This window comes from Flavobacterium sp. H4147 (genome assembly GCF_029360735.1).
In the GTDB taxonomy this organism is placed as follows: domain Bacteria; phylum Bacteroidota; class Bacteroidia; order Flavobacteriales; family Flavobacteriaceae; genus Flavobacterium; species Flavobacterium endoglycinae.
In genome coordinates this window covers 807,398-865,068 of record NZ_JARKNB010000002.1, presented here as the reverse complement: position 1 = coordinate 865,068, position 57,671 = coordinate 807,398, and the positions used below count along the sequence as shown (strand labels likewise).

The window sequence follows — 57,671 nt, the reverse complement described above, 5'->3', positions numbered from 1 at the left end:
CATTTTTATTACAATTGGTTCTGCTTTGGCAAAAAGAAAACTTTCTGACGGCCAGAAATTCAAAACCATGCTTATTTGGTTTACCGTTGCTTTAATTATCATTTTTATTGCCATTCCGTGGCCATTTTCACCTCTTGCAAACCGACCTTATATTAGATAAATCATGAAAAATTTACTGCATACTACTACTGGACGTTTACGAATTATTGGGTTTCTGGAAGGAACTTCACTCTTGATATTGCTTTTTGTTGCAATACCTATGAAATATATTTTTGAAATGCCATTTTTAACCAGAACCATTGGCACTATACATGGCGCTTTATTTTTGCTTTTTATTTTTAATACCTTAAGTGTAGGTGTTGAACAAAATTGGAAGTTTAAAGATACAACTTGGAAAGTGCTCGTGGCTTGTATGATTCCTTTTGGTACTTTTTATATTGATTCTAAAATTTTAAGTAAAATCAACTCATAATCCTTTAAATTATGGTTTTGGTATTTAAAACAAATGTTGACAGTATTGCGAAAGTAAAGAAAGCAACTCCAAAACTCAATAAGATATTTCCAGATTCAAAGTGGAATTTTGATCTTGAAGACTGTGACAATATTTTACGATTTGAATGTAAAGATGATATTCTCGAAAAAGTAATTTTTTTAATGAAAGTAATTGGTTTTGAGTGCGAAGCTTTATAAGCAAAAAGCCAGAAGATTATCTTCTGGCTTTTTTTATGATGACTATTTTACTTTAGAAAGTGAAACCGCATTAATACAATAACGTAAACCGCTAGGAGGCGGCCCGTCAGGGAAAACATGCCCTAAGTGTGCATCGCAGACATTACATACAACCTCAACACGAATCATTCCGTATGATTTATCAGCGTGATACCCAATAGCGTTTTCTTTGATAGGCTGCGTAAATGATGGCCATCCTGTACCGGATTCAAACTTTTCACTTGCATCAAAAAGTACTGTTCCGCAGCATTTACATTCGTAAATACCAGGATCAAACAAGCTGCACATTTCTGAGCTGAATGATCTTTCGGTTCCTTTTAAACGTGTTACCTGATATTCTTCTGGAGTCAAGATTTGTTTCCATTCTTCCTCCGTTTTTTCCACTCTTTTATCTGGAGTTGGATTTCCTTTGTTTGTAAAATGAATTACATCTGCCCATTTGATCATAACTTTTTCTTTTTAGTTGAATGTTTCAAGTTTCAGGTTTCAAGTTACTGCGACTGCAAACTGCACTGAACACTGATTATTATTCTTCCTCTTTTTGTCCCATCATCATTAAATAGGCTTTAAGGAATGGGTCAATATTTCCGTTCATTACACCATCAACGTCGCTGGTTTCGTAACCTGTACGAACGTCTTTTACTAATTTATAAGGCTGCATTACATAATTACGAATCTGCGAACCCCATTCAATTTTCATTTTTCCAGCTTCAATATCGGCACGTTGTGCTTGTTGTTTCTTCAGTTCGATTTCATACAACTGCGAACGAAGCATCTGCATAGCTCGCTGTCTGTTATCTTGCTGAGAACGTGTTTCCGAACACTGAATCTGGATTCCTGTTGGTTTGTGAACTAACTGAACTTTTGTTTCAACTTTATTTACGTTTTGTCCACCAGCACCGCTCGAACGAGAAGTTGTAATTTCGATATCGGCAGGATTAATGTCGATTTCGATACTATCATCTACAAGCGGATATACATAAACTGATACGAATGAAGTATGACGTTTGGCATTACTATCAAAAGGCGAAATTCGAACCAAACGGTGAACTCCATTTTCTCCTTTTAAATAACCAAAAGAATAATCTCCTTCGAATTCTAAAGTTACGGTTTTTATTCCAGCAACATCACCTTCTTGAAAGTTAAGTTCTTTGATTTTATAACCATAACTTTCTCCCCACATCATATACATACGCATCAGCATTCCAGCCCAGTCACAGCTTTCAGTTCCTCCAGCTCCAGCTGTAATTTGTACAACCGCACTTAAACTATCGGCTTCATCAGAAAGCATATTTTTGAATTCGATGTTTTCTATATGAGTCTGTGTTGTGTCATATTGTTCATCTAGCTCGTCAACAGAAAGTTCCCCTTCTTTATAAAAATCATAAGCCAGCTGTAATTCTTCTGTAAGAGTAGCAGCTTTGTCATAATCTTCAATCCATTTTTTCTTATTTCGAAGATTTTTTACAATGTTTTCGGCTTCTTTAGGATTATTCCAAAAATCAGGAGCAAAAGTTTTTTCTTCTTCGTTTGCAATTTCGATTAGCTTGGCATCAACGTCAAAGATACCTCCTCAACGCACCAAGGCGCTCCACAATACCTTTTACTTGTTCGGCTGTTGTCATAAATTAATAACTTGTTTTTTAGATGTTTTTTGTTGGTATTATATATTAGTCTGTGTTAAAAGTCTAATAAGTAATTTCGTGCTACAAAAATAAGATTTAGTTTTTAGAATTCAGCAATAAATTACTGAGCAAAAAAGGATAGATCTCGTAGTATTGATTCTAGAGTATCTGCAATTGATTTGAAAAATAAGAAATCAATTTTTGAATTATTAATGATAGTTTTATATGTTTTTTACAAATATTACGTTAATTTGGTTGTGTAGTAATCTTAAGTTAAAATTTATTAAAACTTACGATTAATAACTAACAGTAATACGTAATTTTGCTGTCGAAAAATATATAGTTATATATGGAAATAAATTTAATTAGCGATACCATTACAAAGCCTACATATGAGATGCTTCAGTATATGTTCAACGCTCAGGTTGGCGACGATGTATACAAACAGGATCCTACGGTTATTGAACTAGAAACAAGAGTAGCCGAATTTTTTGGTATGGAAGCTGGACTTTTTTTTCCGTCTGGAACTATGGCAAATCAAACTGCCATTAAATTGCATACGCAGCCAGGAGAGCAATTAATTGCCGATAAATATGCACATGTTTTTCATTACGAAGGTGGAGGCGTTTCCTTTAACAGTGGTGTTTCCTGTTGTCTTCTGGATGGAGACCGGGGAATGATTAATGCAGCTCAAGTCGCAGCAGCAATCAATGATCCTGAATTTTATCACAGTCCGTTAACCAGTTTAGTTTGTGTTGAAAATACAACAAACAAAGGTGGAGGAGCTTGCTACGAATTAGAAGATTTACGAGATATAAAAAGGGTTTGTGACGCTAATAATTTGAAATTTCATTTAGACGGCGCAAGAATCTGGAATGCTTTAGTGGCTAAAAGACAAAATCCGAAAGAATTCGGAGCTATTTTTGACACTATTTCAGTTTGTTTGTCTAAAGGATTAGGTGCTCCAATTGGTTCTGTTTTACTTGGAAGTAAAGCTGATATTCATAGGGCGTTGAGAATCAGAAAGATATTGGGCGGTGGAATGCGTCAGGTAGGTTATTTGGCTGCAGCGGGTTTGTATGCTTTGGCAAACAATATAGAAAGATTAGCCGAAGATCACCGCAGAGCTAAAGAAATCGGAGCGATTTTAAGTACGAAATCATGGGTGGCAAGTGTAGAACCTGTAGAAACCAATATTTTGATTTTTTCTTTGGCAGAAGGTTACAGCGATACGCTTTTAATCGAAAAATTAAAACAAAAAAATATTTTAATCAGCTCTTTAGGACGTAATAAACTTCGAATTGTAACGCATTTGGATTATAAAGAAGTCATGCATACATATGTGATGGAGACTTTTTCGAAAATTTGATTTTTACTAGATGAAAAGGTTCTGAGGTTCTGAGTTGCAAAGGTTTAATATAAGCGTACAATAGTGCGCTTTTTTTATATAAAAAAGGTTCAAAGTTTTCATGTGTATAATAAACTTTGAACCTTTGCATCTTTGTTCTTTTGAGTCTTATTTAAAAAGATTATCCATTCCTGGGATAGTAGGCATGTCCATTCTTGCTACAGCATCAATTTCTCTTTCGTTTACACGAGTTGCTTTTTCGATAGCTTTATTTAGAGTTACGATCAAATAATCTTCTAATTGCTCTTTATCCTCAAATAAAGAATCATCGATTGAGATTGTTTTTATGTTTCTGTTTGCTGTAATTGTAATTTTCAATAATCCGTCAGCGCTTTCTTCATCGATTAAAACGGTATCTAAGCGTTTTTTTGTGTCTTCAATTTTTTGCTGGGTTTCTTTAAGTTTACCCATCATTCCCATTAAGTCCATTTTTATTGATTTTTTAAATTATTTCAGACAAAATTAGTATATTGCTGTGTTAATTCAATAGAATATTTTATGAAAAAAATAATTTTGTTCTATTGTGTTTGTACTATTTTTGCCTCTCCATGTTTAAAAATTAATGCTCAATCAATGCAAAAAAATATAACGGCTCCAAAGGCCCAAATCATACCTAAAACTTTAAAAAAACATAAGCAAACCCGTATAGATAACTACTTCTGGCTAAATGATAGAGAGAACTCAGAAGTAATTGATTATCTAAATAAAGAAAACGAATATTATCAGCAAATGACAGCTCATACAAAAGACCTGCAAGAGATTTTGTATGAAGAAATGAAAGGGAGAATTAAAGAAGATGATTCATCTGTTCCGTATTTTTACAACGGATATTATTATATCACACGTTTCGAAACCGGGCAGGATTATCCTATTTTTTCAAGAAAAAAAGGAAGCCTTTCGGCAGATGAAGAAATTTTATTTAACTGCAACGAACTGGCAAAAGGACATGCTTATTTTAAATTAGGCGGATTGAGTATTAGTCCTGATAATAAATTTGCAAGTTTTGGAGTCGATATCGTGGGAAGAAGAATTTATACCATTCAAGTGAAAAATCTTCAGACGGGTGAAATTCTAGCAGACAAAATCGAAAATGCAACTGGAGGATCTGTCTGGGCAAACGATAACAACACTTTGTTTTACACCAGACAAGATGAGGTTACTTTAAGAGCCGATAAAATTTTTAGACATAAATTAAATACAGATTCCAAAAACGATGTATTGGTTTATCATGAAACCGATGATACATTTAATGTTTCTGTAAACAAAGAAAAATCAAAAAAATATATTGTAATCAGTTCAGGAAGCACATTGACGACTGAATACAGAATTTTAAATTCGGATAATCCAGATGGAGAATTTGAAGTTTTTCAACCTCGCGTGCGCGGATTAGAATACAGTATTTCGCATTATGAAGATTCGTTTTACATCTTAACCAATAAAGATAAAGCGACGAACTTTAAGCTGATGAAAACGCCGGAAAACAAAACAGGAAAGAAAAACTGGGTAGATGTTATTCCGCATAGAGAAGATGTTTTGCTGGAAGATATTGAAATATTCAAAAACTTTTTAGTGGTTGAAGAGCGCTCAAACGGTTTAAATCATATCCGGATAATGCCTTGGAATGACGAACCAGATTATTACCTGCCATTTGGAAGCGAAACCTACAATGCTTATACAACTACTAATATCGATTTTGATACTGATATTCTACGTTACAGCTACCAATCGCTTGCAACGCCGTCATCTGTAATTGATTTCAATATGAAAACTAAAACCAAAGAAATTCTAAAAGAACAACAGGTATTAGGAGGAAAATTTGATAAAGAAAATTATGTTGAAGAACGTGTTTGGGCAACAGCCAGAGATGGTGTAAAAGTGCCCATTTCGATGATTTACAGAAAAGGTCTTCAGAAAAACGGAAAAAATCCTTTGTTACTGTATGCTTACGGCTCTTACGGTATTACGATGGATACTTATTTTTCTTCAACAAGACTTTCTTTGTTAGACCGCGGATTTGTTTACGCAATCGCGCATATTAGAGGAGGAGAGGATTTAGGAAGACAATGGTATGAAGATGGGAAACTGTTAAAAAAGAAAAATACCTTTACAGATTTCATCGATTGCTCTAAATTTGTAATAGACGAGAAATATACTTCTGCTGAACATCTTTATGCCGAGGGTGGATCTGCAGGAGGATTACTGATGGGAGTTATTATAAATGAAGCTCCAGAATTGTACAATGGTGTTATTGCTCAAGTACCTTTTGTAGACGTTATTACCACAATGCTGGATGACAGTATTCCGCTTACAACTGGAGAATATGATGAATGGGGAAACCCAAATAATAAAAAATATTACGATTACATGTTGTCGTATTCGCCTTACGATAATATAAAAGCACAAAAATATCCTAATATGTATGTATCTACCGGATTACACGATTCTCAGGTACAATATTGGGAACCAGCTAAATGGGTGGCGAAATTGAGAGAATTAAAAACAGATACCAATCTTCTGTTTTTAGATACTAATATGGATGCCGGACATGGCGGGGCTTCAGGGCGATTTGAAGCTTTAAAAGACTTAGCAAAAGAATTTAGTTTTTTATTAGATTTAGAAAAAATTAAAAGCTAATTAGATTTTTTTTGTTAAATTTGCAACCTATCAAGGTTAATTTAAAAATGCCTTTGATTAACTATTTTTTTATGAAAGAAGAAATAAACGCTTATAACAATGTTTTAGAGTTAATAGGTAATACCCCACTTATTAAACTAAATAAAATCACCGAAGAGTTAGAAGGAAATTTCTACGCAAAGGTAGAAGCTTTTAACCCAGGTCATTCTTCAAAAGATAGAATAGCGTTATATATAATTGAAGAAGCCGAAAGAAAAGGAATACTTTCTCCAGGCGATACTATTATTGAGACTACATCAGGAAATACAGGTTTTAGTCTTGCAATGGTAAGCATAATAAAAGGATATAACTGTATTTTAGCAGTAAGTTCAAAATCATCCAAAGATAAAATTGACATGTTGAGAAGTTTAGGCGCTAAAGTATATGTCTGTCCGGCTCACGTTTCTGCAGATGATGAAAGATCATACTATAATGTAGCCAAACGCCTTCACGAAGAAACAAAAGGTTCAGTTTACATTAATCAATATTTCAACCAATTAAATATTGATGCTCACTACAACACTACAGGTCCTGAAATCTGGGAGCAGACAAAAGGAAAAATCACACACTTAATTGCCTGCAGCGGAACAGGAGGAACTATCTCTGGAACCGCAAAATTCTTAAAAGAACAAAATCCAAATATTAGAATCTTAGGAGTTGATGCTTTTGGATCAGTATTGAAAAAATACCACGAAACAAAAGAATTCGATAGCAAAGAAATTTACCCATACCGTATTGAAGGTTTAGGGAAAAACTTAATTCCTTCAGCAACAGATTTTGATATCATTGATAAATTCATGAAAGTAACCGATGAGGAAAGTGCTCATTCGGCAAGAGAAATCACTAGAAAAGAAGGACTTTTTGTTGGATACACGTCAGGAGCAGTAATGCAGGCGATTAAACAATATGCGGAGGAAGGTGAGTTTACAAAAGACAGTAATATTATAGCTATTTTCCCAGATCATGGATCACGTTACATGAGTAAAGTATTTAGTGATGACTGGATGAATGAACAAGGTTTCTTTGATAGTGTTAATGAAGAAGAAACTCAAAAAATTGAATTTGTAAAGTAATATAAATTACTTCCTAAATATTTGAAACTCCATTCCATTTGCGAATGGAGTTTTTTTATGATTTTATAATTCAATTAGAAGCAAAAATGACGATCAAGTGATTTTAACGAGTTTTTGAGCTAATTGTCGGTTATACTTTTCAGAAACGATATAATATAATAGATTAGTGGGAGTAAATTGATACACTGCTTCTAGAATAAGCTAAAAATGTAAGCTTGTAAAGAACGAAAGTTATAAAAAACAATTCTATGATTATAAATGATCTTCCAAAAACTTATTTACTGAAAATAACAAAACGCCATCTTAAAAATCACTTCCAAATACGGTTCTGATATGTTATTTAATGTTAGCTTTTATATGCCATTACAGTAATTAAATATTTTTGGAATAGTTGAAAAGCCTTCTGAATTTTTAGAAGGCTTTTTTTCGAATTCAATTTTTTGTTTCCATCTAAATAATTTAAAAAGTATTTATAAAGAATCTTAAAAGACTACTAAATTTTTTTTGTGAGAATTATTTATTTACGTGTAGGAATTGTTTGGTAATGGTAGATAAAAATTATAGTTTTAACAAAATTTATAAAAATAATAAACAAAATATTGAAATTTGATTTTTCAGATTTGCAATAAAATATTTGCCTAAGCCCCCAAACTATTCAAATGAAATCTATAAAAAAGAAAAAAGTATTATTCGTTTTAGTGTTATTTATTTTTTTTAAAGCAAATGCTCAAAATCCGGTACAGGAATTTAATTTCAACGGGACTCTAAACAGTGCTGATAATACAGTTTCATTTCTTGGCACACCTGTTTTTGTAAATGATAGAATGGGAACTCCTAAAGGTGCTTTACGATTAACCAATAAAGCATATCAGGGTGTTGTGGGCGATCTTCCTCAAGGCAATAAACCAAAAACAATTTCGATCTGGGTAAAATTCAATGCTGTAAATACTGCTAATTACATTTTTAATTATGGTACACCAGTAAACGGACAATATTTTGCATTATTACAACAGCCGGCTTCTGGAGGTAATTCAGATTTAAGTTTGATTGGCTGGGGAGATACAAACAATATTACAATTTCCGTTCCTCTTGTAAAAGATACGTGGTATCTGTACAGTGTTACATACGATGGAAATGTAACTAAAATTTACCGTAATGGTCAATTACTGAAATCCGTCTCAGACATTCAGCGTTCAGCTAAAGGTTATATCTTAAGTATAGGAAAATTAAATACTTCTACTGCTATAAATGCAGATATTGATGATCTTAAATTATATGTAGTAGCTATGACAGATGAACAAGTTTTAGAAGCTTATGAAAGCTCAAAACCTACTGGGAAGGTAATTGAAACATCAGCGGTTAATAACTCTAAAAAAGTAAGTAATCCGACTGTAAAAACATCATCTGCTGAAACAAGTAAAAATATTGAAGTCTATTCTGATGGGAAAAAGATAATGGAAACTAATGGTTCTAATATTAGTGATTTGCCCGAAGGAACTTATTTAATTAAAGTCATAAATAGCGCTGGGAAAAAATAAATCAGCAATTTTTACAAAAAAGAAGCCTTCTGAAATTCAGAAGGCTTTTTTTATCTCTTTTTCTGCTGACCTGGAGCATACGCTTTTGCGCTTTTATCTCCTGATATTTTTTTAGCTTGCCCTGGAGGTATTCTTTTACCGCTTGCTGGTCTAGGATGGCTAGAATGAACATGTGTGCTGCAGCTTATTACGCTTAATACTAAAAATAGAAGTACCAATACTATTACTGCAATTCTTGTAATTTTTGATGTTTGCATTTTGTTGTTATTTGAGGTAGGGCAAATATAACTGTAAATATTAATTTTTTAAATGGGTAACCCTAGTTTAAAATGATTTCAAACAAAAAAAGCTCCGAATCCGGAGCTTTTAAATGTATTATTAAAGGAAAAAATTATTCTTCTTTCATTGTGTGATAAACGTTCATTACGTCATCATCTTCTTCGATTTTTTCAATTAATTTTTCAACGTCAGCGATTTGAGCTTCTGTTAACTCTTTAGTGATTTGCGGAATACGCTCAAAACCAGAAGATAAAATTTCAAGCCCTCTGTTTTCTAACTCTTTCTGTAACGCACCAAAACTTCCAAAAGGAGCATAGATTAGAATTCCATCTTCATCTTCGAAAACCTCTTCAGCACCAAAATCAATAAGCTCTAATTCTAGTTCTTCTGCATCAATCCCGTCTTTAGCAATTCTGAAATTACAAGTATGATCAAACATAAACTCAACAGATCCCTGAGTTCCCATTGTTCCATTGCATTTATTAAAATAACTACGGATGTTGGCTACAGTTCTGTTATTGTTGTCAGATGCAGTTTCAATTAAAATTGCAATTCCGTGAGGAGCATATCCTTCAAACAAAATTTCTTTATAGTTGGCAGTATCTTTATTGCTGGCATTTTTAATCGCACGCTCCACATTGTCTTTAGGCATGTTGGCAGCTTTCGCGTTTTGTATAACCGCTCTTAATCTAGAATTGGCATCAGGATTAGGACCGCCTTCTTTAACGGCCATAACGATATCTTTACCAATTCGGGTAAATGTTTTGGCCATTGCAGACCAACGTTTCATTTTTCTTCCTTTTCTAAATTCGAACGCTCTTCCCATTTCTAATTTTTTATTTTGTGATGCAAAAATAAAAGTAATTCCTTATTTATCCAAAATCAAAATTTAACTTTTTAAAGGTTTTCAAAAGTTTTTTGATCGTTTTAAGTTTTATAAAGAAGACTGTTTCAATTAAAAGATAATCCGAAACTTAAAACTTGGAAATCAATAATTATTTCGATGAATTAAAATCGACAATTATATTTACAGCTTCGTTTAAATAAGGATTAATTTTTAGCTGATCCATTTGATATTGATTGATAGTTTTCTCATTAGGATAGGCGCCTAATAAAAATTGATTTACTGTAGAATTATAAACATCCAGTGGATTATTTTCATCATTAAAAGTATTGATTTCTTTCCAAAGAGAATCTACCATTTTCTTTTGCTGGAAAACAGCATCGAGATTCATAGGTAATTCTGCCTTTGGAGTATTTATCAATTGATCGATTTTCTGGTTGATCCTTTTAATGTCATTAAAGTAATAATTGCCAGCAAGTCTTGCGCTGCTTTTCTGCGCTATTTTATCGATTAAACTTCTTTTTACATAAGGTTTGTATTTCAAAAATGGTGCTATGCTGTCATTTTTTATTGCAGTAGGAAAGTCACTTTCTTTTTGGTAAACATCTTCGTAAAATTCAGGAAGAACTACGTCTGGAGTTACACCAATATATTGATGACTTTTTCCAGTAACACGATAAAACTTATTAATTGTAATTTTAAGAAAATCAGTGTTTTTAGTTTCGTCAAGCGAAAGAATGGTCTGCATGGTTGCTTTTCCAAGTGTATTGCTTCCTAATAAAAGTGCGCGGTTATAATCCTGCATAATAGAAGAGAAAAATTCACTGGCAGAAGCCGTATTGCTATTTACCAGAATAACAATTGGACCTCTATAAATAACACCTTTAAAAGGATCGTTTATTACCGTTTTCTCCTGTGTATGATCTATTACAATCGAAATTGGACCATAATCAACAAACATTCCTGCTAGTTTAATCGCTTCTTCCATCGAACCGCCACCGTTGTCAATTAAATCAATTACAAGACCTTTAATGTTATCGCGTTCTAATTTAATGACTTCACGAGCTACATCATCGGCGCAGCCTTTACGGCTGTTTCCGTCTAAATCGGCATAAAAACTTGGTATTTTGATGTATCCAATTTTACTTTCTTTACCAATTATAAAGCTGAAAACCGAATTTTCTTCATCCTTCATAACCTGCTTTTCAATGTAAACATCAAAGTTTTTTCCAGAGTTTCTTTTCAGCGTAAGCGTAAGACTTTTATTGGCTTCTGATAAAATCATCGTCGAAATAGATTCCAAAGAAGAACAAGAAACCTGAAGTGTTTCCTTATTATTGGAAACCGAAATAATCTGATCGCCTTTTTTTATCTGCCCCGTTTGGTATGCTGGGCCATTTGGATCAATTTCATGAACAATAATTTCATTTTTCTCATTTAAATTAACCGTCATACCCAAAGACAAATGCTCTTTAGATAATGAAGCTACAAAACTTGATTTAGAATCGTCGCTGAAATAGGCTGTATGCGGATCAAAATACGTACAGAAAAAATTATACAGATTTTCGTCCTGTTTGGTTTTTGTTTCTAAAAGCGTACTGATTCGGCAGATTTCATTTGATAAAATTAATTTTCGGGATTTCTCTTCAATCGTTTTAAAATTAGCTTTGATAGAATCCAGATTATCACTGCTTTCAGCTATATCGTCCAAGATTTGGTAGCGTATTTTTTTCTGCCAAACTTTCTCTACATCTTCTTTTTTTAAGTAAAAAGGAAATGTTTTTTTGTAAAAGCGTATGGTATCTTTTTTAGAATAATCAAAGGGAACATTTTGCATTTTTTCCAAAACCTCTTTTGTTCTTTTTAAACCGGCAATATATTTAGAAGTTATATCGTTTAAAAAACTGCAATCATTTTCGAGAATAAGATCATCTAAATTCAAGCGGTATTTAGCTGCCATTTCATCATATTCAGTTTTATAAAAGATATTCCTAGAAGGATCTAACTCATTGATCAAATTATCAAAAACATAAACAGATAAGCTGTCATCGACAGGTTTAGGACGTAGATGTTCCGTTTGTATAACAGCATTTATTTTGTTGAGAATATCGCATGTCTGGGCGCTATTTTGGCTAAATAGAAAAGTGGTAGTCAATAAAAAAAGCAACCCAATTTTTTTCATAAATCGCAGAATCAAGATTTATATTAAAATTACGGTATTTTTTTTATTTCGGTTTATATTATTCGTAAAAAATCTTACATCCTCAAAACTAGATTCATACGGTCTTTCATCGGTAAAATACATATATAATCGGAAATTTTATGAATTTTATAAATAAAAAAGCCTTACAAAATTCTCTGTAAGGCTGTTATGTTTTATATCAGTAAAATTTATTTCTTATAAAAAGGCAATTTAACCACTTTGGCAGGAACGTCATTTTTTCTAATTCTAATAAAAATATCGCTGTCTACGGCGCTGTTTGCTGTTGTAACATATCCTAAACCAATTCCTTTATTCATAGAAGGTGACATTGTTCCCGAAGTTACAATTCCAATCACGTTTCCTTCACCATCCACAATTTCATAATCATGTCTTGGCACAGCACGTTCCTGCATTTCAAAAGCAACTAATTTTCTAGTAACACCAGCTTCTTTTTGTTTTTTAAGCGCTTCAGAATTAGTGAAATCTTTTGTGAATTTCGTAATCCATCCTAAACCAGCTTCAAGTGGAGAAGTAGTATCGTTAATGTCATTGCCGTAAAGACAGAATCCCATTTCAAGACGTAAAGTATCACGAGCAGCAAGACCAATTGGTTTGATTCCGAAAGAAGCTCCAGCTTCAAAAACCTTATTCCAAATTTGTTCTACCTCATTATTTTTACAGTAAATTTCAAAACCGCCAGAACCTGTATAGCCTGTAGCAGAAATAATTACATGTTCGATTCCTGCAAAATCACCCACTTCAAAATGGTAATATGTAATGGCAGACAAATCAACCGAAGTTAAAGACTGCATTGCTTCAACTGCTTTTGGGCCTTGAATGGCTAAAAGAGAATAATCATCAGACAGATTTCGCATTTCAACGCCCAAATCATTGTGCGAAGAAATCCAGTTCCAGTCTTTTTCAATATTAGAAGCATTTACAACCAGTAAATACTGCTCTTCTTTCATTTTATAAATAATCAAATCGTCAACAATTCCGCCTTCATTATTCGGAAGACAAGAATATTGCGCTCTTCCAATTGTCAAAGTCGAAGCATCATTTGAAGTCACTTTCTGAATCAAAGCCAAAGCATTTGGACCTGTTAACAAAAATTCACCCATATGCGAAACGTCAAAAACGCCCACACCATTACGAACAGTTTCGTGTTCAGCATTAACTCCTTCGTATGTAATAGGCATGTTGTAACCTGCAAAAGGCAGCATTTTCGCTCCCAAACCCTCATGTATGTGCGTAAGCGCAGTATTTTTCATTGTGTTGTTTTATAAAATTGTTCTGCAAATCTATTCAAAAAATATCGAATTTAAACAGCCTAAATTATAAATTTCGCAATAATTAGGAGCTATTTCCTGCTATCCGCTATATCTTTTACTTTTTAAAGAAAAAAGTAAAAGGATGCCGCTTCTATCAGGGCTAGGAGCGACGTTTTCAAAAGAAGATTAAGGATTTCAATTTTTTATGTAATTTTAATATAAAATCTAGTCCTTTTTTAAATTCAGCTAATTTGCATTTAAACAAGTGAAATGCCTTTAAGCGCAAAGAAAAGCTATGATTCTATGTGTTTAAAATTAAAACGCCAGCAAAAATGAAATCACCGTATCTAATAAATAAAGAAGAAATTCTAAAGCTATACAAACCAATAGATTCCAAAGCACATAAAGGAACACAAGGTCACGCGGTGATTATTGCCGGAAGTTATGGCAAAATAGGAGCAGGCGTTTTAGCTTCAAAATCCTGCTTAAAATCAGGATGCGGACTCGTAACGACTTTGATACCTAAATGCGGTTATCAAATCCTTCAAACTTCCATTCCAGAAGTAATGACCGTAACCGACGAAAATACCAATTTCATTACTAATATTCATCTGCCGCTAATTCCGCAAGCCATCGGAATCGGACCAGGAATAGGAAAGGAGTTAGGCACACAAAAAGCCTTATTTGAATTTTTAAGAATAAATAAAGTACCTCTAGTTTTAGATGCCGATGCCTTAAATATCATTTCAGAAAATATATCTTGGCTGGAATTAGTTCCCGAAGACACGATTCTAACACCTCATCCAAAAGAATTAGAACGCTTGATTGGAAAGTGGAATTCAGAATCAGAGAAATTCCAAAAAACAATCGCTTTTTCAGAAAAGTACAAAGTCATAGTAGTAATGAAAGGCGCTCCAACATTCATTATAAACAAAACTTCAGTTTACGAAAACACAAGCGGAAACGCTGCACTCGCAACCGCAGGAAGCGGCGATGTTTTAACCGGAATCCTCACTAGTCTTTTAGCACAAGGTTACGAACCCAAATACGCTTCAAAATTAGGCGTCTACCTCCACGGATTAACCGCAGATTTAGCTTTACCCAAAACTGGTTACGAATCTTTTACCGCTTCAACTATTATTAAATATCTTGGAAAAGCTTTTTTGAGTTTACAGGTTTAACCGCAAAGGACGCAAGGAATTACGCAAAGCACGCAATTTTTAACCATATAAGTTATATAAGAAAGTTTAAGTCTAAACTAATAAATCTCGCAAAGTCGCAGAGTCGCAAAGTCTTTTGTTTTTTTGCGCCTTCGCGCCTTTGCGAGATTAAAAAAACTTTGCGAACCTTGCGTAAACCTTAGCGTTCTTTGCGGTTTAGAAAAATTCGTAAGTTTGTACTATGAAAAACTTCGATCTCAGAACGGTAAACGTTACCCGTTATATAACTCCATTACGCGAAGGCGGTTCGTTGCCAGCCTTAGCAGAAGCCGACGACGATTTTAAATACGTTTTAAAATTTAGAGGTGCCGGACATGGTGTAAAAGCCTTAATAGCCGAATTAGTTGGCGGACAAATCGCAAAAGCCTTAAAACTACAACTACCAGAATTAGTATTTGCCAATCTCGACGAAGCTTTCGGAAGAACTGAAGCCGATGAAGAAATCCAAGATTTATTGCAAGGAAGTCAGGGATTAAACTTGGCGCTTCACTTCTTATCTGGTGCCATAACTTTTGATCCTGCGGTTACAACTGTCGATGCAAAATTAGCTTCACAGATTGTTTGGCTGGATGCTTATATCACCAATGTTGACCGAACTTTCAGAAACACCAATATGTTGATTTGGCACAAAGAATTATGGTTGATCGATCATGGTGCGTGCTTGTATTTCCATCATTCTTGGAGCAACTGGGAACAACATGCTAAAAGTCCGTTTGCGTTGATAAAAGATCACGTTTTATTACCTCAAGCTTCACTTTTAAAAGAAGTCGATGCTGAGTTTAAAGCGATTTTAACGCCAGAAATTTTAGAAGAAATTGTAAATACCATTCCGCTGGACTGGCTGCAGTGGGAAGATGCAGACGAAACTCCAGAAGGATTGCGAAACGTGTATCTGCAGTTTTTAAAGACAAGATTAGCCAATTCAGAAATATTTGTAAATCAGGCGCAAAATGCAAGATAATCACTTATACGAGTATGCTGTGATTCGTGTTGTACCAAGGGTAGAGCGCGAAGAATTCCTGAATATTGGAATCATTTTGTTTTGTAAAAAAGCCAAATTTATAAAGGTTCTTTTTCACGTAAATAAAGAAAAAATACAAGCGCTTTCTGCCGATTTCGACATTGAACAGCTAGAATGTAATTTGACTTCTTTAGAAAAAATAGCAAAAGGAGCCAGAGACGGCGGTCCAATTGCTGAATTTGAAATCCCGGAACGTTTTCGCTGGTTAACAGCTATTAGAAGTTCAGCAATTCAAACGTCAAGACCTCATCCGGGATTGTGTGAGGATTTAGAGAAAACAATTCAGAGATTATTTGAAGAATTGGTTCTTTAAAAAGGTACAAAGGTACAGAGTTACAAAGCGACAAAGGCTTTCTGTAGAGACGCACAGCAGTGCGTCTTTTTCTTTTTTAATAATATTTTCATTCCTCCTTCGTAGGAATGACAAACTAGGCGATTAAACCTGAAACCTGAAACCTGAAACTTGAAACCTGAAACAAACTAAACAAACAAAAACTAAAAAACCACGAATTACAAAACTGCAATCCGTGGTTCTAACTAAAAACTAACTTACTTTTTTATTGTAATTCTATTAAAAAGAACCACAGATATTACCGCCTAAAGTAGCTCCTGCATTGGCAGAAATATCAGCTTTAACAGCCGTTTTATTTAATTTTACGATAGAATAGGGCGGCGTAAAAGCTGTACCGCTTCCAGCCTGAGTTCCTGTCACACTTGTAAATACATTATCAGTAACGGTAACGGCAGTATAACCACTCATTAAATCGATTGGGTTTTTCACACCTTCAAAAACGTTGCTTTCTACACGAATATTCGCTTCAAAACCTGCGGCAACACATTTGTTGCTTACAGTACTATTGAAAAAGCTATTTACAATATGAACTTGTCCAAAACGAACTCTAGGCATTCTTTCTTTACAGCCTGGAGCCCACCAGCATCTTGCAAAAGTGATTCTTAATTTACCACGGTCACCAGTAGCGCCGTCGCTTGAGCCTATTAAGTTAGAATATCTGTGATCGTCTGATCCTCCAGAACCTCCAGCTTTTGGTGGTTTTAAATAGTGGAATTTAGAATACGTAACCGAAATATAATCTGATTTATTCTTGATGTCGAAATTTCCGTCAACACCATCTCTAAATTCGCAGTGATCAACCCAAACGTTTGTACATTCATCCAGAATGGCATTGTCCCATCCGTCAGTGTCATAAGCGCCTGGGCCTTCAAAAATTAAATTTCGAATAATGATGTTTTTACATCTTTTGATGTTAATGATTCCAGAACCGTCTTTAGTCTGGTTAGTGGAAACCAATTTTGCACCATTAGCGCCATAAATTGTTTTTCCAGTTTGATCTTGGAAAGACAATCTTGTGGTAATGGTAATTGTTCCCGAAACCTTAATCACTTTTACAGTTGTGTTTTCGATCGCTGATTTCAGCTGTGCATAAGTAGTGACTGTTGTTTCAGCCGAAGAACCTCCTCCGGTCGTACCTCCGTTTTGTGAAGCCCAGCCCGGAACTTCAGCGCAGTTTCCAATTTTAGCCGTCAGATTGCTGTTTGTTGGAGTTGTTGTTTCAATTGCTGCGCTTTGTGAATCTTGCGCTGATCCGATTTCCTCAGTATTACATGCCGTAAAACCAAGTGCCAATGTTAAGGCAAACATTGAGATTGTTACATTTAATTTCATAGTTTAAGTTTGGTGGTTTATAAAAATTTAACGTTACAAATCTGATTATAATTTGCACGAAAAAAATTGAACAAGTTCAAACTTTTGCAAAAAAATCTACGAAATGTGTTTTTTTAACAGTTGTAAATTTACAAAAATGCATTTTATGTTTACTTTTACGTAATCGATTACATTATTTAAGCCCCTAATTAATAATGAGTTGAAAAACAAATTTATTCCTCACAAAAACCACAACATGTACAACCTACTTAGACAAAACATTGAGCGAAAAATTCCGCTCACGGATGAAGAATGGGACATTATTGTTTCAAAGGCAGAACTCATTAAACTCAAAAAGAATCAGTTTCTTCAGATTCAAGATTCTAATAATAGTTATGAGGGATTTATTTTGAAGGGCTCTTTTAAAACTTACATTTTAAATGAAAACGGAACCGAAACCGTTATTTTCTTTTCATTCGAAAACGAATGGATGTGTGATCTGGAAAGTTTTTATCACCAAAAACCAACCACATACAACATTAAAGCCATTGAAGACAGTGAAATAGTCGTGATCAATAAAAAGCAAAAAACGTATTTGTTTGCCATGATTCCAAAACTGATTAAGTTTCATGTTCTCATGATTGAGCGCGCGAATGTTGCGATTCAACAGCGGCTTTTGGATGTTCTCAATAAAACCTCAAAACAACGTTATTTGGATTTTAAAGAGCGTTATCCGCAAAAGATAAGTTCGATAAACAACAAGAATCTCTCATCGTATTTGGGCGTTTCGCACGAGTTTCTTTCTAAGATTAAGAGAACGGTTTCTTGATTAGGTTAAAATAAAATCTCGCAAAGTCGCAGAGTCGCAAAGTTTTTTGAACCATATAAGTAATATAAGTTCAAGTAAGCAGAAAACTTAAAATTCTTATAGTACTTATATGGCAGTTTTTCAGTTAAACTTTGCGTCTTCGCGACTTTGCGAGATTAAAAAAATCTTAGCGAACCTGGCGTAAACCATTGCGTTCTTTGCGGTTAAACTTTACGCAATGCTTTTCTCCAAATAAACAAACTCCAAAGGAACTTCAGAAACCGTAGTATGAATTTCACTTTCAGGAAAAGCTTCGCGTTTGCCTGTATCAACATAACCGTGACGTTTGTACCAAGCCACCAATTCTTCGCGAACCGAAATAACCGTCATAATAATACTCGATAAACCAAGAGACTTAGCATGATCTTCGGCTGCTGCCAAAAGCTTTTTCCCGATGCCGCTGTTTTGAAGTTCTGGCGAAACCGTAAGCATTCCCAAATACAATTGATGTCCTTTTTCTACCAATAAAACCGAACCGATAATGGTATCATTTTCTGTAAACTTCAGGATTGTATTTTTTGAATCTAGAAAGATTTCGGTCATTTCCTGTTCGTCGGTTCTTTTTCCTTCTAGTAAATGCGCTTCGGTTGTCCAGCCTTTTTTAGACGATTCGCCTCTGTATGCTGAATTTATTAAGGTTGTTAATGCGGGAATATCTTCTAGTAATGCTTTTGTAATCATGTTATTTATAAAATATTTTGAATTGTTTCTTGCTTTAGCCAAGAACATTTGAATTGCCCACAGCTTTAGCTGTGGGAGACAAAGTTATAGTAGAAAATGGCTTTAGCCTAATCTTTTAAGTTTTTTGGCTAAAGCCGACTTTATACTGCAAAATAAAAACCTCCAGCTAAAACTGGAGGCAATTGAATTTAATATTGTGCGTATTTGCTAGCTAGAGAATTAATTGTTTTTCTGGGATTCTATCAAATGTAAACGATTTTGGATTCGTTCAATAATATCTAAATCATTGTCACCATGAATATCTCTTATGTTATAATTCGGATTTCTAGGGTCAGTAGTTTTCTGAAATTCATTAATATTGAGATTGAACAATGCCTGTCCAAATCTCTGACTTGGATTCTTTTCTAAATAAGATTCTAGCAATTCAAGGATAATTTTATGTTCTTGTTTCATTTGAATTATTTTTATTTAAATCTTCGAAAAACTGTATTGGGTCATTAAGAAATCGTGCAGCATTTGAAGTTTTAATACTTTCTAAAATATCTTCTAAATTTGGTTCGAAAATTTTTCCTTTTAAGTCAATTAAAACAAAATTATGTTTTTTGCAAAGGTCTAATATTGAGTGAAGAGTATTTGTAATATTTGATTCTTTTCTCAAATCAATTCTGAAAGTCAATTCTTCTATCTGACTTTTATCATCTGTTAAGCTAATATGGCCATCATTATCTTCATTGTTTTTATCATCGCCTTTCCAGCTTACAAAAGTATCGGTGCTCCAATGTGCTCTTGGAAGAATTTGATCAAGTTCTGAAATAATATCGCTAGTACTGCCAACAAGATTTTCCCAATAAGAATTAGTGTCTGGTAAAAATTCAGTTTTGTTATTTTCAAAAATATTATAATTCTGATCAATTGAATTTTTAGGAACTACAATTAAAAGATATTGCCAGATTGCCATTTTTGCAATATTATTAAAATTAATTATTACTCAAATATTCCCCAAATATACCTATCGTCTACAATTGCATTTGGGTTTTCACTTACTTTCTCTAAGAAAAGACTAAAATTGCTATAAGTCCTTAACTTATAAATTATTTGCTGACCAGAATTATTAATAATTATTTTCCAAACTCTTCTTTTGTTAATCGTAACCATTGTTCTTCTGGCTTCTATAATTGATGAAAGAGGATATTTAATTACAGGTTCATCTGATTGTATTAGGTATAAATTATTTTCATCGAAGTAAAAAATAGTTGTGTTAAAGATGAATTTTTCTAAACCCCAGAAAAATGGTGTAGGTGCTGATAATCTATAAAGAGACCACAAATCAAGACCTGTTCTTTTTTTAAACTCTATTGCTCTTTGTTCTTTATAATAATCAACCCAGGATTGAATTTTCGGGTAACAAAGAAGAGAAATAATAAGTAATACTAAAAAGATCAGAACAATGTTTGTGCCCATATTGAATTTAGTTGTTTTTTAATCAAACATAGTAAACTTATTCAAAACTGAAAAAGAAAACTACAAACGAAACAATTTTTAAATGTATTTAAATTGTAAGTTTGATAAACAATTGTTTATACAGGAAATGAAAAGCGTATCTTACAAAAATAGCTTTGTTTTTTACCGAAATTGAGTTTCGTTTAAGAATTTTAAATATCTTTGAATTATGAGTACAGCAATAAAACCAAGACATATCGGCAGAAATATAAGCCGTATTAGAGAGCTTAAAGATATGAAGCAGGAAGCTCTTGCTTATGCTTTAGGAATAAGTCAGCAGTCAATTTCAATATTGAAAACAGCGAAACGGTAGACGAGCAAAGACTAATTGAAATAGCAAAAGCTCTCGGAGTTTCTGTTGAAGCCATTAAAAACTTTTCGGAAGAAGCGGTTTTTAATATTATTGGAAATACTTTTCAAGATCACGGTACTATTCCTATTATTACAACAGGTGATTACAACTGCACTTTTAATCCTTTAGATAAAGTAGTTGAACTTTACGAACGTTTGGTGCAAGCTGAAAAAGATAAAGTGGAGTATTTGGAGAAGTTATTGAATGGGAAATAATTGTTTTTGAAGATATATTAAATTGAGAAGAGACCTTTTATGAGGTCTCTTTTTTATTTATTATGTTTACGAATTGAATGCGCGAGTTAATGGAGAATAGATTATTAATTTACGAGTTTCCATTTTCTAGATTCATTATTGTTTAATCTTTTTAGAAATTCTGATTTAACAGCACAGTTTGTATGATAATAACCAATTAAATCATGGAATTGATTAGTAGAATGCTTCATTATTTTTTTTAAATTTTCAGATGAATATTCTGTAACTCCAACGGCTATAAGTTTATCTTGATTGTTAAAAATACCTACAATTGCTCCAGGTGTAAAAAAACCTTCAATTGAATCTATTCCAACTGGAAGTAAATTAACCCAGAATTTTGAAAGTGCCTTTTCTGCTCCAACATCTATGGTGATTTTACCATAATATTTTAATTCCGAAAAAATAGCCTTTCGAAATAATTTAAACTTATCAGATCCATTTGATTTTTCAAATTCTTGTATTGTCCTTCTGTATTTCTTAATTTCATTCTCTATAGAATGACCTTTCAATAATAATAGAAATCTTTTTCTATCATTATCATCCGAAAGTAAATATATCTTTTTGATAAAATTACCTCCTTTTTTTTCTATAAATATCGACAATGAATTTTGATTTATTGATGTCGATATTGTCAATAGTTTAAGTATTCTATTAGGAGTAAAGTAACTATCGTTTTTATTGTTAAAGGCATTTTCCCAATCTATTTCGTTAGTCAAAGATGAGTTGAATTCAATTGGGGAGTTATTTATATATCTCTGACATAAATTTAATTTTTGTTCCAAATCGTACCAATCTTTAAAATGATTGTTTATATCAGTCACAATTTCTTTTAGTGAATAAAAATGGCATGCTAGTTCAAAAAAATCTTCATTTTTTGTTAAATAGAAAGTGGAAATTAGTTTTTGACTTAACGTCATTCTTAATAATTGATCTTCAATTCTTGAATTTGATTCGTTAATATGATTAATTAATAATAATGACACATCTGGATTTTTTATTACAAATCTATTAATTACATTGTAAGCTATTTTTAAATCCAGCTTAGCTAATTCTTGGATTATTGCTTTAGCTATTGTTTCACAAGTGCTATCAGAAGTTATTAAATTAGATAATGCTTCTTCATAAATTGGATGAGCAAATTTGTATGCAGTTCTATTGTATCCAAATTGCTCTATTCTATAGCCTATTTGAGAGCGCATTTCAATATTAAATGAAAAACTTGTAATTGGAAGGTTTAACTTAATTAATTCCTTTGCTGTATCTTGATAAAGTTGCGACAAAAAAGGTTTCCCTTTAAATCCACTAAAATAAGTCAAATATAAAACTAATTTGGTCGTTATTGATGATGCTAAAATTTCTAACGCAAAGACTTTTGTTGTCTCATTTGTTCTTCTTTCAATTTGTTCTTGTAATAATTCTTTTGTTTCAGTATTTTTTGAAACAAAAACAAGATCTCTAATCGCTAGAGGTGTTGTGAGTCGTCCTTCTTTTATTGCTATATGAACTAAACTTGTAAAATCATCATTGCTATACCAATCACAAAATAAAACAGAAAGTTTTTTGAAAATTTCATATAATAATTGTTTGTCATATGAAGGATTGCTGACATTTAATTCTTTTTTTATTTCAAGAATTTCTTTTTCTAATAAACTTTCTTTTGTAAAAGTTTCGAAAATTTCTTTTCTCGAAGTAATTATTATTTTGCAATTAGAACTTCTAAGTTTGTCCATCAAAGGGCTAAAAATTTGAAATAAACTGTCTCTTTTTTCAAAAGCAGTTCTTCCAAATGGGTCTTCAAAATATACGATTTGATTTGCTGTCGGCTCAAAATCTCTTAATACTTTACTTTGTAAGTCTCTTTCTTCTTTTTCTAATCCTGCAATCCAAATAGGCTGAAAGCCTTTCTCGTAATAAGTTTTTAAAATTTTTACCGCTGTATAAGTTTTGCCAATACCTGGATCACCAATTATGAAAACTATATTTTTTTCATCAATTATTTTTAATATTTCATCAAACTCATTTGGTTTGACATACAATTCGTCAATCCTTTTGTATCGTTCATCATCATGAAATATTTTTTTTATAAATTCAAGGTCCTTACTTCTAGTTTGAGTATTTATTGAAAGGATATGTACATTAGGACTTGTATTAATGTTTCGATTTGCAAATGGACGTTTATTATTCAAATTAATATCTGCAATGAGATATTCTGTCATCTCTGTAAATTGAAATATCTTTTTATTTGGATTCAAATCCGTATATCCTGCGTCTTTAATTTTTTCTAGATACATTCTGTCCATCAAGCCAAATAGTGAAGAATTTCCATCACCATATTTTTTATTTAAGAAATTTGAATAAATTATAAAAATACCGTCTTTAGAATTTTCACATTCAGTATTCATTCTTCTAAAATATACTTCAGAATCTCTTTGGTAAGAAGGAACACAAAGAAAATCTAATGATTGTAAGTCAAGTTCATCTTTGAGATTTTCTTCTAAATAATCGGAACAAATTAATACTGCAAAATTCCCTACAAAAGTATTTACAAATTTTAAAACTTTTGTTCCAGAAGATGCTCCTTGATTCATTATAGGAGATTTTTCTAGAGGTGATAAAAAAATCTTTTCAGTAAAAAAAACTTCTCCTTTTATAATGATAGGACTTCGAGGTATAAATTTGCCATTGTTATTGCTGTAGTGACTTCCACAAATTATTATACTTTGTTGTTCCTTTGACCATTCTTGCAATTTTTCAATTTGTTTTTCAGGAATCGATAATTCTGGAAAAAGTATTAAGTCAACTGAATTTAATTTTGCAATAGATAAAATATCTTTAATCTTTAAAGATATTTTATCATTATTAATCATAAAATATAAACCATTTTTTAATTCCCAATCAAACTCATCTGAATTTAATTGACAAATCATTATTCGACAAGTTGTTTGTTTTTCCTGATTTAAATCAATTACTTCTACCATAAAATGCTAAAAATGTTTAACTCTAATTTATAATACACTAACAATTTTTTTTGTAATAATATCAAACATACTAATTTTACGTACAAAAAACTATTTGAAATATAATTAAAAAAGCCATGAATTAAATTAAATCCATGACTTTATTTTTTTAAGAAATAAGTATTTAATTTACCCCAAGAAACCCTTCAACTCCTCATAACTCCCAATCTTCACACTAACTTTCTCCTCATTGATAACACTTTCAATTTGTGTTGGAATAGGAAGCGTAATTTCTAGCGCTGGTTCAACCACATCTAAGAATTTAATTGGGTGAGCGGTTTCTAAGAAAATACCAATGGCGTTCGGGTATTTTTCAAGCTCTTTTTTCAAACCTAAATAACCAACCGCCCCGTGAGGTTCTGCGATGTAACCGTCGGTGTTGTAAATTTGTTTCATGGCTTTTAGCGTTTCTTCGTCGGTGTAGCTGTACGAGGAGAAATCTTTTTCAAAAGCCTTTAAATCATTATTGTATAATTCCTGAATTCTAATAAAGTTGCTTGGGTTTCCAACGTCCATTGCGTTAGAAATTGTCGCTTTAGAAGGCTTCGGGTCGTATTTTCCGTTTTCTAAGAATCTTGGAACCGTGTCGTTTACGTTTGTCGAAGCAACAAAATGTTCAATTGGCAAACCTAATTTTTTTGCCATAATTCCGGCACAGATATTTCCGAAGTTTCCGCTTGGGCAAGAGAAAACCAAAGGTTTGTTTTGGCTCTTCAACGCTTTGTAAGCAAAGAAGAAATAAAACATCTGTGGCAGCCAACGTGCAATATTTATAGAATTCGCCGAAGTCAGGTTTTTGTGCGCTAAAGTTTCGTCTAAAAACGCTTTTTTCACCATATCCTGACAATCGTCAAAAACACCATCAACTTCAAGCGCTTTAATGTTTTGCCCTAAAGTCGTCAATTGTTTTTCCTGAATGTCGCTCACTTTTCCTGACGGATATAAAATGACAACATCAACGCCGTCAACGCCTAAAAATCCACTTGCCACTGCGCCTCCTGTATCTCCAGAAGTCGCTACTAAAACGGTGTTTTTAGCGTCTTTTTTGTCTTTATTGAAATATCCCAGACAACGAGACATAAATCGCGCTCCAACGTCTTTAAAAGCCATTGTTGGTCCGTGGAATAATTCTAACGAATAGATTCCGTTTTCTACTTTCACGACAGGGAAATCAAAAACTAAAGTTTCAGCGATGATTTCTTTTAGTTTTTGTGCAGGTATTTCATCACCAACAAATTGTTTAATTGCTTCATACGCAATTTCTTCGTGGCTTAAACTTTCGATTTTATCAAAAAATGAAGGATCAAGAGGCGTAATGCTTTCTGGGAAATATAATCCTTTATCACTCGCTAATCCTTGTATTACAGCTTCCTGAAAAGAAACTTTTGGGGCATTATGGTTTAAACTGTAGTATTTCATTGGTTGTTTTTATTTAACCGCAAAGAGCGCAAGGAATGGGTTTCTTTTGAAAACGCAGAGAACGCAAAGCTTTGTGGTACTTTTTTTTATTTCAATTTTTTTTAAACGCATTTTTTTGTCATTTCGACGAAGGAGAAATCACACGCGAGAATCCGCATAGAAACTCGCCAATCTTTGTCGACAAAACTAGTGTGATTTCTCCTTTCAGTCGAAATGACAAACTAGACTCGTTTACTGTGCGTGGGCTTCGACTCCGCTCAGCCTCACAAACGTAGCTTACAATTTTTAATTCTAAATTTTTAATTTTTAATTGTTTTAAAGAATTCTCACGCCGTCTGGGTTTATCTTCGAAACGTGAATTTCATAGGGTAAATTCATTTTTTCGTAAACGTCGCTCATGGCTTTGGCGATTTGGTCTGCGGTTTCTTTTCCTCGGCTTAAAGCAAAAATCGACGGACCAGAACCTGAAATTCCAGAACCTAAAGCGCCGTTTTCGTAAGCCGTTTGTTTGATTTGGTCAAAACCTGGAATTAAAACACTTCTTAAAGGTTCTACGATTTCGTCATGAAGCGATCTTCCAATCAATTCGTAATCTTTGGTGTAAAGACCCGCTACAAGTCCGCCCACATTTCCCCATTGCATGATGGCGCTTTTTAGGGAAACGTTTTGTTTTAAAACCGAACGAGCGTCAGACGTTTTTAACTCAATCTGAGGATGAACGACCGTTGCATACAATTCTTCCGGACTGTCGATTCTGATAATATCCAATGGAGCATAACTTCTTACCAAAGTAAATCCGCCCAAAAGGGCAGGAGCAACGTTGTCGGCATGTGCGTTACCGCTAGCTAATTTTTCACCCTGCATCGCAAACTGAACCAAATCTTTACGAGAATACGGTCTTCCTAATAATTCGTTGATTCCGAAAACCGCTCCGGCAGAACTTGCCGCACTGCTTCCGATTCCGCTTCCCGCTTTTATGTTTTTATAAATTTCAATTTCAAATCCGAAATCTAGTTCGTCCAAAGTTGCTAACATCGCCAAAGCAGCCACACCCGAAACGTTTTTCTCGGTTTCAAGAGGCAGATCAGCACCTACGATTTTAGTAATTCGAACTCCTTTTTGATCTGATTTTCGAACAATCATTTCGTCACCCGCATTGTCTAAGCAAAGTCCCAAAACGTCAAATCCGCATGAGAGATTGGCGATAGTTGCTGGGCAAAATAGTTTTATTTCCATATTTTTGGTTTTTGCCACGAAGGCACAAAGTCACAAAGTTTTTTTTTAAAGGCTCTCTTTTTTTGCCACGAAGGCGCTAAGGCGCAAAGATTTTTATTTTTACTACTTTTTAAGTCTCAAAGAAAAACTTAAAAAAACTTAGCGCCTTAGTGCCTTTGCGGCTAAATATTACCTATTCGAATCACGTCAGCAAAAATTCCTGATGCTGTAACCGCTGCACCGGCTCCGGCTCCTTTGATTAATAAAGGCTGATCTACGTAACGATCGGTGTAGAAAAGCACGATATTGTCTTTTCCTTCTAAGTTATAGAAAGGATGATCTTTTGGAATGAATTGAAGACCTACGCTTGCTTTTCCGTTTTCGAATTGCGCTACGTATTTTAGTCTTGAATCTTTGGCTAAAGCTTCTTTGTAAATGTTCTCGAAATGAGAGGCATGTTTGATTAGCGAAGCAAAGAAATCATCGTTGTTTGTTGTTGCCAGACATTCTGCAGGCAGGAACGATTCGTTTGCAATGGCGTCAATATCCATTTCATAACCGCTTTCGCGAATTAGAATCAGGATTTTACGCGCTACGTCGATTCCGCTTAAGTCAATTTTCGGATCTGGTTCTGTGAAACCTTGAACTCCTGCTTCTTTTACCACATCATGAAAAGAATTATTCTCATCAAAATTGTTGAAAATAAAGTTCAAACTTCCCGATAAAACTGCTTGAATTTTATGCACTTTATCGCCGGATGCAATCAGATTTTTTACGGTATCGATAATTGGCAATCCCGCACCAACATTCGTTTCAAACAAGAAAGGAGCGTTGTATTGACGAGACAGGTTTTTTAGTTTTTTATAATTGTCGTAAGCAGATGAACATGCAATTTTGTTGCAAGTTACAACCGCAATACTTTCTTTTAAGAATTTCTCATACATTTCAGAAACGCTTGCATTTGCTGTAATATCTACAAAAATGCTGTTTCTTAAATTCAGTTCTTTAGCACGAGCTATAAATTCTGTTGCAACGGCATGTTCTCCTTTTTCAAGAGTCGACTGCCAGTCTTTTAAAGAAATTCCGTCTTCATCAAATACCATTTTTCTTGAATTTGATAAAGCAATAACACGAACGTTAATCTTTAAAACGTCTTTTAAGAATTTCTTCTGGTTGTGAATTTGCTCGATGAATTTCTCGCCCACATTTCCAACACCCATTACAAATAAATTAAGCTGTTTTGTATTTTCTTCAAAGAAGTTTTCGTGTAAGGTGTTCAACGCTTTTTTAACGTCTCTTTCGTTAATTACAGTTGAAATATTTCTTTCAGAAGCACCTTGCGCGATGGCACGAATGTTTACGTTGTTTTTTCCTAAAGTGCTGAACATTCTACCGCTTAAACCTTGGTGGTTTTTCATGTTTTCACCCACCAATGCAATAATGCAAAGGTCTTTTTCGACATAACAAGGATCGATTTTGTTCTGCGAAATTTCGATTTCAAACGCTTTATTGATGGCAGCTTCAGCATTATCAGCATCCGAATTTAAAATTCCAATACAGATTGAATGCTCTGAAGAAGCTTGAGTAATAAAAATAACATTGATTTTTTCCTGAGATAATACTTCAAACAAACGTCTGGAAGAACCCGCAACTCCAATCATTCCTGGACCTTCAAGCGTTAAAAGCGAAATATTATCGATGTGGCTGATTCCTTTTACAACAGTATCTTTTGATAAAACAACATCAGAAATTAAAGTTCCTTCCGCTTCTGGCTCAAAAGTATTTTTGATTAAAATGGGAATGTTTTTTCTTAAAACCGGCTGAATTGTTGGCGGATATAAAACTTTTGCTCCAAAGTGCGACAATTCCATTGCTTCCTGATACGAGATATTCGCAATTGGCTGCGCTTGTTTTACGATTTTCGGATTTGCAGTAAACATTCCGTTTACGTCAGTCCAGATTTCTAGTTGTTCAGCATCAATTGCTCCGGCGATAATGGCTGCCGTGTAATCAGATCCGCCGCGTCCTAAAGTTGAAGTAATTCCGTCTAAAGTCTGCGCGATAAATCCAGGCAGAATATTGATTTTTGCTTTATTTTCAGCAAAGTATTCTTTTATTAATTGGTTTGAAATTTCGAAGTTTACCGCCGCTTTTCCGAAGTTATTATCAGTTTTAATTAATTCGCGGCTGTCTTTGTAAACAGCATCTTTTTCAGTCTGTTGAAATGCCTGAGCGATGATAAATGAAGAAAGTAATTCTCCGAAACTTAAAATAGTATCGGCTGTTCTTGGAGATAATTCACCCAAAAGGAAACATCCGTCTAATAAAGTTTCTAAATGATTGATGATTCTTTTTACATGGCTTAAAAGACTGCTTTGCTCGCTTACGGGAATTAATTCTTTTAAAGTGTCAAGGTGTTTTTTCTCGATTTCAGCAACTACTTCTCTAAAGCTTTCGTCGTTTGCTGCTGCTTTTGCTGCTGCCGACTGCAATAAATCAGTTACTTTGCTTAAAGCTGAAACTACTACAACTAATGGATCATTTCCTGCTTTTTGTTTTACAATTTCGAGAACGAGTTTTATATTTTGAGCATTGGCTACCGAAGTTCCGCCAAATTTTAATACTTTCATTTTTGATATTTTTATTTTCTTAGAATGCAATAGTTTTCATGTATCCATTACCTTTCTTCTTTTGCGAAAAAAGTATAGACAAACTGGATTATATGTAAAAATGTATACCCCTAAGGGGTAGTAGTTGTTGTAGTAGAAATTGTGGTAGCAGCAATTGCAACTCCTGTTTGAGTTGTAATAGTTGTAGATTGATATTTTATGCTGTTACTTTTCATTTTTGATTTTTCAAAAGTACAGCTTTTTGTAAAAGTTAAAAACTTCAAAAGCCTTTTTGCGAATATTTTAATAATTCAAATCTCAATTATTCAATATTGAGTTTTTGTTAAAATTAAATATGTTAAGTTGCTGTTTTAATATATTTCAGATTATATAATACATCGTTTTTATGAGACAATGGTTTGATTTTAAAGAGAAAAATGATTTTTAAACTGTAAAAATCTGCATTTTTAGGATTGACAATTAAATAATCCTTACGAATGACATGTGAAGAAATTTTAATTATTGTGATAAAATGTTGCTTTTTAATGTTGATTTGTTGAATTTTGACGTTTTAAATTTCAAATCATCATGAGAGAAGTCCATTATATAAGTACTGAAACCATTACTTTAGAAACATTACACGAAATTTTAAGCTTTAATAAAACGCTGGAATTATCAGAAGAAGCAAAAGTAAATGTTCAAAAGTGCCGTGATTATTTGGATAAAAAAATGGCATCGCATACAGCGCCAATTTATGGAATCAATACTGGTTTTGGCTCTCTTTATAGCGTAAAAATCTCTAATGAAAACTTATCGAAACTTCAGGAGAATTTAGTAAAGTCTCATGCCTGCGGAACGGGAGAAGAAGTTCCTGCCGAGATTGTAAAAATGATGCTTTTGTTGAAGATTCAATCTTTAAGCTACGGACATTCTGGTGTACAGTTAAAAACTTTAGAACGTTTAGTAGACTTCTATAATAATGATATTCTACCTGTAATATATACTCAAGGGTCGCTTGGGGCTTCTGGTGATTTAGCGCCTTTGGCTCATTTATCTTTACCATTAATAGGTGAAGGAGTGGTTCTTTTTGAAGGAAAAAAAATGGCTTCTGCCGAAGTTTTAAAACATTTTAATTGGGAACCAATTGTTTTACAGTCAAAAGAAGGTTTGGCTCTGTTAAACGGAACGCAGTTTATGAGTGCTTACGGAGCGCATATTTTAATAAAAGCCTATAAATATTCGTATTTGGCAGATTTAATTGGAACGATTTCTCTAGAAGGTTTTGATGTAAGAATCGAGCCATTTAACGAATTAATACATTATATACGTCCGCACAAAGGACAAATTGTAACGGCTCAAAGAATTACTGAATTCTTAGACGGAAGCGAAATTATTGCTCAGGAAAAGAAACACGTTCAAGATCCGTATTCTTTCCGTTGCATGCCTCAGGTTCACGGTGCTTCAAAAGATGCGATCGATTATGTTCGCAAAGTATTCAAAACAGAAATTAATTCAGTAACCGATAATCCGAATATCTTTATAGAAGCCGATCAGATTATTTCTGGAGGAAATTTCCACGGACAACCTTTAGCTCTGGCTTTAGATTTTCTGGCAATTGCTCTAGCAGAATTAGGAAGTATTTCTGAAAGAAGAACGTACCAGTTAATTTCTGGACTTCGAAATCTTCCAGCATTTTTAGTTGATAATCCGGGATTAAATTCAGGATTTATGATACCGCAGTATACCGCAGCAAGTATTGCCAGCCAGAACAAACAATTGGCAACTCCGGCAAGTATTGACAGTATTGTTTCAAGCAACGGTCAAGAAGATCATGTGAGTATGGGAGCAAATGGCGCTACAAAAGCCTTACGAATTTTAGATAATATAGAACGCATTTTAGCAATCGAATTGTTAAATGCTTCGCAGGCTATTGCGTATAGAGAACCTCTAAAATCAAGCGATTTCATCGAAATGTTTTTAAGCAGTTATAGAGAAGTTGTGCCTTTGGTAAAGGAAGACAGAATCTTACATAATGATATAGAAAACACCGTATTGTTCCTTAAGAGTTTTCAAATAGAAAACGATTTGTTAACAATGGCTTAACATTGTAAAGTATTAATGGAAGTAATTTTGCACTATCAAAAATATAAAAATGTCAATAAACAGTATTTTCCAATTTTTAGTGCCGAAAGACAAGAAATTCTTTCCACTTTTTGAAGAGGCTTCAAGCAATTTAATTGAGTTAGCTTCTAACTTACACGAAGCTGTAAACCTTCCATTAAAAGAAAGAGAAATTCTTTTTCAAAAGATTGACGAATTAGAACAAAAAGGAGAAGATATTACTCGTCAGACTAACCTTGAGTTAAGCAGAAACTTCATTACTCCATTTGATAGAGAGGATATCCATACATTAATTACTTCTATTGATAACGTTGCAGATTACCTTCACGGTGCTGCAAGCCGAATGAGATTGTATCAAGTTGATAAGATTACAAAATCGATCAGAAAGATGACAGAAATCAACCTTGAAGCTTGCCAAAATATCGACAGTGCTGTAAAAGAGTTGAGAAACTTAAAGAATTTTAAAATTATAAAAGACGCGTGTGCCAGAATTAACAAGCTGGAAAACAAATCTGATAACGTATATAACAAAGCAGTTTTTGAAATTTTTGAAAACGAAACAGATGCTAAAAATATTATTAAATATAAAGAAGTGTTATCTGTTTTAGAATCAGCAACAGATAAATGTAAGAGTGTTGCGAACATACTGGAATCTATTTCTGTAAAACATTCTTAATTCAATTTTTCAATCTGAAGTTATAATTTTATGACGATACTTATATTAATTATAGTATTAGCTTTAATTTTTGATTACATCAATGGTTTTCATGATGCAGCAAATGCTATTGCGACAGTGGTTGCCACAAAGGTTTTGACACCTTTTCAGGCGGTAGTCTGGGCAGCGTTTTTTAACTTCCTTGCTTATTGGGTTTTCGGATTTGGTGTGGCAGATACAGTTGCAAAAACTGCACATACGATGGAAATTAACCTAGTAGTAATTCTTGCCGGAGTTATAGCCGCAATCTGTTGGAACTTATTGACTTGGTGGTTAGGAATTCCTTCAAGTTCTTCTCATACACTTATTGGAGGTTTTGCTGGAGCGGCTGTAGCACATGCTATTGCGGTTCATGGTTTTTCTGGTTATGTTGGAGAAGACGGGACAACGCACTATTGGTACGAAATCGTAAGCTGGTATAAAGCAGGAAAAGATGGAGCCATGCCTTCGGGAGTTTTGATTATTATTGCATTTATTGTTTTAGCGCCATTATTGGGAGCATTAGCATCTTATTTAATTTCGATCTGGCTTTTAAATGCTTCTCGTAAAACAATTGGACCAAAAATCTTTACTGCAGTTTTAATGATAGCTACAATTGTGTTTGTATACTATCAAATGGTGCCTTATGATAAGATAGAAAAACCAAGATTTGATTCTCATTTCTGGAGCGTTGCTTTTGAAGCTCATAATATTAAATGGTTTTTAGTAGCCTTTATTATCTTGACAGTAAGCGGATTTTGTTTAATATTCAGTAGTTTAAATCTTCATCAAGCTGATGCTGCTTTAAAGAAAATGCAGTTACTATCTTCTGCGGCATTTAGTTTAGGTCATGGAGGTAATGATTCTCAAAAAGTAATGGGTATTATTGCTGCTGCTGTAGCAGTGTATATTAATACAAATCCAGGAGTTCATATGGATGCTTGGCTGGATGTTGTGCTTCCAAATGATGATTTAGGTATAAAAGGAGTAATGCCAAGCTGGATTCCATTAGCGTGTTATTCTGCAATTGCGGCCGGAACTTTGAGTGGTGGATGGAAAATTGTGAAAACAATGGGTTCTAAAATCACAAAAGTAAGTTCGTTTGAAGGGGTTGCAGCAGAAACTGCAGGTGCTTTAACGCTGTATTTTACTGAGCATTTAAAAATTCCAGTAAGTACCACACATACAATTACAGGATCTATTATTGGGGTTGGCTTAACAAAACGTGTATCTGCCGTAAGATGGGGAGTTACTGTAAGTTTAATCTGGGCTTGGATCTTAACTATTCCTATTTCGGCTATTTTAGCAGGTTTAGTATACTTTGTTTTAAGTGTATTTATTTAGAAAATGATTTTGCGGAATGTGAGATTAAGTCGCATTTATCAATATAAAAAAAGCTGGTTTCAATTTGAAATCAGCTTTTTTGTTTTTGCGTTATAAATTGTCTTAAAATGAAACTTTAAAAACTTTTAGGGGATATTTTAAAAGTAAAATCAGAAGACCTTTGCAAAAAAAATGAACGATATTTTTTGGTTCAAAAGTTTAATTTAAAATAAAATACAGTGCAAAGATTTAATGATTATTTAGCTGCGATAATTGCTGTAGCATTTACGAGTATTACTTTTTATTCATGTGATGGTAAACCTGATGATAAAAGAAAAGTTTATTTAAGAGAAGATCAAAAAAAGGTTACAGATGCTCCAGATCAAAAAACAGATTCAATTTCGTATTTTCTTAAAGGATGTGTAATTAAAACCTTAACAGGGATTGAAACGGATAAACTTAAATATTATTCAAAAGAAAAAAACGATACCATTCTGATTATTGTTAAAGTTGAAGATATGAAAGGTATTGAAAAATCTTCTAGAAAAGAATTGTTATTTGCTGTTGAAGACTGTTTAAAAGCTGTAGATTATTTTAATACTAAGAAAATTTACATTGATGTGGAGGGGAAATACAATACATTATTAGTGAAGACACCTGTTGAATCTAATTTGTCTGGTAAATTTGCAGATAACAGATTGATACTGCCATTTTATGGGAAATCTGAAATTCCTAATAAGTAATATAGAATCAAAAAGAAAAGACCTAATTCATTTAAATTTGGTCTTTTTTTGTGCCTTTTAATTAAAATTTTTGAAGGTTCTTGCGATTATGTCTGCGTTTATAATGGGTTTGTTTTAGTTTTTCCTGATCTTCAGAAATAATACTGATTGTTCCGTCGATTTCCAGCATGGCTAATTTTACGTTTTTGAAAAATTCTATACCATGTTCTCTCATGGCTTCTTTTAATTCTTCATCCGAAATATCAAGTTTGCTTAAAGCTTTAAAATCTAATTTTCCATCGTGAATAAGAATTTGTGGCTTGTCTAATAATAAATTCCCAACGATTTTGTATTTGTGAGTCAGCTTTTTGATGATATAATTGACAATAAATAAAACCAAAGCAGCAATTAAACCTCCTGATAAGCTCGTATCAGGACCAACCATAGCATTTTGAACAGAGTTGCTGATTAGTAAAATTAAGATTACATCGGCAGTATTTAATTGGGAAAGTTCTTTTTTGCCAAATACACGTAATGCAATTGTCATGAAGAAATAAACAGCGATGCTTCTTAAAATAATATCAAGATAAGGAAAAACCATGTTTTTTATTTTAAAGTTAAATAAAAAAGCTTTGTCAAAGTTTTAAACTTCGACAAAGCTGCTAAATTATTTAGGAGTAATGAAGTTTTAATGAACTTAATTACAATTTAAAATTCTTTTCAATTGCTTTAATCATTTCTCCCGCGACATCTTTATTGGTTGCGCCTTCAATTCCTTCTAAACCTGGAGAAGAGTTTACTTCTAATAATAAAGGTCCTTTTGAAGAGCGAATAATATCGACACCAGCCACTTTTAAATCCATTGCTTTTGCGGCTTTTATAGCGATCTTTTTTTCTTCAGGAGTTACTTTGATTACAGAAGCCGTTCCTCCAAGGTGAATGTTTGCTCTAAATTCGCCAGGCATGGCTTCACGCTGAATTGCGGCTACAACTTTTCCATCGATAACAAAGCACCGAATGTCTTTTCCGTTGGCTTCTTTAATAAATTCCTGAACTAAGATATTGGCATTTAAACTTTTGAAAGCATTAATAACACTTTCTGCAGCTTTTTTTGTTTCGGCTAAAACAACGCCTTTTCCTTGTGTTCCTTCTAATAATTTTACAATTAGAGGAGAACCGCCCACCATTTTGATTAAGTTGTCAGTATCAAGCGGAGAATTAGCAAAACCTGTGGTTGGAATATCAATTCCGCTGTTTAAAAGTAATTGTAATGAATACAATTTGTCTCGAGATTGTGTAATTGCGGAAGCAGAATTTAAACAGAATACCTTTAAAGCTTCGAATTGACGTGTTAAAGCACAGCCGTAAAAAGTAATACTCGGACGAATTCTTGGAATAATAGCATCGAATTGGTTTAGGATTTTTCCGCCTCTATAATGAATTTCAGGTTTCTTGGCGTCTAATTTCATATAACATTCCTTGATGTTTAGGAAATGCATTTCATGTCCTCGCATTTCGCCGGCTTCCATAATACGTTTGTTGCTGTACAATTCAGGATTACTGGCTAAAAGACCAATTCGTAAACCTGTAGTAGCTTTTTCTGAGTTTTGATATAATTCTTTTAAAGTTTCTGGAGAAGGCTGTCCAAGAAGATATTTTTGCTCTGGATCAACCAAGACCCTTCCGCTCATAGCTTCGCGTCCCAAAAGCATTCTGAAACCCATTGAATCACGATTGGTCAAAGTCATTTCGATTGGCCATTTAGCGTCTCCAATTTTAAGATGCGTCTGGATTACATAACGATGTTCTCTAAAACCGCTTGAGCTTTTAACGATTCTTTTGTCAACCAAGGGCGCTTCGCAGTGAATAATAGTTTTAATATTATTCTGAATTGGATTAATATCGAATTTAACCCAATTGGCATCATTTTTTATAAAAGGAGCTATGTTTAATGCGTGCATTGCCGAAGTTTTAGCGCCAGAATCCACACGAGCCTTGATTGTTGGGATTCCTAGTTCTGGAAATGAGCACCATTCTTCGCTGCCTAAAATGACTTTGTTTTGAAGCATATTTTGTTTTTTTATTTATAGAATTAAATTCAAAAATAGCTATTTGCTTTTACTAAAGATAGTAAATTATTTAAAAAAAATGCCCGTTATGTTATGAAAACGTAACGGGCATGTTATTTATGTTATAATTTTTGACTAATTTATTGATTAGTCGGCTCTTCAGCTTTATGTATTTCTACCGATAATTCTTGTGAATCATCTTTTAAATCCATTCTGATTTCATCACCTGAATGTATTTTCGAAGTAATGATTTCTTCAGCTAATAAATCTTCGACATATTTCTGGATTGCTCTTTTTAAAGGTCTTGCTCCAAATTGCTTGTCGAAACCTTTTTCAGCAATAAATGCTTTCGCTTTATCAGTTAGGCTTAACTTATAACCTAGCTCAGCAATACGAGAATATAATTTTTTCAATTCGATTTCAATAATCAAATCAATATCAGCTTTTTCAAGAGCATTAAATACAATTACGTCATCAATTCTGTTTAAGAATTCAGGAGCAAAAGTTTTCTTCAAAGCGTTCTCGATGATGCTTTTTGAGTTTTCATCTGCCTGAGCAGTTCTTGCTGCAGTTCCGAATCCAACCCCTTGTCCGAAGTCTTTTAACTGACGAGCACCAACGTTAGATGTCATAATAATGATTGTATTTTTAAAGTCAATTTTACGACCTAAACTATCAGTCAAATATCCATCATCTAAAACCTGAAGCATCATATTGAATACGTCTGGGTGTGCTTTTTCGATCTCATCTAAAAGAACTACACAATATGGTTTTCTACGAACTTTCTCAGTCAATTGACCTCCTTCTTCGTATCCAACGTATCCTGGAGGCGCACCCACTAAACGAGAGATTGCAAATTTCTCCATGTATTCGCTCATGTCAATACGAACTAAAGCATCTTCAGAATCAAATAATTCTTTAGCTAAAACTTTGGCTAACTGTGTTTTACCAACACCAGTTTGACCTAAGAAAATAAATGAACCAATTGGCTTATTCGGGTCTTTAAGTCCGGCTCTGTTACGCTGGATAGAGCGTGCAATTTTTAGAACTGCATCGTTTTGACCAATTACTTTATTTTGAATTAATTCTGGTAATTGAGCCAGTTTGTTGCTTTCTGTTTGTGCAATTCTGTTTACAGGAATTCCGGTCATCATCGAAACAACATCGGCTACATTGTCTTCTGTAACTTCAATACGGTTGTTTTTAGAATCTTCTTCCCATTGTTCTTGTGCTAGTGCAAGATCTTTTTCGATGCGTTTTTCGTCATCGCGAAGTTTGGCAGCTTCTTCATATTTTTGTTTTTTAACTACCATGTTCTTCATTTCGCGTACTTCTTCTAATTGACGCTCTAAATCCAAAATTTGTTTTGGAACATCAATATTAGTAATGTGAACACGAGATCCAGCTTCGTCAAGAGCATCAATCGCTTTGTCTGGTAAGAAACGCTCAGACATATAACGATCTGTAAGTTTAACGCAGGCTTCAATAGCTTCTGGTGTATAGGTTACATTATGATGATCTTCGTATTTATCTTTTACGTTATTTAAGATGGCAATTGTTTCTTCAACAGAAGTTGGTTCTACAATTACTTTTTGGAAACGTCTTTCAAGAGCACCGTCTTTTTCAATATATTGTCTGTACTCATCAAGAGTAGTAGCACCAATACATTGGATTTCACCTCTTGCTAATGCAGGTTTGAACATGTTTGAGGCATCAAGTGAACCTGTTGCTCCTCCAGCTCCAACAATAGTATGAATCTCATCGATGAAAAGAATAATATCGTCGTTTTTCTCAAGCTCGTTCATTACGGCTTTCATTCTTTCTTCAAATTGTCCTCTGTATTTAGTTCCGGCAACTAAGCTTGCTAAATCAAGAGTTACAACTCTTTTGTTGAAAAGAATACGCGATACTTTCTTTTGAATGATACGAAGCGCCAGTCCTTCTGCAATAGCAGATTTACCAACACCAGGCTCTCCAATAAGAAGCGGGTTGTTCTTTTTTCTTCTGCTTAAGATTTGAGAAACACGTTCTATTTCTTTCTCGCGTCCCACTACAGGATCCAGTTTTCCTTCTTCTGCCATTTCTGTTAAATCTCTCCCAAAATTATCTAAAACCGGAGTCTTAGATTTTTTGTTTGACTTATTGGCGGGATTATTAAAACTGCTTTCTTTTAAACTGTCATCTTGTCCTGAATCGTCATTGTAAGACTCGTTTCTAGGTAAGTTTTCTAAGAATTCTTCTTCGTTTGGCGTCATATTTAAATATTGTTCTTTAGCTATGTCATAATCTATTTTAAGTTTATTCAACAGCTTGGTTGTGGGATCGTTTTCGTTTCGTAAGATACACAGTAGTAGATGGGCCGTACTTATCGACGAACTTTGAAATACTTTAGCTTCTAGAAAAGTGGTCTTCAGGGCTCTTTCGGCCTGTCGGGTAAGATGAAGGTTTTTCTTTTCAGTGTTTATTTCAACGCTGTGATTTGCTGGACTCAGTACTTCTACTTTCCTGCGTAAATGGTCTAAATCAACTGCCAGGTTATTAAGTATATGAATAGCTTTTCCGTTACCATCTCTTAAAATTCCCAGCATAAGATGTTCGGTACCAATAAAGTCGTGCCCTAAACGAAGCGCTTCTTCTTTACTGTACGTAATTACATCTTTTACTCTTGGTGAAAAATTATCATCCATAATATATAATTGGTAATGTAAATTTAATTATTTACTGATTGAAAAACAAAAATCATACCTATTGAGATCTGCTGTCAGCTAATTGACAAAAAAAATAACAATAAAAGCGTTAAAAAACGCTTAATTTATTAACTAAATGTAAAAATAAAGTTGTTAATAAATCATTGAAATTAGTGTAAGGAAATAGCTGAAAAAATTTCAAAAAACCGTATCTTGGCACGCTTTGAAACTAATATAATTATTTAATATAACAACTTATGTCTGAAGGAGAAAAGTTAATTCCTATTAACATAGAGGATGAAATGAAGTCAGCTTACATCGATTATTCGATGTCAGTAATTGTATCGAGAGCACTTCCTGATGTTAGAGATGGCTTGAAACCAGTGCATCGAAGAGTTCTTTACGGAATGTATGATTTAGGTGTAACATCAAGATCTGCCCACAAAAAGTCTGCGAGAATTGTAGGGGAGGTTCTGGGTAAGTACCACCCGCATGGAGATACTTCTGTATATGACGCAATGGTACGTATGGCGCAGGAATGGAGTATGCGTTATTTATTAGTTGATGGTCAGGGTAACTTTGGATCTGTCGATGGTGACAGTCCGGCAGCGATGCGTTATACTGAGGCTAGAATGCAGAGACTTTCTGAAGAAATTTTGTCTGATATTGAAAAAGAAACAGTAGATTTTCAATTAAACTTTGACGATACAATATATGAACCAAAGGTAATGCCTACCAGAGTACCAACTTTATTGGTAAATGGTGCTACAGGTATTGCGGTAGGTATGGCAACAAATATGCCTCCTCATAACTTAACAGAAGTTATTAATGGTACGTTAGCGTATCTTGATAATAATGATATTGAAGTTGACGAATTAATGGGCCACATTAAAGCACCTGATTTCCCAACTGGAGGTATTATATATGGTTATGAAGGTGTTCGTGAAGCTTTTAAAACTGGTAGAGGACGTATTGTAATGCGTGCAAAAGTAGGTTTTGAAGAAGTGGAAGGAAGAGAATGTATTATTGTTACCGAAATTCCATACCAAGTTAACAAAGCCGAAATGATTAAACGTACGGCTGATTTAGTTAACGACAAAAAGATTGAAGGTATTGCCAATATTCGAGACGAATCAGATAGAAATGGTATGCGTATCGTGTACATCCTGAAACGTGATGCAACACCAAACGTTGTTTTAAATACACTTTATAAGTTTACACAATTACAGTCTTCTTTCAGTGTAAATAATATTGCATTAGTAAATGGACGTCCGCAATTATTGAATTTAAAAGATTTAATTCATTATTTCGTAGAGCACCGTCATGATGTTGTAGTAAGAAGAACACAATTCGAATTACGTAAAGCAGAAGAAAGAGCGCATATTTTAGAAGGTTTAATTATTGCTTCAGATAATATTGATGAAGTAATTGCTATTATTAGAGGTTCTAAAAATACTGAGGAAGCTCGTGAGAAATTAATCGAAAGATTTAAACTGTCAGATATTCAGGCTCGTGCGATTGTAGAAATGCGTCTTCGTCAGTTAACAGGACTGGAGCAAGATAAATTAAGAGCAGAGTATGAAGAATTAATGAAGTTAATCGAGCATTTAAAAGCATTATTAGCAGATGTTAATTTGAGAACTGACTTAATAAAAGAAGAACTTACAGAAATCCGTGAAAAATATGGTGATGCACGTCGCTCTCAAATCGAATATTCTGGAGGTGACGTAAGTATTGAAGATTTAATTGCAGATGAGAATGTGGTAATTACAATTTCTCATGCAGGTTATATTAAACGTACTAACTTATCTGAGTACAAAACTCAAAACAGAGGAGGAGTAGGACAGAAGAGTGCGGGAACAAGAGATCAGGATTTCTTAGAGCACATGTTCGTGGCAACCAACCACCAATACATGATGTTCTTTACTCAAAAAGGAAAATGTTTCTGGATGCGTGTTTATGAAATTCCGGAAGGAAGCAAAACCGCAAAAGGAAGAGCAATCCAAAACCTTGTCAATATTGAAAGTGATGATAAAGTAAAAGCTTTCATTTGTACACAAGATTTAAAAGACAAAGATTACATCAATACACATAACCTTGTAATGGTTACAAAACAAGGACAGGTGAAGAAAACCTCTTTAGAGAAATATTCTAAACCTCGTGCTAATGGAGTGGCAGCTATTACTATTAAAGAAGGTGATGAATTACTTGAAGCAAAATTAACAGATGGAGAAAGCCAAATTATCCTTGCAGTTAAATCTGGTAAATTGGTTCGTTTTGAAGAAACCAAAACACGTCCAATGGGAAGAACGGCTTCTGGAGTTCGCGGTATTACGTTAAAAGATGATACTGATGAAGTAATTGGTATGGTTACTGTAGCTAAAAATGATGTAAACGATTCTCAAATCTTAGTTGTAACGGAAAACGGATACGGAAAACGTACCAAATTAGTTGATGACGACGGTGAAGATGTGTACAGAATTACAAACCGTGGAGGTAAAGGGGTTAAAACTCTTAATATTACAGAGAAAACAGGAAAATTAATTTCTATTAATGCCGTTACAGATTCTGATGACTTAATGATTATTAATAAATCAGGATTGACAATTAGAATGGCAATTGAGGATTTACGTGTTATGGGACGTGCTACTCAAGGGGTAAGATTGATTAACTTGAAAGGAAAAGATTCTATCGCTGCTGTTACAAAAGTAATGAAAGACGAAGCGGAAGAAGTGGTAGTTGATGAAGACGGAAACGTAATCGAATCAGCAATCGAAAGAGTAAAACCTGACTTAGAAGTTCTTGAAGATGAAGGATCAGCGGACGATGATGACGATGAAGATTCTGAAGAAGAAGTAGAAGATGAGGATGACTCTGACGATGAAGAAGAATCTGAAGAATAAAACTTGAACTACAATTATTAAATTAAATATACAAATAGAACATTATGAAAAGTAGATATGTAATACTAGCATCAGCATTACTGATCTCTGCAGCTACATTTGCTCAAAAAGATCAAATTAAAAATGCAGAAAAAGCATTGAAAAGCGGAGATGCGCAAGGAGCACTTGCACAGCTTAAAGATGCTGAGAATTTAATAGTAAATGCTAAAGATGTTGAACAAGCTCAGTACTATTTTGTACAAGGTAATGCTTACTTAGACCTTGCAAACAAAAAAGTAGAAGAGAGTAAAAACTTATCTTCAGCTGCAGAGAGTTATAAAAAATTAATTGATGTTGAAAAAGCTTCTGGAAAACAGAAATATTCAACTCAGGCTGCTGCATCAATTACAAACATCAAAGGTTTGTTGATTAACTCTGCAATTGCTGATACTCAAGCTAACAAACATGCAGATGGAGCTAAAAAATTATACGAAGCGTATCAGTTAGATAAAAATGATACAATTAACTTGTATTATGCAGCTTCTACAGCTGTTAATGCTCAAGATTTTGATACTGCTCTTCCTATGTATGAAGAGTTGAAAAAATTAAACTATTCAGGAAAAGGAACTTTATACTTAGCTACAAACAAAGCTAATGGAAACGAAGATAACTTTGCTAATGCTAAAGAAAGAGATTTAGCTATTAAATTAGGAACTCACGAAAAACCTAAAACGGAAGCTATTCCTTCTAAAAGAGGTGAAATCTACAAAAACTTAGCCTTAATATTAGTTCAAAAAGGAAAAATTGAAGATGCAAAAAAAGCAATCGCTGACGCTAGAAAAACAAACCCAGACGATTCTTCATTAATTTTAACTGAAGCGAATCTTTACTTAGAAACAAAAGATTTCGAGCAATATAAAAAATTAGTGGGTGAAGCTTTGCAAAAAGATCCAAACAATGCTGATCTTGTGTTTAACTTAGGAGTATTAAGCGCTAATGCAAAAAACAATGCTGATGCTGAGAAATACTACTTAAAAGCAATCGAAATCAATCCAAACTATACTAATGCATATTTAAATCTTGCAGCGTTGAAGTTAGAAGCTGAAAAACCAATCATCGATGAGATGAATAAATTAGGAACTTCTGCAAAAGACATGAAACGTTACGATGTTTTAAAAGCGCAAAGAGAAGATGTTTTCAAAGGAGTGATTCCTTACCTTAAAAAAGCAAATGAGTTAGACCCTAAAAACGAAGATGTTGCTAAAACATTATTAGGTGTTTACAAAGCTTTAGAAATGACTGCTGAAGCAAAAGCTTTAAAAGCGACAATGAACTAATCTAAAGTTTGATATAAAATAAAAAACCATCAGCCACAAACTGATGGTTTTTTTTATGCATAAATCTTTCGTTTAAACCAAAGATGCAGATAAAGTAATAGTTGTGTTTAAAAGTTTTGAAATAGGACAGATTTCTTTTGCTTTTGCTGCTGTTTTTTCAAATTCCTCGGGTGATATTGAAGGTACTTTTCCTTTTAAGTCTAAATGAATTAGCGTAATTGTACCATCTTCAAAAGTTACGGTTGCTTCTGTAGTTAAATCATCTGCTGTAAATCCTGCTTCATTTAGTAAAAAGCTTAATTGCATTGTGAAACATCCAGAATGAGCTGCAGCAACCAATTCTTCAGGATTTGTTCCAACTCCGTCTGCAAATCTTGTTTTAAAAGATAATTGAGCGTTATCTAAAGTAGTACTTTGTGTGCTTATGGTTCCTTTTCCTTCCATTCCGGTTCCTTGCCAGTTGGCGTGTGCTTTTCTTGTAAATTTCATTTTCTTAGTGATTAAAAATTAATAGCTATATACTATATTGATTATCAATAAATAGTGGTTAATCAAATATAACGAATATTTTTTAGTATTAATTTACCAATTTGTTATTTGAAAGTAAATTCATAAAAAAAGATGTCATGAGACAATCATACATCTTTTAAAAATTACAGCAAAAATAAAATTCCAAATTCCAATTGAATATGTTTTCAATGGAATTTGGAATTTAAAATATTGGAAATTTTACCAGTTTATTCCTGGTTTAAATTTCTAAGTTGTTTTAGTTTGTCTTTCCAAACCTCAAGGCTTTCTTTGTGAATCGCAATATTTTTGCGAACTTCAGTAACTATTGAATTCTCTTTTTTAGAATTTTTGGTATTGGCAAAGAACTGAATGTTGTTTTCTAACTGGAAAATTTCATTTTGAACTTCTTCAATTTTACGCATAATAAAGATTTTCTCATTGTCTAATTTGCGCGTATCGTTGCTGTCAGATAAAGAATCGATACGGTTTGCAAAACGCATCATTTCAGATTCTTTTTTGCTTAAACTTAATTTTTCAAAAAGAGCATCTAAAATTTTATTGAATTTACCTTCGATATGACGTCTCGAAAAAGGAACTTTTCCATATCCTTTCCAGATTTCAATATGCTGTTTTATGGCGTCTAAATCTGTTTTGTGATCTCCAGTTAATTGATAAGCTCTTAAAGTTTCTAAATAGGCTTTTTTGTTGTCAAAAGCAGCCACCTCATCAGCGTTTTCTTCTGATTTGTGTTCTTTTAATTTATCAAAATAATGGTTGCAGGCATCCTTAAATTCTTTCCAGATTTTATCTGAATATTTTTTAGGTACATGACCAATTTGTTTCCACTCTTCCTGAATTTGTTTCATGATTGGAGTAGTAGAGCTGAAATCTGTACTTTCTTGTAGCTCTTTTGCTTTGGCAACAAGAGCCATTTTTTTGTTTAAATTATCGTTTTGATCTTTTTTAATGTCTTTGTAAAACGAATTTTTGAAAGCATTGAAATTTCTAACAGCAGTTTTAAATGCAGCCCAAGTTTCTTCGTTTACTTCAGCAGGAACTTTTCCAGTCGCAAAGAAATCATTTCGTAAAGCTTCTACTTTTTGAATCTGAACCAGCCACTGCGAATGTGAGTTTACTTTTTCAGTTCCTAAAACTTCAATTTTAGCAATGATATCTTTTTTAACTTCAAGATTTTGTTGTTCGTTTGCTCTTTGGCTTTCGAATAAAAGTTCTCTTTTATCGTGGATTTTTTTAGTCAGTTCACTGAATTTGTTCCAGATCGAATCACGGTATTCTTTAGACACTGGTCCAATTTCTTCTTTCCAGATTCGGTGTAAATCTTGCAATTCACGGAATGCTTTTGCAACATCAGCTTCGTTTACTAATTCTTCAACACGAGCAATAATTTTCTGCTTTTGCTCTAGATTGTGTTTAAAGTCTAAATCTCTTGCTTCACGATCTAAATGCAGGTAGTCGTAGAAATTCTCAACATGAAAATGGTAGTTGTTCCAAACGTGATTGTATTTGTCTTTTGGAATTGCTCCAGCATTTTTCCATCTTTCTCTTAAATCATTAAAATGCTTAAGAGTATCTTTTATATTTTCTTGAGGATTAATAAGTTCTTTTAATTCCTCAACTATAGCAAGTCTGTTTTCTAAATTTGTTTTTAGATTGGTTTGTAAATGCTTAAAGTGTGCATTTCTTTTTTCTCTGAATACATTATAGTACTCGTCAAATTTAGATTTTAAAGGTGAGTGGTATTCAAATTCTTCATTCGGATCTTCTTTTGAAGCATTGAATTCCTCTCTTTTTTCATCTAAAAGATGATTGTATTTTGATAAAAATGATTTTTTTATTTCTTCGATATGATCTTTTACAGACATTACTTTGTCTATAGTAATCAGCTTTTTCAATTCATCTACAAGTGCATCAAGCGATAGAGTGTCATAATCCTTCATAGGAATATCATGACGCTCTTTCAGTGTTTCGTCTTCACTTTCTTCAGCGTTTGAATTGGTTATGGCATCGAGTGCATCCTGATGATCTGCTTCTGCTGGTATTTCAGCTTCAATTTCATCATTTGAAACGGCATTTATTTCTGCTGTTTCAGTTTCTTCACTTTCGATGGCATCGTTTTGCGCAGCACTGCTGGTATCGATTCCTAATTTTCCGTCTGCTTCATGCAGGTTATCATTCTTTTCTTCTAACATTTTTAAATGTATAAGGTTTTACTTTAAACAGAGCGAAAGATAGTAAAGGTGTTTCTAACTACAAAATAAATCGTTTGTTTATACCGAATTTTACGATGAAATTCTTATTCTTTACTCTACTTTATAACTATGATATATTAATTTTTATTGTTTTTTTGAAAGAAATAAAAATTCTGATTTCATATAATTTTTAGATAAATTCATGTTTATAGGTATCAAAAAGGGGATAAAAATAAATTAAAACAATACCAGAATTCCTATTTCTAAACCAAAATTATAAGTTTTTTGTCCTCCAAAAGCATAACTCGGGTGAATATAAATCAAATCATCGGCAGATATTTTTCTTCCGTATTCTAAAAAAGCATTATTTTGAAATCCTTTTACTGTGTTATTATAACGGAAAGCTGCATCGGCTGAGATCCAGTTTCTTCCAAAGAAATATAAAACTACATTTTCATAAGCTGTTATATTAATATCGCTGCGATCGCTTTGACCTGCAAAACTAGCTTGATATTCTAAAGAAGAAATCCATAGAAATTTTTTGGTTTTGAGATATCGGGCATAAAAAACGGTGGGAATAAAAACCCATTTTCCGCTCCCGAAATTAGGATCTTGCGCTGAATTTGAAATCACTCTGGCTCTTATGGCAAGTCCGTTGTTGTTTTTAATGAATGGAATGTAACTTATACCTGCTCCAATGTCGCCAATACCAGTTTTGTTGACAGAGTTAGTGTTGGCAGATATTAAAGGGACATCGAATCGAAGATTCCATGCCTTATTTCCTATAGGATATAAAAGTCGTAATTGTGTAGTATTATACGAACCGTTGTCTGTATCAAGATATTCGTTAAAAAGAATTACGGTTTTAAGAAAATAATGGTAACGAGCTTCAGCAAACGGATTGTTAGTTTTGGTAGTATCCGAAACCTGAGCTTTGGTGTAAAATGAAATGAAATAAAATATGCAGAAGTAAGGTATAAATTTTTTCATAACTATCTACAAATGAGTAGACTAATTTACGAAAATTACTTTTGCATATTTTATTTTGCAATATTTTTTATTTGTTCCAGATTTTCCAAGCCTTTTCTGCTTGGAAAATAAGCATATCATATCCGTTTTTGATTACAGCACCTCTTTCGTTGGCATTTTTTAAGAATTGTGTTTCCGCTGGATTGTAAATTAAATCGTAAGCGATGTGTTTTTCAGTGAAAAACTCATATGGAAGGTCAGGGCAGGCTTCAATGTTTGGACTTGTACCTACTGGTGTACAATTGATGATAATTTGAAAATTGTCAAATGTAGTAGCATTTATCAAATCATAATCGATAATGTTTTCTTTGGCTTCTCTTGATACAAATGTGTATGGAATATCCAATTCGTCTAAAGCAAATGCAACTCCTTTTGAAGCGCCACCAGTCCCTAAAATAAGGGCTTTTTTGTGATGCGGTTCTAAAAGCGGTTTTAATGATTTTTTGAAACCGTAATAATCAGTGTTGTATCCTTTTAATTTTCCGCTTTTGGTAAATTTAATAGTATTTACAGCGCCAATTAAAGAGGCTTTTTTTGATAGTTTATCTAGATAAGGAATAATCTGTTCTTTATAAGGAATCGTAACATTTAAACCCTTTAAATCTGGATTGTTTTTAATTAATCCTGTAAAATGGTTGATTTCAGAAATATCAAAGTTTTCATAGGTGTTGCCTGCAAAGACTTCATTGTTGAATTTTTCTGTAAAATAACCTTTTGAAAATGAGTAACTAATATTACGGCCTAACAAGCCAAATCGTCTTTTTAGAGTATCTATCATTATTATTTTCTATGTTTTTCTATATAATTTCTAACCATTTTTTTGGTCCACACTACCGGAAACAAATCTTCAATTATAATGTAATTGTCGAAGTTTAATCTCAAACCATTGCTTAAGTGGAATTTGGCTTTTGTATTTTCCTGAATCATGAAATACAATCCAGCCAAACGATATTCAATTTCGTTTTCTTCTGGAAAATATTCTGAAGCCTGCAGTAAAGTTTGGATTGCGCTTTCGAATTCTCCTAGAAACTGAAGTATATCAACCCAAAATAACCATGTATCCAAAGCATAATCACCAAATTCTACTGCTTTTCTATAACCAAATTCAGCTTCTTCAAAAAAGTTCATTTGTTTATTGATGGTAGCGTAGCGTTTCCAGTACAAACGATTTTGATTGTCAATCGCTAATGCCTTATTGACAAAGAATAATGCTTTTTGGAAATTTTTCTGGCGCATATGAAAGTCAGTAATTGCAATCCATCCTTTGTCCAAAAGAGGATCTTCATGAACAGTTTGATTGTAATACTGAAGTGCTTTTACAGCATTTCCAAGTTTCTCATAGCATTTTCCAATTCGCAGTAATGCATACGATGTCGCGTCGTCTAATTCAATAGTACGGTTGTAGCTTTCGATGGCTTCGTTGTACTTTTTAAGACGTTCGTATGCCTTTGCTTTTTCCATAAAAGCACCCAAAAATTCGTCGTCGATTAGGGTTGCGTAGTCAAAAGCACGAATGGCGTTTTCGTATTCTTTAACTCCATAATGAAGTCTTCCAAGCTGATGCCAGGCGATTTCACTGTATGGATTTCTATTAATATATTCGTTAAGATAAACGATAGCTTCCTGATTTTGATCTAAAAATTCAAAACAGTAAACCACGTTGTACAATGCAGACTGATCTTCTAAATCTTCTTCAAGACATTTGATGAAGCTTTCTTTTGCCAGTTCGAGATTGTCCATAAAAAGATATTCCATTCCAATAAGATTGTACACATCGGCGTAATCATCTGTATATTGCAGAGCAATTTTAAGAAGTTCTACTGCTTTTTCGTGCTGGTCTCTTTTAGAGCAGATATTGGCTTTTTGAATATAGATTTCCTCGTTGTTCGGTTCGATTGCATACAACTCGTTTAACAGCTTCTCAGCAAGTTCGAGTTTGTCTTCGTAAACCAGCATTTCTACTTGTACTAATTTTAAGCCTGTAGATTTCGGATGCTGATCTAATGCAAGTTTTAAGGCCTTTTTTGCTAAATTAGCCTTACCTATGTCTAAATAATGAAGAATGATTTCCTCAAATTCTTCAGAATCAAAAAAGAGCACTTTGTTCGTTTTTAACATCGACTCAAATTTGGATAGGGATAGGTTATAATCTTCTTCTTCGTTGCTTAATTGCATACTTTAGTTTTATTTGAAATTAGCCTATTATAAATTTAGGCATCCATGTCATTGATGTTAGGCTGTAAATTTAATTGTTTTGAACAATTTAATTAACAATAATGGCACAAATTATGTGTTTTTTAAGTTGTAATCTTTTGATATATAAAATATTAACCAGATTACCGCTCTTTTTATGACAGCCAGAGGTAATGAGTTGAAGTTTTTGAAGCTCCTTTATTACAATTGCTGGTTTTTTAATATGTCATCCATGACACTTAAAATTATAGCACAGCCTTCTTTTATTTCTTCTTCAGAAATGGTTAATGGTGGTGTTATTCTGATGGCGCATCCTTCAAACAAGAGCCAGAATAATATTAAACCTTTATCCTGACAATTTAAAATAACTTGATTGGTAATATCTGCTGTTTCAGTCATTGCTGCCAGCATTAATCCTTTTCCTCTTACTTCTGTAATCAAAGGATGTACCAAAAGTGATCTGAAGAGTTTTTCCTTTTCTAGAGTTTCTTCCATCAGATTCGTTTCAGTTAATTCCTGCAAAGTAGCTAAGCAGGCTGACGCAATGACAGGGTGTCCTCCAAAAGTCGTGATATGTCCTAATTTCGGATTTTCGGTTAAAAGGTCCATTTTTTCAGCAGAGGCAGTAAAAGCGCCAACCGGCATTCCGCCTCCCATACCTTTTCCCATTACTACAATATCTGGAACAACATTGTAGTTTTGAAAACCAAATAGTTTTCCAGTTCTGCCAAAACCAGGTTGAATCTCATCAACAATCATTAGCGCACCAACCTCATCACAGCGTTTGCGGACTTTTTCAAGAAAATTATTTTCCGGCTGAATAAATCCTGCTCCTCCCTGAATAGTTTCTAAAAGAATTGCTGCCGTTCGAGTGGTTATTTTTTCTAAATCTGCTTCATTATTAAAAGTGATAAAATCAACATCTGGAAGCAGTGGTCGAAATGCTTGTTTGCGTTCTTCAAATCCCATAACGCTCATAGAACCCATTGTGTTACCGTGATAGGCGTTATAACATGAAATAAGCTGACTGCGTCCTGTAGTTCTTTTAGCAAGTTTTAAAGCGCCTTCAATAGCTTCTGTACCTGAATTTACCAAATAAGTTTTGTTTAATGATTCTGGAAGCAAAGAAGCCATTAATTTGCAGTACTGAACCGCTGGACTCTGCGAATATTCTCCGTAAACCATAACATGAGAATATTTGTCCAGTTGATCCTTTATAGCCTGATTTACTCTTGGATGCTGATGTCCTAAAGTACAAGCCGAAACTCCGGCTACAAAATCTAAATATTTTTTATTGTTGTTATCATAAATATATGAGCCAATGGCATGTGACACTTCCATTCCTAATGGGTAAGGAGAAGTTTGTGCCTGATATTTTATAAAATCTGGATTCATTTTTTTTAAGGTGCTAAGTTGCAAAGGTGCTGAGGTACTGAGGTTTCTAGCTTTGCGTTTTATTTTAAAGCTCAAAGTTGCAAATGTACTGAGGTACAAAGATTTTAACTTTATGCTTAAGTTAATTCTAAAAGTTTAAAATTGTAAAGTTTCAAAATCATAAAGATGCTAGCTGTTACTAAACTCGAAACATTTAGATAAATACTGTAAAACTGCGACTGAAAACTAAAAAACTATTTCTCTTTAGGCTTGGCTTCTGTTTTAGCTGCTGGTTTCTTTTTGTCGTAATTCAAAGTTTCCTTTCGAACTTTCAGCGGAACGTTTTTACCTTTTTCTTCCTCGTCTTTTCCTTCTTTAATCAGTTTATCATTCAGTTCATTATCTTCTTCAGAAAAAATGTCATCTTTAGATTTTATTCTTTCATCGCCTCGCCAGACAAAACCTCGAAGTTTTCGCGCATTTTCAGGCAAATCAGCTTCAGGATAAATATCTCCGTCTACACGATTGAAAAATGTGATGTTGTCTACCGCATTATTTTCAAGAATCATATTGATTTTACTGCTCACATTTTTATTAATACCAATTAGCTCATTGGCATCATTTCGCATAAAATAAATTACTTCAGTATTTTTGATGACATCCACATCATGGAGTTTTCCTTCCCGAAATTTTCCAAACAAATTGAGTCCCTTGACCTGATTGTATCCGGTGCCGAGAGTATCTTTTGAGATTATAAAAGTATTGTTGAGTACTTTTAAAGAATCCAATTTTCGGGTTTTATTATCACCAATTAGGTGCATAATATCACCTGTAATCTGGCTTTCGCCATTCCATAAAATTGGATGACCAATTAGTTTGGTTAAAGCTGTTTTTGAATTGGAATGAATCGAATCGCATTTTCCGCTCATGTCTGTTTTATAGAAACGAACATTATTAAAAGCTCTTAAAATACGTTCGCCTTCTTTTCCAGTAACCATTAATTTTTTTCCGTGAATGTAAACCGAATCATTTTCGACTAAATTAATCGCAACGGCTCTTTTGGTTACAAACATTGAATCTTTTAGTTTGTAAATTTCGGCATAATGTCCTTTTACGAGTCCGCGGTTTATCGAATCGGTAATTTTTACATTTCGTGTTGCCGATGCAAATTCGATGTTTCGGTTGTAGTATAAACTATCACCTTCAATAAGTCGGTCGTCGTATTTTATGTATGATCGCCTCAGGAAATGCGCAAGATTCTTTTTGGTATCATAAAACCCTTTTTCAGTATAAATGTAATTGGCTTTACTCGTAATCGTTGAAGGACCAAACAAATACGTATGTCCCGAATTGCTGTAATAATCCAAATGATTTGATTTTATAACATATTTCGGATTCGTTATGATAACTTCGGTCAGGAACTGAAATTTCTTTTCGGCTACATAATATCTTCCTGATTTACTTACCAATGTGTTGTCTTTATTGACGATTGTACCCTTGGTATTGTAAAAAACCTGCTGTATGTTTCGGTCAAAATTGATTGTGTCGGTCTGCAAAGTAGCATCAGGAGAAGTCATAACAGCATCGCCGGTTGCAAATGCTTTCTTGATATTACCACTGTATTCGGCATATTTACTATTCAAAAACAAAGTATCACCTTGTACCAATTGTACGTTTCCAAAAGCTTTCAAATAATTTTCTTTCTGAAAATAATACGCTTTATTACAAGTAAGAACCACTCCGTCGTGATTTACTTTTACATTTCCGGTAAGCAAAATTCCATCGGGAACTAAAACCTGATCAACATCTAAAAAATCAGAATGTTCGATATTTATTTTCTTTGGAGCCTGCGCATTTTTAGGTGCTTTTGCACTTTTTGGCTTCTGGGCAGAAATGAATTGTGTGCCTAAAAACAGCATACAGAATATGAAAAAGAGTGATTTCTTCAAGTGATTAAATTTTTGTCAAATTTATGAAAAAGGTTACAACCTTATATTGTTATTAGCATTAATTTATAATTCAAAATTTATAAGGTAGTGCTGTGTGTTTTTGATAATGAATTTATCAACAAAACCTAGAACTCTCACGTTGTAGTGGCTTATTTTTCAATTATGATGAGCCAATAGGAGAAGAGTTTCTTTTGAGTTTTAAAAAATAAACTAAATTTAATAACTGATATGAATTATAAATTCATGTTTTAGATTTTAAAGTAAGTTTATAAAAATAAAATATGATTAAAGTTAGATTTATTACAGCAGGAATCGCACTGGCCATGCTTTTTTCTGGATGTAAAACAAAAGATTTAAAAATGAGTGAAGCAAAAGAAGATCATTCTAATGAGAAGAAAGTGGTCGTTTATCAAGTTTTTACCCGTTTATTCGGAAATAAAAATACAACTAATAAACCTTGGGGAACAATAGAAGAAAATGGAGTTGGAAAATTTAATGATTTTACAGATAAAGCGCTTCACGAAATTAAAGATTTAGGTGTTACTTACATTTGGTATACAGGCGTTCCCCATCATGCTTTGGTGCGTGATTATACTGCATACGGAATCTCAAACGACGATCCTGAAGTGGTTAAGGGACGTGCCGGATCGCCTTATGCCGTTAAAGATTATTACAATGTAAATCCTGATTTAGCTGAAAATCCAGCCAATAGACTACAGGAATTTGAAGCTTTGATTGCTCGTACCCACAAAGCAGGTTTAAAAGTGATTATTGATATTGTCCCGAATCATATTGCACGAAAATATGAAGGGAAAAATAATCCTGAAGGGGTAAAGGATTTTGGTGCCAATGATGATGTAACGGTTGAATACAAACGCGACAATAATTTCTACTATATTCCCAATACGCCTTTTGAAATCCCAGATGGAATTAATCCTTTAAATGGAGAAAAAAATCCTTTAATCGATGGAAAATTTGATGAAAATCCTGCAAAATGGACAGGAAACGGATCGCGTAAAGCAAAACCGGATCAGAACGATTGGTATGAAACGGTAAAAGTAAACTATGGTGTTCGTCCAGATGGTACTAAAGATTTTCCAGAACTTCCGGCTGGTTTTGACCAAAAATCAGACAAAGAACATTTTGCTTTCTGGCAGGATAAAGACGTTCCAGATTCTTGGAAAAAGTTTAAAGATATTGCTTTGTATTGGACAGCAAAGGGTGTAGATGGTTTCCGTTACGATATGGCCGAAATGGTGCCGTACGAATTTTGGAGTTATATGAATTCAGCCATCAAAACTAAAAATCAAGATGCTTTTTTATTAGCAGAAGTATATAATCCGAATGAATATCGAAATTATATTCGTTTAGGAAAAATGGATTATTTGTATGATAAAGTAGAAACATATGATAAATTAAAAGATATTATTCGCGGAAAAGCTTCTCCAGATGATTTGTCGAACATTCAAAAGGGCATGGAAGATATTGAACATCATATGCTTCACTTTTTGGATAATCATGATGAACAGCGTTTGGCTTCTCCAGAATTTGCTGGAACACCAGAGCGAGGAAAACCATTAATGGTAGTTTCTGCAACCATAAGCACATCACCAACGATGATTTATTTCGGACAGGAAGTTGGAGAGGCTGGAAATGAAAACGCAGGTTTCGGAACTCGTTCTCGAACTTCTATTTTCGATTATATCGGAGTTCCAAGTCACCAAAAGTGGATGAACGACGGAAAATTTGATGGAGGAAAATTATCTGAATCAGAGAAGAATTTACGAGACTTTTACAAACAATTATTAAATTTCTCTATTAAAAGCCCTGCTTTAATGGGTAATTTTCAGGAAATTCAATCTGTAAACCGACAAAATGCAGGTTATGATGGTTTGCTTTATTCATATGTTCGCTGGTCAGGAAAGCAAAAGTTGATTATAATTGTAAATTTCTCATCAGAGAAAACAAATGAATTTGAATTGAAAATTCCGTCTGATGTAATTTCAAAATGGAATTTAAAAGACGGGTCTTACGTACTTTTAGATAAATTGTATCAAGAAAGTAAAACATATTTCACCGTTAAAAACGGAGAAGGAACTGCTAGAATTAAAATTCAGCCTTCTGAATCATTTATTTATGAAGTAGAATAACTTCTTAAAAACATAAAAAAACTCGTTTGGATGTTCTGTCTAAACGAGTTTTTTGTTTTTATATCTTTTGAAGCAGGGATAGAATTTCTCTAATTGAAAAATGAGCGCCACAAACAAATTCATCCGAAGCACCATAATAAACTGTGAGTGTATCGCCGTCTGGTTCTAATATATGACCGTTTGTAAATACAACATTTCCGAAAAATCCGCTTAATTCATAATGAGTTTTAGGAAACATAATAGGAGTTTCGGTTCTTGAAATGACTCTGGACGGATCATTTAAATCCATTAAAAAAGCACCTAAACAATATTGGTGAAATTCATTCGCGCCATGATAAATTTCGAGCCAGCCAAATTCTGTTTTAATGGGAGCAGCGCCAGCGCCAACTCTTTTGCTGTCCCAATGATTTTTTCGAGTCTTTATAATACATTTATGATTTCCCCAGTGAAGGCCATCGGGTGAAGAAGCAATCCAGATGTAATTCCCGCCAATATCTACGCTGCTCGGACGATGTAAAGCATAAAATAAGCCGTTTATTTTTTCTTCAAAAATGGCGCAGTCTTTATTGTGCGGCGGCAGAATCATCCCTTGTTTTTGAAAGTTTTTCCAATCAGTTGTCGTACGAAGTCCAACGCCAACACCATTTCCAGAAACTGATGTGAATGTCAAATAATATTTTCCTTCGATTAAAGAAACACGACAATCTTCTATTCCGAAAGTTTCTAAAATTCCTTCACCTACCAAATACGGATAATCTTCTGGTTCGTAAAAGTGGCGTCCGTCGTCGCTGCATAATAACCGAATATGCGATAAAGTCGTCAAATAATCAATTCCTTGGTAATTAATTACTCGTGCATCTGTTGCGGTTAGTTCAGGATGATCTTTTAAAATTTCGATAATTTGTATAGTTCCGTTTTCTGTTAAAATAGGGAAGGAGATAATATTTTCTGCCTGTTTGGGTCTTTCGGCAACTCTCACTGCGAGCCAGATTTTATTTTGAAACTGAAATACACCTGGATTTAACAGACAGGTAATTTCTAATCCTTCTCTGCTTGGCGGTAGATCTGATGGCGATAACAGAGGGTTTTCTGTAAAACGATTTGCAATATCTTTCATATCCTTAAATTTCTAAAAGTACTTTTAAGGTATAAAAAAAAGCTGATACTTAATTCGTACCAGCTTTTTTATTAGACTTTTTTAACCTTTTTGAGGGCTTCTATATAATATTCGTTTACTTTTTCCCAATTAATATGTTCGTAAAAAGCATCGATATAACTTCCTTTTCTGTTTTGATAATCCAGATAGTAAGCATGTTCCCATAAATCAATACCTAAAATTGGCGTTCCCGGAATCAATGCATTTTTCATTAACGGATTGTCTTGATCTTCAGTTGTTGTAATTTGTAATTTTCCGTATCGGTCTACTACTAGCCAAACCCAGCCAGATCCAAATTGTTTTTCAGCCTGCGCTTTAAACTGATTGGTAAGATTATGAAACGAACCAAATTCTTTATTAATAGAACCTGCCAAAGTATCTTTTGGAGTTTGTTCTTTTTGAGCCAAAACATTAAAATAAAGCGTATGATTGTAATATCCTCCGGCGTTCTGACGAAGTTTAGCGTTATTAAGGTCTAGTTTTTTCAAAATATCCTCAATAGGCATGTTTTCGTATTCAGTCGAAACAATCTCTTTATTAAAGTTATTGGTATACGATAAGTAATGTTTAGAATAATGTGTTTCTAAAGTTAAGGATCGTATTGCAGGACTTAAACCATCGTAGGCAAAAGGTAATTTAGTAAGTTCAAATGAACCCGGATCTGCTTTTACATCGTTTGGTGATCCAATTGTAATTTTTTCTTCTTTCGTTGGCAGCGGCACCTCAACTACTTCAGTCAATTTATTGTTATCATTACAAGAAAATAATAGAAAGAATGAAGCCAAAATACCGAAACGAATCATGTTATTCTTCATAATAATTTATTTTGATGTTAGTGAATTGATAATTTCGATATAATTCTCTTTTGCTTCGTCTACTGATAAATGGCTGATCTGCATCCAAGCATTTGTTTTAAAAGCATTTCTTAAATCAAAATTGTCAGACTGATTGTAGACAGCTGTTCCAAATGTAGCTTGTTTGTAAAACGCATAAAGTCTTAACTGCACATCTTGCGGCAGAGAGGCTTGAGTCATTTTTAAAGCAGTTTCTACAGCCTCAGAAAAACGTGTATCTAAATCTTTTTCTGTCATTTAAGCTTTAGTCGCGATAATAGTTTTACCTCCAATTGCTTTTTGGCCTAGAACCACATCAATTGGTGTACCTAAAGGTAAAAATAAATCTACTCTAGATCCAAATTTAATAAAACCTGCATCCGTTCCTTGAACCACTTGCATTCCTTCTTTAGCATAATTTACAATTCTACGTGCCAAAGCACCAGCAATTTGTCTGTAAAGAATTGCTCCAAAAGTATCATTTTCGATCACAACAGTCGTTCTTTCGTTTTCCTCACTCGCTTTTGGATGCCAAGCTACCAAAAACTTTCCTGGATGGTATTTACTGAATTTTATAATTCCGTCCATTGCGTAACGTGTAACGTGTACATTGATTGGTGACATAAAGATAGAAACCTGTAAACGTTTGTCTTTGAAGTATTCACCTTCGTAAACTTCTTCAATAACTACCACTTTTCCATCAACTGGAGCAAGAACGTGATCGCTGTTTCGAATGGCAATTCTTTTTGGGTTTCTGAAAAATTGTAGAATAATAATTAAAACTGCTAAAGCAAAAATCTGCAATAGTTTTTGTAACCAATAAATATTAATAAACTGGTCAGCTAATAGAACTACAATAACAGTAAAAACTACACCTAATAAAATAGACGGGCCTCCTTCTTTATGAAACATAATATAAAATTTGATAAAATAAAAATATAATTGGTGCTACAAATATAACACTATCTAA

Annotated in this window: 49 protein-coding genes and 1 pseudogene (2 of these 50 running past the window's edge); 19 read left to right on the top strand and 31 right to left on the bottom strand. The window is 33.6% G+C overall.

Annotation, left to right across the window (positions count from 1 at the left end):
* The 3 genes in view from P2W75_RS11520 to P2W75_RS11510 are tightly spaced (at most 11 nt apart) and all read left to right on the top strand, a layout consistent with a single transcriptional unit that may run on beyond the window.
* Window positions 1–160: the 3' portion of a hypothetical protein gene (locus P2W75_RS11520; protein ID WP_276380587.1), read on the top strand. 299 nt of this gene lie to the left of the window's left edge; 160 of the gene's 459 nt are visible here — the last part of the coding sequence; the start codon falls outside the window, past its left edge; its stop codon occupies window positions 158–160.
* Window positions 161–163: 3 nt separating this feature from the next.
* Window positions 164–472 (top strand): DUF3817 domain-containing protein, encoded by a 309-nt coding sequence (locus P2W75_RS11515; protein WP_276380586.1) that lies wholly within the window; start codon window positions 164–166, stop codon window positions 470–472.
* Window positions 473–483: 11 nt separating this feature from the next.
* A complete protein-coding gene (locus tag P2W75_RS11510; protein WP_276380585.1) occupies window positions 484–690 on the top strand; it encodes a hypothetical protein in 207 nt (68 codons plus the stop codon).
* Window positions 691–732: 42 nt separating this feature from the next.
* On the opposite strand, the gene msrB is transcribed toward P2W75_RS11510, so the two are convergent.
* Window positions 733–1,176: a peptide-methionine (R)-S-oxide reductase MsrB gene (msrB, locus tag P2W75_RS11505; protein ID WP_207296899.1), complete on the bottom strand. Its 444-nt coding sequence runs from the start codon at window positions 1,174–1,176 to the stop codon at window positions 733–735.
* 79 nt (window positions 1,177–1,255) lie between these two features.
* Window positions 1,256–2,354, bottom strand: a protein-coding gene (prfB, locus tag P2W75_RS11500) for a peptide chain release factor 2 (protein WP_207296898.1) whose coding sequence is annotated in 2 segments (ribosomal slippage) — window positions 1,256–2,290 and window positions 2,292–2,354 — 1,098 coding nt in all. Because the reading frame shifts where the segments join, the coding sequence is not laid out codon by codon here.
* Between the two features lie 349 nt (window positions 2,355–2,703).
* Here prfB and P2W75_RS11495 point away from each other — a divergent pair.
* On the top strand, window positions 2,704–3,723 hold the full coding sequence (locus P2W75_RS11495; RefSeq protein ID WP_207296897.1) for a low specificity L-threonine aldolase: 1,020 nt from the start codon (window positions 2,704–2,706) through the stop codon (window positions 3,721–3,723).
* A 147-nt stretch (window positions 3,724–3,870) separates the two neighbouring features.
* Here the strand turns inward: P2W75_RS11495 and P2W75_RS11490 are convergent, their stop codons facing one another.
* A complete protein-coding gene (locus P2W75_RS11490; RefSeq protein ID WP_276380584.1) occupies window positions 3,871–4,191 on the bottom strand; it encodes a YbaB/EbfC family nucleoid-associated protein in 321 nt (106 codons plus the stop codon).
* A gap of 69 nt (window positions 4,192–4,260) precedes the next feature.
* Between P2W75_RS11490 and P2W75_RS11485 the strand changes: the two genes are divergently transcribed.
* From P2W75_RS11485 to P2W75_RS11475, 3 genes are all read left to right on the top strand, one after another.
* Window positions 4,261–6,396, top strand: a complete 2,136-nt coding sequence (locus P2W75_RS11485; RefSeq protein WP_276380583.1) for a S9 family peptidase — start codon at window positions 4,261–4,263, stop codon at window positions 6,394–6,396.
* A gap of 71 nt (window positions 6,397–6,467) precedes the next feature.
* Window positions 6,468–7,508, top strand: coding sequence for a PLP-dependent cysteine synthase family protein (locus P2W75_RS11480; protein ID WP_207296894.1), 1,041 nt, complete (start codon window positions 6,468–6,470; stop codon window positions 7,506–7,508).
* A 659-nt stretch (window positions 7,509–8,167) separates the two neighbouring features.
* A complete protein-coding gene (locus P2W75_RS11475) occupies window positions 8,168–9,046 on the top strand; it encodes a LamG domain-containing protein (RefSeq protein WP_276380582.1) in 879 nt (292 codons plus the stop codon).
* A 50-nt stretch (window positions 9,047–9,096) separates the two neighbouring features.
* Here P2W75_RS11475 and P2W75_RS11470 read toward each other — a convergent pair whose 3' ends face one another.
* The 4 genes from P2W75_RS11470 to gcvT all read right to left on the bottom strand — a co-directional run bounded on the left by P2W75_RS11470 (window position 9,097) and on the right by gcvT (window position 13,643).
* The gene (locus tag P2W75_RS11470) at window positions 9,097–9,303 is read right to left on the bottom strand and encodes a hypothetical protein (RefSeq protein WP_276380581.1); all 207 of its coding nucleotides are present in this window, start codon (window positions 9,301–9,303) and stop codon (window positions 9,097–9,099) included.
* 134 nt (window positions 9,304–9,437) lie between these two features.
* Window positions 9,438–10,151, bottom strand: a complete 714-nt coding sequence (locus P2W75_RS11465; RefSeq protein ID WP_012024626.1) for a YebC/PmpR family DNA-binding transcriptional regulator — start codon at window positions 10,149–10,151, stop codon at window positions 9,438–9,440.
* A 169-nt stretch (window positions 10,152–10,320) separates the two neighbouring features.
* Entirely contained in the window at window positions 10,321–12,351 is a 2,031-nt protein-coding gene (locus tag P2W75_RS11460; RefSeq protein ID WP_276380580.1) for a carboxy terminal-processing peptidase, read from the bottom strand.
* 209 nt (window positions 12,352–12,560) lie between these two features.
* Entirely contained in the window at window positions 12,561–13,643 is a 1,083-nt protein-coding gene (gene gcvT, locus P2W75_RS11455) for a glycine cleavage system aminomethyltransferase GcvT (RefSeq protein ID WP_207296890.1), read from the bottom strand.
* Window positions 13,644–13,975: 332 nt separating this feature from the next.
* Between gcvT and P2W75_RS11450 the strand changes: the two genes are divergently transcribed.
* The 3 genes from P2W75_RS11450 to P2W75_RS11440 all read left to right on the top strand — a co-directional run bounded on the left by P2W75_RS11450 (window position 13,976) and on the right by P2W75_RS11440 (window position 16,197).
* Window positions 13,976–14,824 (top strand): NAD(P)H-hydrate dehydratase, encoded by an 849-nt coding sequence (locus P2W75_RS11450; RefSeq protein WP_276380579.1) that lies wholly within the window; start codon window positions 13,976–13,978, stop codon window positions 14,822–14,824.
* 220 nt (window positions 14,825–15,044) lie between these two features.
* Window positions 15,045–15,824 (top strand): HipA family kinase, encoded by a 780-nt coding sequence (locus tag P2W75_RS11445; protein ID WP_276380578.1) that lies wholly within the window; start codon window positions 15,045–15,047, stop codon window positions 15,822–15,824.
* Entirely contained in the window at window positions 15,814–16,197 is a 384-nt protein-coding gene (locus P2W75_RS11440) for a DUF3037 domain-containing protein (RefSeq protein WP_276380577.1), read from the top strand. Before P2W75_RS11445 ends, P2W75_RS11440 begins: the two co-directional genes overlap by 11 nt.
* A 258-nt stretch (window positions 16,198–16,455) precedes the next feature.
* On the opposite strand, the gene P2W75_RS11435 is transcribed toward P2W75_RS11440, so the two are convergent.
* On the bottom strand, window positions 16,456–17,568 hold the full coding sequence (locus P2W75_RS11435; protein WP_276380576.1) for a polysaccharide lyase family 1 protein: 1,113 nt from the start codon (window positions 17,566–17,568) through the stop codon (window positions 16,456–16,458).
* 235 nt (window positions 17,569–17,803) lie between these two features.
* Here P2W75_RS11435 and P2W75_RS11430 point away from each other — a divergent pair, with 235 nt between their 5' ends.
* On the top strand, window positions 17,804–18,376 hold the full coding sequence (locus P2W75_RS11430) for a Crp/Fnr family transcriptional regulator (RefSeq protein ID WP_207296885.1): 573 nt from the start codon (window positions 17,804–17,806) through the stop codon (window positions 18,374–18,376).
* 210 nt (window positions 18,377–18,586) lie between these two features.
* Here P2W75_RS11430 and P2W75_RS11425 read toward each other — a convergent pair whose 3' ends face one another.
* The 4 genes from P2W75_RS11425 to P2W75_RS11410 form a co-directional block, all read right to left on the bottom strand.
* A complete protein-coding gene (locus P2W75_RS11425; protein ID WP_276380575.1) occupies window positions 18,587–19,096 on the bottom strand; it encodes a GNAT family N-acetyltransferase in 510 nt (169 codons plus the stop codon).
* 219 nt (window positions 19,097–19,315) lie between these two features.
* Entirely contained in the window at window positions 19,316–19,549 is a 234-nt protein-coding gene (locus tag P2W75_RS11420; RefSeq protein WP_276380574.1) for a hypothetical protein, read from the bottom strand.
* The gene (locus P2W75_RS11415) at window positions 19,533–20,054 is read right to left on the bottom strand and encodes a hypothetical protein (protein ID WP_276380573.1); all 522 of its coding nucleotides are present in this window, start codon (window positions 20,052–20,054) and stop codon (window positions 19,533–19,535) included. The genes P2W75_RS11420 and P2W75_RS11415 overlap by 17 nt, the downstream gene beginning before the upstream one ends.
* Before the next feature lie 26 nt (window positions 20,055–20,080).
* Window positions 20,081–20,557 (bottom strand): hypothetical protein, encoded by a 477-nt coding sequence (locus tag P2W75_RS11410; RefSeq protein ID WP_276380572.1) that lies wholly within the window; start codon window positions 20,555–20,557, stop codon window positions 20,081–20,083.
* Window positions 20,558–20,765: 208 nt separating this feature from the next.
* On the opposite strand from P2W75_RS11410, the pseudogene P2W75_RS11405 reads away from it, so the two are divergent.
* Window positions 20,766–21,163 (top strand): annotated as a pseudogene (locus tag P2W75_RS11405) (helix-turn-helix domain-containing protein).
* A 104-nt stretch (window positions 21,164–21,267) separates the two neighbouring features.
* Here P2W75_RS11405 and P2W75_RS11400 read toward each other — a convergent pair.
* From P2W75_RS11400 to thrA, 4 genes are all read right to left on the bottom strand, one after another.
* A complete protein-coding gene (locus P2W75_RS11400; RefSeq protein WP_276380571.1) occupies window positions 21,268–24,180 on the bottom strand; it encodes a PUA domain-containing protein in 2,913 nt (970 codons plus the stop codon).
* A 168-nt stretch (window positions 24,181–24,348) separates the two neighbouring features.
* Window positions 24,349–25,638 (bottom strand): threonine synthase, encoded by a 1,290-nt coding sequence (gene thrC / locus P2W75_RS11395; RefSeq protein WP_276380570.1) that lies wholly within the window; start codon window positions 25,636–25,638, stop codon window positions 24,349–24,351.
* Between the two features lie 315 nt (window positions 25,639–25,953).
* Complete coding sequence (locus tag P2W75_RS11390) at window positions 25,954–26,874, bottom strand: homoserine kinase (protein ID WP_276380569.1); 921 nt, start codon at window positions 26,872–26,874, stop codon at window positions 25,954–25,956.
* Window positions 26,875–27,035: 161 nt separating this feature from the next.
* Complete coding sequence (gene thrA / locus P2W75_RS11385) at window positions 27,036–29,483, bottom strand: bifunctional aspartate kinase/homoserine dehydrogenase I (RefSeq protein WP_276380568.1); 2,448 nt, start codon at window positions 29,481–29,483, stop codon at window positions 27,036–27,038.
* 567 nt (window positions 29,484–30,050) lie between these two features.
* On the opposite strand from thrA, the gene hutH reads away from it, so the two are divergent.
* From hutH to P2W75_RS11365, 4 genes are all read left to right on the top strand, one after another.
* A complete protein-coding gene (gene hutH / locus P2W75_RS11380) occupies window positions 30,051–31,565 on the top strand; it encodes a histidine ammonia-lyase (protein WP_276380567.1) in 1,515 nt (504 codons plus the stop codon).
* A gap of 49 nt (window positions 31,566–31,614) precedes the next feature.
* Entirely contained in the window at window positions 31,615–32,259 is a 645-nt protein-coding gene (locus tag P2W75_RS11375; protein ID WP_207296872.1) for a DUF47 domain-containing protein, read from the top strand.
* Window positions 32,260–32,289: 30 nt separating this feature from the next.
* On the top strand, window positions 32,290–33,621 hold the full coding sequence (locus P2W75_RS11370; RefSeq protein ID WP_207296871.1) for an inorganic phosphate transporter: 1,332 nt from the start codon (window positions 32,290–32,292) through the stop codon (window positions 33,619–33,621).
* A 218-nt stretch (window positions 33,622–33,839) separates the two neighbouring features.
* Window positions 33,840–34,343 (top strand): hypothetical protein, encoded by a 504-nt coding sequence (locus tag P2W75_RS11365; RefSeq protein ID WP_276380566.1) that lies wholly within the window; start codon window positions 33,840–33,842, stop codon window positions 34,341–34,343.
* A 61-nt stretch (window positions 34,344–34,404) separates the two neighbouring features.
* Here P2W75_RS11365 and P2W75_RS11360 read toward each other — a convergent pair whose 3' ends face one another.
* From P2W75_RS11360 to P2W75_RS11350, 3 genes are all read right to left on the bottom strand, one after another.
* Entirely contained in the window at window positions 34,405–34,923 is a 519-nt protein-coding gene (locus P2W75_RS11360; protein WP_276380565.1) for a DUF421 domain-containing protein, read from the bottom strand.
* A gap of 100 nt (window positions 34,924–35,023) precedes the next feature.
* Entirely contained in the window at window positions 35,024–36,391 is a 1,368-nt protein-coding gene (rimK, locus tag P2W75_RS11355; protein ID WP_207296868.1) for a 30S ribosomal protein S6--L-glutamate ligase, read from the bottom strand.
* 140 nt (window positions 36,392–36,531) lie between these two features.
* On the bottom strand, window positions 36,532–39,078 hold the full coding sequence (locus P2W75_RS11350) for an ATP-dependent Clp protease ATP-binding subunit (RefSeq protein WP_207296867.1): 2,547 nt from the start codon (window positions 39,076–39,078) through the stop codon (window positions 36,532–36,534).
* 257 nt (window positions 39,079–39,335) lie between these two features.
* Between P2W75_RS11350 and gyrA the strand changes: the two genes are divergently transcribed.
* Window positions 39,336–41,981 (top strand): DNA gyrase subunit A, encoded by a 2,646-nt coding sequence (gene gyrA / locus P2W75_RS11345; protein ID WP_276380564.1) that lies wholly within the window; start codon window positions 39,336–39,338, stop codon window positions 41,979–41,981.
* 44 nt (window positions 41,982–42,025) lie between these two features.
* On the top strand, window positions 42,026–43,297 hold the full coding sequence (locus P2W75_RS11340) for a tetratricopeptide repeat protein (protein WP_276380563.1): 1,272 nt from the start codon (window positions 42,026–42,028) through the stop codon (window positions 43,295–43,297).
* Window positions 43,298–43,369: 72 nt separating this feature from the next.
* On the opposite strand, the gene P2W75_RS11335 is transcribed toward P2W75_RS11340, so the two are convergent.
* From P2W75_RS11335 to P2W75_RS11305, 7 genes are all read right to left on the bottom strand, one after another.
* Window positions 43,370–43,786: an OsmC family protein gene (locus tag P2W75_RS11335; RefSeq protein ID WP_207296864.1), complete on the bottom strand. Its 417-nt coding sequence runs from the start codon at window positions 43,784–43,786 to the stop codon at window positions 43,370–43,372.
* A 248-nt stretch (window positions 43,787–44,034) separates the two neighbouring features.
* Window positions 44,035–46,017 carry a DUF349 domain-containing protein gene (locus P2W75_RS11330; protein WP_276380562.1) on the bottom strand — a complete coding sequence of 661 codons (1,983 nt, stop codon included), beginning with the start codon at window positions 46,015–46,017 and terminating at the stop codon, window positions 44,035–44,037.
* A gap of 237 nt (window positions 46,018–46,254) precedes the next feature.
* The gene (locus P2W75_RS11325; protein WP_276380561.1) at window positions 46,255–47,007 is read right to left on the bottom strand and encodes a lipid A phosphoethanolamine transferase; all 753 of its coding nucleotides are present in this window, start codon (window positions 47,005–47,007) and stop codon (window positions 46,255–46,257) included.
* A gap of 67 nt (window positions 47,008–47,074) precedes the next feature.
* Window positions 47,075–47,824, bottom strand: a complete 750-nt coding sequence (locus tag P2W75_RS11320; protein WP_276380560.1) for a shikimate dehydrogenase — start codon at window positions 47,822–47,824, stop codon at window positions 47,075–47,077.
* A gap of 2 nt (window positions 47,825–47,826) precedes the next feature.
* Window positions 47,827–49,221: a tetratricopeptide repeat protein gene (locus tag P2W75_RS11315; RefSeq protein WP_276380559.1), complete on the bottom strand. Its 1,395-nt coding sequence runs from the start codon at window positions 49,219–49,221 to the stop codon at window positions 47,827–47,829.
* Window positions 49,222–49,440: 219 nt separating this feature from the next.
* Window positions 49,441–50,634 carry an aspartate aminotransferase family protein gene (locus P2W75_RS11310; RefSeq protein ID WP_276380558.1) on the bottom strand — a complete coding sequence of 398 codons (1,194 nt, stop codon included), beginning with the start codon at window positions 50,632–50,634 and terminating at the stop codon, window positions 49,441–49,443.
* A gap of 233 nt (window positions 50,635–50,867) precedes the next feature.
* Window positions 50,868–52,562, bottom strand: a complete 1,695-nt coding sequence (locus P2W75_RS11305) for an OstA-like protein (protein WP_373921627.1) — start codon at window positions 52,560–52,562, stop codon at window positions 50,868–50,870.
* A 281-nt stretch (window positions 52,563–52,843) separates the two neighbouring features.
* On the opposite strand from P2W75_RS11305, the gene P2W75_RS11300 reads away from it, so the two are divergent.
* A complete protein-coding gene (locus tag P2W75_RS11300; RefSeq protein ID WP_276380557.1) occupies window positions 52,844–54,712 on the top strand; it encodes an alpha-amylase family protein in 1,869 nt (622 codons plus the stop codon).
* Window positions 54,713–54,770: 58 nt separating this feature from the next.
* On the opposite strand, the gene P2W75_RS11295 is transcribed toward P2W75_RS11300, so the two are convergent.
* From P2W75_RS11295 to P2W75_RS11275, 5 genes are all read right to left on the bottom strand, one after another.
* Window positions 54,771–55,829, bottom strand: a complete 1,059-nt coding sequence (locus P2W75_RS11295; protein ID WP_276380556.1) for a glycoside hydrolase family 130 protein — start codon at window positions 55,827–55,829, stop codon at window positions 54,771–54,773.
* A 71-nt stretch (window positions 55,830–55,900) separates the two neighbouring features.
* The gene (locus P2W75_RS11290; RefSeq protein WP_207296856.1) at window positions 55,901–56,683 is read right to left on the bottom strand and encodes a superoxide dismutase; all 783 of its coding nucleotides are present in this window, start codon (window positions 56,681–56,683) and stop codon (window positions 55,901–55,903) included.
* A 6-nt stretch (window positions 56,684–56,689) separates the two neighbouring features.
* Window positions 56,690–56,959 carry an acyl-CoA-binding protein gene (locus P2W75_RS11285; protein ID WP_207296855.1) on the bottom strand — a complete coding sequence of 90 codons (270 nt, stop codon included), beginning with the start codon at window positions 56,957–56,959 and terminating at the stop codon, window positions 56,690–56,692.
* Complete coding sequence (locus P2W75_RS11280) at window positions 56,960–57,613, bottom strand: phosphatidylserine decarboxylase family protein (protein ID WP_276380555.1); 654 nt, start codon at window positions 57,611–57,613, stop codon at window positions 56,960–56,962. It abuts the gene before it with no gap.
* Window positions 57,603–57,671, bottom strand: partial view of a phosphatidate cytidylyltransferase gene (locus tag P2W75_RS11275; protein WP_207296853.1) — the end only. Its footprint extends 822 nt past the window's final position; 69 of the gene's 891 nt are visible here — the last part of the coding sequence; its start codon lies off the right edge, out of view — the gene reads right to left on this strand; the stop codon is at window positions 57,603–57,605. The genes P2W75_RS11280 and P2W75_RS11275 overlap by 11 nt, the downstream gene beginning before the upstream one ends.

Coding starts and splice junctions, on each gene's coding strand:
- P2W75_RS11515 (WP_276380586.1), top strand. CDS start 164: ATGAAAAATTTACTGCATACTACTACTGGACGTTTACGAATTATTGGG.
- P2W75_RS11510 (WP_276380585.1), top strand. CDS start 484: ATGGTTTTGGTATTTAAAACAAATGTTGACAGTATTGCGAAAGTAAAG.
- msrB (WP_207296899.1), bottom strand. CDS start 1,176: ATGATCAAATGGGCAGATGTAATTCATTTTACAAACAAAGGAAATCCA.
- P2W75_RS11495 (WP_207296897.1), top strand. CDS start 2,704: ATGGAAATAAATTTAATTAGCGATACCATTACAAAGCCTACATATGAG.
- P2W75_RS11490 (WP_276380584.1), bottom strand. CDS start 4,191: ATGGACTTAATGGGAATGATGGGTAAACTTAAAGAAACCCAGCAAAAA.
- P2W75_RS11485 (WP_276380583.1), top strand. CDS start 4,261: ATGAAAAAAATAATTTTGTTCTATTGTGTTTGTACTATTTTTGCCTCT.
- P2W75_RS11480 (WP_207296894.1), top strand. CDS start 6,468: ATGAAAGAAGAAATAAACGCTTATAACAATGTTTTAGAGTTAATAGGT.
- P2W75_RS11475 (WP_276380582.1), top strand. CDS start 8,168: ATGAAATCTATAAAAAAGAAAAAAGTATTATTCGTTTTAGTGTTATTT.
- P2W75_RS11470 (WP_276380581.1), bottom strand. CDS start 9,303: ATGCAAACATCAAAAATTACAAGAATTGCAGTAATAGTATTGGTACTT.
- P2W75_RS11465 (WP_012024626.1), bottom strand. CDS start 10,151: ATGGGAAGAGCGTTCGAATTTAGAAAAGGAAGAAAAATGAAACGTTGG.
- P2W75_RS11460 (WP_276380580.1), bottom strand. CDS start 12,351: ATGAAAAAAATTGGGTTGCTTTTTTTATTGACTACCACTTTTCTATTT.
- gcvT (WP_207296890.1), bottom strand. CDS start 13,643: ATGAAAAATACTGCGCTTACGCACATACATGAGGGTTTGGGAGCGAAA.
- P2W75_RS11450 (WP_276380579.1), top strand. CDS start 13,976: ATGAAATCACCGTATCTAATAAATAAAGAAGAAATTCTAAAGCTATAC.
- P2W75_RS11445 (WP_276380578.1), top strand. CDS start 15,045: ATGAAAAACTTCGATCTCAGAACGGTAAACGTTACCCGTTATATAACT.
- P2W75_RS11440 (WP_276380577.1), top strand. CDS start 15,814: ATGCAAGATAATCACTTATACGAGTATGCTGTGATTCGTGTTGTACCA.
- P2W75_RS11435 (WP_276380576.1), bottom strand. CDS start 17,568: ATGAAATTAAATGTAACAATCTCAATGTTTGCCTTAACATTGGCACTT.
- P2W75_RS11430 (WP_207296885.1), top strand. CDS start 17,804: ATGTACAACCTACTTAGACAAAACATTGAGCGAAAAATTCCGCTCACG.
- P2W75_RS11425 (WP_276380575.1), bottom strand. CDS start 19,096: ATGATTACAAAAGCATTACTAGAAGATATTCCCGCATTAACAACCTTA.
- P2W75_RS11420 (WP_276380574.1), bottom strand. CDS start 19,549: ATGAAACAAGAACATAAAATTATCCTTGAATTGCTAGAATCTTATTTA.
- P2W75_RS11415 (WP_276380573.1), bottom strand. CDS start 20,054: ATGGCAATCTGGCAATATCTTTTAATTGTAGTTCCTAAAAATTCAATT.
- P2W75_RS11410 (WP_276380572.1), bottom strand. CDS start 20,557: ATGGGCACAAACATTGTTCTGATCTTTTTAGTATTACTTATTATTTCT.
- P2W75_RS11400 (WP_276380571.1), bottom strand. CDS start 24,180: ATGGTAGAAGTAATTGATTTAAATCAGGAAAAACAAACAACTTGTCGA.
- thrC (WP_276380570.1), bottom strand. CDS start 25,638: ATGAAATACTACAGTTTAAACCATAATGCCCCAAAAGTTTCTTTTCAG.
- P2W75_RS11390 (WP_276380569.1), bottom strand. CDS start 26,874: ATGGAAATAAAACTATTTTGCCCAGCAACTATCGCCAATCTCTCATGC.
- thrA (WP_276380568.1), bottom strand. CDS start 29,483: ATGAAAGTATTAAAATTTGGCGGAACTTCGGTAGCCAATGCTCAAAAT.
- hutH (WP_276380567.1), top strand. CDS start 30,051: ATGAGAGAAGTCCATTATATAAGTACTGAAACCATTACTTTAGAAACA.
- P2W75_RS11375 (WP_207296872.1), top strand. CDS start 31,615: ATGTCAATAAACAGTATTTTCCAATTTTTAGTGCCGAAAGACAAGAAA.
- P2W75_RS11370 (WP_207296871.1), top strand. CDS start 32,290: ATGACGATACTTATATTAATTATAGTATTAGCTTTAATTTTTGATTAC.
- P2W75_RS11360 (WP_276380565.1), bottom strand. CDS start 34,923: ATGGTTTTTCCTTATCTTGATATTATTTTAAGAAGCATCGCTGTTTAT.
- rimK (WP_207296868.1), bottom strand. CDS start 36,391: ATGCTTCAAAACAAAGTCATTTTAGGCAGCGAAGAATGGTGCTCATTT.
- P2W75_RS11350 (WP_207296867.1), bottom strand. CDS start 39,078: ATGGATGATAATTTTTCACCAAGAGTAAAAGATGTAATTACGTACAGT.
- gyrA (WP_276380564.1), top strand. CDS start 39,336: ATGTCTGAAGGAGAAAAGTTAATTCCTATTAACATAGAGGATGAAATG.
- P2W75_RS11340 (WP_276380563.1), top strand. CDS start 42,026: ATGAAAAGTAGATATGTAATACTAGCATCAGCATTACTGATCTCTGCA.
- P2W75_RS11335 (WP_207296864.1), bottom strand. CDS start 43,786: ATGAAATTTACAAGAAAAGCACACGCCAACTGGCAAGGAACCGGAATG.
- P2W75_RS11330 (WP_276380562.1), bottom strand. CDS start 46,017: ATGTTAGAAGAAAAGAATGATAACCTGCATGAAGCAGACGGAAAATTA.
- P2W75_RS11325 (WP_276380561.1), bottom strand. CDS start 47,007: ATGAAAAAATTTATACCTTACTTCTGCATATTTTATTTCATTTCATTT.
- P2W75_RS11320 (WP_276380560.1), bottom strand. CDS start 47,824: ATGATAGATACTCTAAAAAGACGATTTGGCTTGTTAGGCCGTAATATT.
- P2W75_RS11315 (WP_276380559.1), bottom strand. CDS start 49,221: ATGCAATTAAGCAACGAAGAAGAAGATTATAACCTATCCCTATCCAAA.
- P2W75_RS11310 (WP_276380558.1), bottom strand. CDS start 50,634: ATGAATCCAGATTTTATAAAATATCAGGCACAAACTTCTCCTTACCCA.
- P2W75_RS11300 (WP_276380557.1), top strand. CDS start 52,844: ATGATTAAAGTTAGATTTATTACAGCAGGAATCGCACTGGCCATGCTT.
- P2W75_RS11295 (WP_276380556.1), bottom strand. CDS start 55,829: ATGAAAGATATTGCAAATCGTTTTACAGAAAACCCTCTGTTATCGCCA.
- P2W75_RS11290 (WP_207296856.1), bottom strand. CDS start 56,683: ATGAAGAATAACATGATTCGTTTCGGTATTTTGGCTTCATTCTTTCTA.
- P2W75_RS11285 (WP_207296855.1), bottom strand. CDS start 56,959: ATGACAGAAAAAGATTTAGATACACGTTTTTCTGAGGCTGTAGAAACT.
- P2W75_RS11280 (WP_276380555.1), bottom strand. CDS start 57,613: ATGTTTCATAAAGAAGGAGGCCCGTCTATTTTATTAGGTGTAGTTTTT.